The organism is Grimontia sp. THUN1695 (assembly GCF_059704325.2).
Genome location: NZ_AP046577.1, coordinates 2,537,545 through 2,595,215, shown reverse-complemented (window position 1 = coordinate 2,595,215; position 57,671 = coordinate 2,537,545). Strand labels below are relative to the sequence as shown.

The 57,671-nt window shown below is 52.0% G+C and carries 47 protein-coding genes, 1 pseudogene and 1 riboswitch (2 of these 49 only partly in view); of the genes and pseudogenes, 21 read left to right on the top strand and 27 right to left on the bottom strand.

The window, feature by feature from the left end:
• The 5 genes in view from cysG to cysC are tightly spaced (at most 54 nt apart) and all read left to right on the top strand, a layout consistent with a single transcriptional unit that may run on beyond the window.
• On the top strand, window positions 1–1,332 hold the 3' portion of the coding sequence (cysG, locus tag AC6IB1_RS15195; RefSeq protein WP_497567342.1) for a siroheme synthase CysG. Its footprint begins 90 nt before the window's first position; the window shows 1,332 of its 1,422 coding nt (coding positions 91–1,422); the start codon falls outside the window, past its left edge; it ends in the stop codon at window positions 1,330–1,332.
• Window positions 1,333–1,346: 14 nt separating this feature from the next.
• Window positions 1,347–2,255 carry a sulfate adenylyltransferase subunit CysD gene (gene cysD / locus AC6IB1_RS15190; protein ID WP_497567341.1) on the top strand — a complete coding sequence of 303 codons (909 nt, stop codon included), beginning with the start codon at window positions 1,347–1,349 and terminating at the stop codon, window positions 2,253–2,255.
• 10 nt (window positions 2,256–2,265) lie between these two features.
• Entirely contained in the window at window positions 2,266–3,699 is a 1,434-nt protein-coding gene (cysN, locus tag AC6IB1_RS15185; RefSeq protein WP_497567340.1) for a sulfate adenylyltransferase subunit CysN, read from the top strand.
• A 5-nt stretch (window positions 3,700–3,704) separates the two neighbouring features.
• Window positions 3,705–5,432, top strand: coding sequence for an SLC13 family permease (locus AC6IB1_RS15180; protein WP_497567339.1), 1,728 nt, complete (start codon window positions 3,705–3,707; stop codon window positions 5,430–5,432).
• A 54-nt stretch (window positions 5,433–5,486) separates the two neighbouring features.
• Window positions 5,487–6,107 (top strand): adenylyl-sulfate kinase, encoded by a 621-nt coding sequence (cysC, locus tag AC6IB1_RS15175; protein WP_497567338.1) that lies wholly within the window; start codon window positions 5,487–5,489, stop codon window positions 6,105–6,107.
• Window positions 6,108–6,185: 78 nt separating this feature from the next.
• Here the strand turns inward: cysC and AC6IB1_RS15170 are convergent, their stop codons facing one another.
• On the bottom strand, window positions 6,186–7,103 hold the full coding sequence (locus AC6IB1_RS15170; protein WP_497567337.1) for a TIGR03899 family protein: 918 nt from the start codon (window positions 7,101–7,103) through the stop codon (window positions 6,186–6,188).
• 351 nt (window positions 7,104–7,454) lie between these two features.
• Here AC6IB1_RS15170 and AC6IB1_RS15165 point away from each other — a divergent pair, with 351 nt between their 5' ends.
• The gene (locus AC6IB1_RS15165) at window positions 7,455–8,876 is read left to right on the top strand and encodes an IS1182 family transposase (RefSeq protein WP_497567121.1); all 1,422 of its coding nucleotides are present in this window, start codon (window positions 7,455–7,457) and stop codon (window positions 8,874–8,876) included.
• Window positions 8,877–9,012: 136 nt separating this feature from the next.
• Here AC6IB1_RS15165 and AC6IB1_RS15160 read toward each other — a convergent pair whose 3' ends face one another.
• Window positions 9,013–9,567 carry a YtfJ family protein gene (locus AC6IB1_RS15160; protein ID WP_497567336.1) on the bottom strand — a complete coding sequence of 185 codons (555 nt, stop codon included), beginning with the start codon at window positions 9,565–9,567 and terminating at the stop codon, window positions 9,013–9,015.
• A gap of 381 nt (window positions 9,568–9,948) precedes the next feature.
• On the opposite strand from AC6IB1_RS15160, the gene AC6IB1_RS15155 reads away from it, so the two are divergent.
• A complete protein-coding gene (locus AC6IB1_RS15155; protein ID WP_005504113.1) occupies window positions 9,949–10,155 on the top strand; it encodes a DUF1107 domain-containing protein in 207 nt (68 codons plus the stop codon).
• A 76-nt stretch (window positions 10,156–10,231) separates the two neighbouring features.
• On the opposite strand, the gene msrA is transcribed toward AC6IB1_RS15155, so the two are convergent.
• Window positions 10,232–10,876 carry a peptide-methionine (S)-S-oxide reductase MsrA gene (msrA, locus tag AC6IB1_RS15150; protein WP_497567335.1) on the bottom strand — a complete coding sequence of 215 codons (645 nt, stop codon included), beginning with the start codon at window positions 10,874–10,876 and terminating at the stop codon, window positions 10,232–10,234.
• Window positions 10,877–11,175: 299 nt separating this feature from the next.
• Between msrA and tamA the strand changes: the two genes are divergently transcribed.
• Window positions 11,176–12,900 carry an autotransporter assembly complex protein TamA gene (gene tamA, locus AC6IB1_RS15145; protein WP_497567334.1) on the top strand — a complete coding sequence of 575 codons (1,725 nt, stop codon included), beginning with the start codon at window positions 11,176–11,178 and terminating at the stop codon, window positions 12,898–12,900.
• Window positions 12,897–16,619: an autotransporter assembly complex protein TamB gene (gene tamB, locus AC6IB1_RS15140; RefSeq protein WP_497567333.1), complete on the top strand. Its 3,723-nt coding sequence runs from the start codon at window positions 12,897–12,899 to the stop codon at window positions 16,617–16,619. Before tamA ends, tamB begins: the two co-directional genes overlap by 4 nt.
• A gap of 59 nt (window positions 16,620–16,678) precedes the next feature.
• On the opposite strand, the gene fbp is transcribed toward tamB, so the two are convergent.
• On the bottom strand, window positions 16,679–17,686 hold the full coding sequence (gene fbp / locus AC6IB1_RS15135; protein ID WP_497569154.1) for a class 1 fructose-bisphosphatase: 1,008 nt from the start codon (window positions 17,684–17,686) through the stop codon (window positions 16,679–16,681).
• A 329-nt stretch (window positions 17,687–18,015) separates the two neighbouring features.
• On the opposite strand from fbp, the gene mpl reads away from it, so the two are divergent.
• Window positions 18,016–19,371 (top strand): UDP-N-acetylmuramate:L-alanyl-gamma-D-glutamyl-meso-diaminopimelate ligase, encoded by a 1,356-nt coding sequence (gene mpl, locus AC6IB1_RS15130; RefSeq protein ID WP_497567332.1) that lies wholly within the window; start codon window positions 18,016–18,018, stop codon window positions 19,369–19,371.
• 19 nt (window positions 19,372–19,390) lie between these two features.
• Window positions 19,391–20,014 carry a UbiX family flavin prenyltransferase gene (locus tag AC6IB1_RS15125; protein ID WP_497567331.1) on the top strand — a complete coding sequence of 208 codons (624 nt, stop codon included), beginning with the start codon at window positions 19,391–19,393 and terminating at the stop codon, window positions 20,012–20,014.
• Between the two features lie 49 nt (window positions 20,015–20,063).
• Here the strand turns inward: AC6IB1_RS15125 and AC6IB1_RS15120 are convergent, their stop codons facing one another.
• From AC6IB1_RS15120 to argR, 3 genes are all read right to left on the bottom strand, one after another.
• Window positions 20,064–20,501, bottom strand: a complete 438-nt coding sequence (locus tag AC6IB1_RS15120) for a universal stress protein (protein WP_497567330.1) — start codon at window positions 20,499–20,501, stop codon at window positions 20,064–20,066.
• Between the two features lie 52 nt (window positions 20,502–20,553).
• Entirely contained in the window at window positions 20,554–23,124 is a 2,571-nt protein-coding gene (locus AC6IB1_RS15115; RefSeq protein WP_497567329.1) for a TRAP transporter permease, read from the bottom strand.
• Window positions 23,125–23,525: 401 nt separating this feature from the next.
• Entirely contained in the window at window positions 23,526–23,996 is a 471-nt protein-coding gene (argR, locus tag AC6IB1_RS15110) for a transcriptional regulator ArgR (protein WP_005504095.1), read from the bottom strand.
• 334 nt (window positions 23,997–24,330) lie between these two features.
• On the opposite strand from argR, the gene mdh reads away from it, so the two are divergent.
• Window positions 24,331–25,266 carry a malate dehydrogenase gene (mdh, locus tag AC6IB1_RS15105; RefSeq protein ID WP_497567328.1) on the top strand — a complete coding sequence of 312 codons (936 nt, stop codon included), beginning with the start codon at window positions 24,331–24,333 and terminating at the stop codon, window positions 25,264–25,266.
• Window positions 25,267–25,330: 64 nt separating this feature from the next.
• Here mdh and ispB read toward each other — a convergent pair whose 3' ends face one another.
• Window positions 25,331–26,302, bottom strand: a complete 972-nt coding sequence (gene ispB / locus AC6IB1_RS15100; RefSeq protein WP_497567327.1) for an octaprenyl diphosphate synthase — start codon at window positions 26,300–26,302, stop codon at window positions 25,331–25,333.
• A gap of 268 nt (window positions 26,303–26,570) precedes the next feature.
• Between ispB and rplU the strand changes: the two genes are divergently transcribed.
• The 6 genes from rplU (at window position 26,571) to folA (ending at window position 30,602) form a co-directional block, all read left to right on the top strand.
• The gene (gene rplU / locus AC6IB1_RS15095; protein ID WP_005504089.1) at window positions 26,571–26,882 is read left to right on the top strand and encodes a 50S ribosomal protein L21; all 312 of its coding nucleotides are present in this window, start codon (window positions 26,571–26,573) and stop codon (window positions 26,880–26,882) included.
• A 17-nt stretch (window positions 26,883–26,899) separates the two neighbouring features.
• On the top strand, window positions 26,900–27,157 hold the full coding sequence (rpmA, locus tag AC6IB1_RS15090) for a 50S ribosomal protein L27 (protein WP_002536479.1): 258 nt from the start codon (window positions 26,900–26,902) through the stop codon (window positions 27,155–27,157).
• A gap of 387 nt (window positions 27,158–27,544) precedes the next feature.
• Window positions 27,545–28,720, top strand: coding sequence for an Obg family GTPase CgtA (cgtA, locus tag AC6IB1_RS15085; protein ID WP_497567326.1), 1,176 nt, complete (start codon window positions 27,545–27,547; stop codon window positions 28,718–28,720).
• Between the two features lie 131 nt (window positions 28,721–28,851).
• On the top strand, window positions 28,852–29,619 hold the full coding sequence (locus tag AC6IB1_RS15080; RefSeq protein ID WP_497567325.1) for a threonine/serine exporter family protein: 768 nt from the start codon (window positions 28,852–28,854) through the stop codon (window positions 29,617–29,619).
• A complete protein-coding gene (locus AC6IB1_RS15075) occupies window positions 29,616–30,080 on the top strand; it encodes a threonine/serine exporter family protein (RefSeq protein ID WP_497567324.1) in 465 nt (154 codons plus the stop codon). Before AC6IB1_RS15080 ends, AC6IB1_RS15075 begins: the two co-directional genes overlap by 4 nt.
• Before the next feature lie 39 nt (window positions 30,081–30,119).
• A complete protein-coding gene (gene folA, locus AC6IB1_RS15070) occupies window positions 30,120–30,602 on the top strand; it encodes a type 3 dihydrofolate reductase (protein WP_497567323.1) in 483 nt (160 codons plus the stop codon).
• Between the two features lie 12 nt (window positions 30,603–30,614).
• On the opposite strand, the gene apaH is transcribed toward folA, so the two are convergent.
• From apaH to lptD, 6 genes are read right to left on the bottom strand one after another with little or no spacing between them, the layout of a single operon-like run.
• Window positions 30,615–31,451: a bis(5'-nucleosyl)-tetraphosphatase (symmetrical) ApaH gene (gene apaH, locus AC6IB1_RS15065; RefSeq protein ID WP_497567322.1), complete on the bottom strand. Its 837-nt coding sequence runs from the start codon at window positions 31,449–31,451 to the stop codon at window positions 30,615–30,617.
• Between the two features lie 8 nt (window positions 31,452–31,459).
• Entirely contained in the window at window positions 31,460–31,834 is a 375-nt protein-coding gene (apaG, locus tag AC6IB1_RS15060) for a Co2+/Mg2+ efflux facilitator ApaG/CorD (protein ID WP_497567321.1), read from the bottom strand.
• A gap of 23 nt (window positions 31,835–31,857) precedes the next feature.
• Window positions 31,858–32,664: a 16S rRNA (adenine(1518)-N(6)/adenine(1519)-N(6))-dimethyltransferase RsmA gene (rsmA, locus tag AC6IB1_RS15055; RefSeq protein WP_497567320.1), complete on the bottom strand. Its 807-nt coding sequence runs from the start codon at window positions 32,662–32,664 to the stop codon at window positions 31,858–31,860.
• A complete protein-coding gene (pdxA, locus tag AC6IB1_RS15050; RefSeq protein WP_497567319.1) occupies window positions 32,661–33,656 on the bottom strand; it encodes a 4-hydroxythreonine-4-phosphate dehydrogenase PdxA in 996 nt (331 codons plus the stop codon). Before pdxA ends, rsmA begins: the two co-directional genes overlap by 4 nt.
• A complete protein-coding gene (surA, locus tag AC6IB1_RS15045; protein WP_497567318.1) occupies window positions 33,643–34,941 on the bottom strand; it encodes a peptidylprolyl isomerase SurA in 1,299 nt (432 codons plus the stop codon). The genes pdxA and surA overlap by 14 nt, the downstream gene beginning before the upstream one ends.
• Before the next feature lie 38 nt (window positions 34,942–34,979).
• The gene (gene lptD, locus AC6IB1_RS15040; RefSeq protein WP_497567317.1) at window positions 34,980–37,331 is read right to left on the bottom strand and encodes an LPS assembly protein LptD; all 2,352 of its coding nucleotides are present in this window, start codon (window positions 37,329–37,331) and stop codon (window positions 34,980–34,982) included.
• Between the two features lie 161 nt (window positions 37,332–37,492).
• Here lptD and djlA point away from each other — a divergent pair, with 161 nt between their 5' ends.
• Complete coding sequence (gene djlA / locus AC6IB1_RS15035) at window positions 37,493–38,320, top strand: co-chaperone DjlA (protein WP_497567316.1); 828 nt, start codon at window positions 37,493–37,495, stop codon at window positions 38,318–38,320.
• A gap of 11 nt (window positions 38,321–38,331) precedes the next feature.
• On the opposite strand, the gene AC6IB1_RS15030 is transcribed toward djlA, so the two are convergent.
• The 3 genes from AC6IB1_RS15030 to rapA form a co-directional block, all read right to left on the bottom strand.
• The gene (locus AC6IB1_RS15030; RefSeq protein ID WP_497567315.1) at window positions 38,332–39,285 is read right to left on the bottom strand and encodes a D-2-hydroxyacid dehydrogenase; all 954 of its coding nucleotides are present in this window, start codon (window positions 39,283–39,285) and stop codon (window positions 38,332–38,334) included.
• 42 nt (window positions 39,286–39,327) lie between these two features.
• Window positions 39,328–40,050 carry a bifunctional tRNA pseudouridine(32) synthase/23S rRNA pseudouridine(746) synthase RluA gene (gene rluA, locus AC6IB1_RS15025; RefSeq protein WP_497567314.1) on the bottom strand — a complete coding sequence of 241 codons (723 nt, stop codon included), beginning with the start codon at window positions 40,048–40,050 and terminating at the stop codon, window positions 39,328–39,330.
• A 114-nt stretch (window positions 40,051–40,164) separates the two neighbouring features.
• On the bottom strand, window positions 40,165–43,083 hold the full coding sequence (rapA, locus tag AC6IB1_RS15020; RefSeq protein ID WP_497567313.1) for an RNA polymerase-associated protein RapA: 2,919 nt from the start codon (window positions 43,081–43,083) through the stop codon (window positions 40,165–40,167).
• A gap of 354 nt (window positions 43,084–43,437) precedes the next feature.
• On the opposite strand from rapA, the pseudogene AC6IB1_RS15015 reads away from it, so the two are divergent.
• Window positions 43,438–44,810: pseudogene (locus AC6IB1_RS15015) on the top strand (PhoH family protein).
• A gap of 54 nt (window positions 44,811–44,864) precedes the next feature.
• On the opposite strand, the gene AC6IB1_RS15010 reads toward AC6IB1_RS15015, so the two are convergent.
• From AC6IB1_RS15010 to leuA, 10 genes are all read right to left on the bottom strand, one after another.
• A complete protein-coding gene (locus tag AC6IB1_RS15010; protein ID WP_497567312.1) occupies window positions 44,865–46,304 on the bottom strand; it encodes a diguanylate cyclase domain-containing protein in 1,440 nt (479 codons plus the stop codon).
• Between the two features lie 177 nt (window positions 46,305–46,481).
• Window positions 46,482–47,483, bottom strand: coding sequence for a GGDEF domain-containing protein (locus AC6IB1_RS15005; protein ID WP_497567311.1), 1,002 nt, complete (start codon window positions 47,481–47,483; stop codon window positions 46,482–46,484).
• Between the two features lie 93 nt (window positions 47,484–47,576).
• Window positions 47,577–48,266 carry a thiamine ABC transporter ATP-binding protein gene (gene thiQ / locus AC6IB1_RS15000; protein ID WP_497567310.1) on the bottom strand — a complete coding sequence of 230 codons (690 nt, stop codon included), beginning with the start codon at window positions 48,264–48,266 and terminating at the stop codon, window positions 47,577–47,579.
• The gene (gene thiP / locus AC6IB1_RS14995) at window positions 48,250–49,851 is read right to left on the bottom strand and encodes a thiamine/thiamine pyrophosphate ABC transporter permease (RefSeq protein WP_497567309.1); all 1,602 of its coding nucleotides are present in this window, start codon (window positions 49,849–49,851) and stop codon (window positions 48,250–48,252) included. Before thiP ends, thiQ begins: the two co-directional genes overlap by 17 nt.
• A 24-nt stretch (window positions 49,852–49,875) precedes the next feature.
• The gene (gene thiB / locus AC6IB1_RS14990; protein ID WP_497569153.1) at window positions 49,876–50,847 is read right to left on the bottom strand and encodes a thiamine ABC transporter substrate binding subunit; all 972 of its coding nucleotides are present in this window, start codon (window positions 50,845–50,847) and stop codon (window positions 49,876–49,878) included.
• Window positions 50,848–50,918: 71 nt separating this feature from the next.
• A riboswitch (TPP riboswitch) is annotated at window positions 50,919–51,021 on the bottom strand.
• A 38-nt stretch (window positions 51,022–51,059) separates the two neighbouring features.
• Complete coding sequence (locus AC6IB1_RS14985) at window positions 51,060–51,860, bottom strand: DUF547 domain-containing protein (protein WP_497567308.1); 801 nt, start codon at window positions 51,858–51,860, stop codon at window positions 51,060–51,062.
• A gap of 112 nt (window positions 51,861–51,972) precedes the next feature.
• A complete protein-coding gene (gene leuD / locus AC6IB1_RS14980) occupies window positions 51,973–52,575 on the bottom strand; it encodes a 3-isopropylmalate dehydratase small subunit (RefSeq protein ID WP_497567307.1) in 603 nt (200 codons plus the stop codon).
• Between the two features lie 10 nt (window positions 52,576–52,585).
• Window positions 52,586–53,992, bottom strand: a complete 1,407-nt coding sequence (leuC, locus tag AC6IB1_RS14975) for a 3-isopropylmalate dehydratase large subunit (RefSeq protein WP_497567306.1) — start codon at window positions 53,990–53,992, stop codon at window positions 52,586–52,588.
• A gap of 58 nt (window positions 53,993–54,050) precedes the next feature.
• Window positions 54,051–55,139, bottom strand: a complete 1,089-nt coding sequence (gene leuB / locus AC6IB1_RS14970; RefSeq protein ID WP_497567305.1) for a 3-isopropylmalate dehydrogenase — start codon at window positions 55,137–55,139, stop codon at window positions 54,051–54,053.
• A 2-nt stretch (window positions 55,140–55,141) separates the two neighbouring features.
• Window positions 55,142–56,698: a 2-isopropylmalate synthase gene (gene leuA / locus AC6IB1_RS14965; protein WP_497567304.1), complete on the bottom strand. Its 1,557-nt coding sequence runs from the start codon at window positions 56,696–56,698 to the stop codon at window positions 55,142–55,144.
• 568 nt (window positions 56,699–57,266) lie between these two features.
• On the opposite strand from leuA, the gene AC6IB1_RS14960 reads away from it, so the two are divergent.
• Window positions 57,267–57,671: the beginning of an efflux RND transporter periplasmic adaptor subunit gene (locus tag AC6IB1_RS14960; protein WP_497567303.1), read on the top strand. The gene runs 927 nt beyond the window's last position; the window shows 405 of its 1,332 coding nt (coding positions 1–405); the start codon lies at window positions 57,267–57,269; its stop codon lies off the right edge, out of view.

Genomic DNA, 57,671 nt, shown 5'->3' with positions numbered 1-57,671 from the left:
CTGATGAAAGCCGGTGCGTCAGTCATTGTTGTGGCACCTGATGCCGGTGAAGAGGTACAACATGCCGCCGGAAATGGCGATGTGGTTTGGATGCAGGAAAGCTTTAAGCCTCAACACCTGGACAATGTGTTTCTGGTGATTGCAGCCACTGATAATCCTCTGGTTAATGAGCTGGTGTCCAAAGCGGCGGACAAGCGCCGCGTGCTGGCGAATGTGGTGGATGACACCCCAAAGTGCAGCTTTATTGTCCCCTCGATTGTTGATCGCAGCCCGATTGTGATTGCGATTTCCTCTGCCGGTAAATCCCCGGTGCTGGCAAGGCTTATCCGTGAGAAGCTCGAAACCCTGATCCCATCGCATGTTGGCCGGATGGCGAAACTTGCCGGGGAATTCCGCGACACCCTGAAACAAAAAATTTCGACCCTGAATGGTCGCCGCAAATTCTGGGAAATGGCCTTTGATGGCCGTTTTTCTTCGCTGGTGGCATCGGGCGATGACGACGCTGCCAAAGCCGAGCTGGAACGTCTGACCGATGGCGTTTCCCTGCAAGGTGAAGTGGCATTGATTGGCGCAGGCCCGGGCGACCCGGGCCTTCTGACCCTGCGCGCGCTGCAACTGATGCAGCAAGCGGATGTGGTGCTTTATGACTATCTGGTCTCTGACGAAATCATGGAGCTTTGCCGCCGTGATGCTGAATTGATTTGTGTCGGCAAGCGCGCGAGCTATCACAGCGTCTCACAGGAAGAAACCAACGCCATGTTGGTGAAATATGCCCTGAAGGGACACCGCGTGGTGCGCCTGAAAGGGGGCGATCCTTTCATGTTTGGCCGTGGCGGCGAAGAGCTTCAGGTGTTGCAGCAGGCGGGCGTGCCGTTTCAGGTTGTGCCGGGTATTACTGCCGCAGCGGGTGCCACCGCCTATGCCGGCATTCCGCTGACTCACCGTGATTATGCTCAAACGGCGATGTTTATTACCGGACACCTTAAGAAAGAAGACGACAGTTTCCGCTGGGCGACACTCGCGCGTGGTCGCCAGACGCTGGTGATTTACATGGGCCTGATGAAAAGCGCCCATATTCAGCAGCAATTAATTCAGCATGGACGTGACCCGGAAACGCCGGTCGCAATCATAGAGAACGGCACGCGCACCAATCAGAAAATCTATAAAGGCACGCTCAGCGAGCTGGAGTCGCTGGCAGAAGGGGGGGGATCTCCTGCCTTGATTGTCGTTGGCGAAGTCGTGCAGCTTGCCGATCAGTTGAGCTGGTACGGAAAGCAATCATTCGAAACGGTCGGTGATGTTCGCACCCCTTCCGTGGTTAATTTAGGCTAAGGAAAGTACAAAGAATGGAAGCCAAAACTCTTACTCACCTCAAACAGCTTGAGGCCGAAAGTATCCACATTATTCGTGAAGTGGCGGCGGAATTCGATAATCCGGTGATGATGTACTCCATCGGAAAAGACAGTTCCGTCATGCTTCACCTGGCACGTAAGGCCTTCTACCCGGGCAAAATTCCTTTTCCGCTTCTGCACGTCGATACCGACTGGAAGTTCAGGGAAATGATCAAATTCCGTGATGAAACGGCGAAGAAATACGGCTTCGAGCTTCTGGTGCATAAAAACCCGGAAGGGCTGGCGGCTGGCATCAACCCGTTTGATCACGGCTCCTCCAAGCATACCGACATCATGAAAACCCAGGGCCTTAAGCAGGCACTGAACAAATACGGTTTTGATGCTGCCTTCGGTGGTGCACGCCGTGACGAAGAAAAAAGCCGCGCCAAAGAACGTGTTTACAGCTTCCGCGACAAAAACCATGTGTGGGATCCGAAAAACCAGCGCCCTGAGCTTTGGCACACTTACAACGGTCAGGTGAACAAGGGCGAGAGTATCCGCGTGTTCCCGCTGTCGAACTGGACTGAGCTGGATATCTGGCAATACATCTACCTTGAAGGCATCGACATTGTGCCGCTGTATCTGTCTGACGTGCGCCCGGTTGTGGAGCGCGATGGCATGCTGATCATGGTGGATGATGACCGTATGAAGCTGCAGGACGGCGAGGAAATCCAGCACAAGAGCGTCCGTTTCCGCACCCTGGGTTGCTACCCGCTCACCGGTGCCATTGAATCGGAAGCCAACACCCTGCCGGGGATCATTGAAGAAATGCTGGTGGCAACATCGAGCGAACGTCAGGGACGGGCCATCGACCATGATCAGTCTGGCTCTATGGAATTGAAAAAACGTCAGGGATATTTCTAAGGGATTAAGTATGAACAGTGTGATTGAACAACAAGTGGCCGAGCTGGGTATTGAAGCCTATCTGGACCAACACCAGAACAAATCCCTGCTGCGTTTTCTGACCTGTGGCTCGGTCGATGACGGCAAAAGCACCTTGATAGGCCGTTTGCTGCATGACTCCCAGCAAATTTATGAAGACCAGCTTGCTGCTATTCATGCCGACAGCCAGAAAGTGGGCACCACAGGTGAAAAACCGGATCTGGCGCTGTTGGTTGATGGCTTGGCCGCGGAGCGCGAGCAGGGCATCACCATCGACGTGGCCTACCGCTATTTCTCGACCAAAAAACGTAAGTTCATCATCGCGGATACCCCGGGACATGAGCAGTACACCCGTAATATGGCGACCGGTGCGTCGACCTGTGATCTGGCGGTGATCCTGATTGATGCCCGTAAAGGCGTATTGGATCAAACCCGCCGTCACTCGTTTATCGCAAGCTCACTCGGCATCCGCCACTTTATCGTTGCCGTGAACAAGATGGATCTGGTGGACTTTGACCAGTCACGCTTTGAAAGCATCCGTGATGATTACCTGGCGTTTGCAGAAAAACTGAATGCCGACATCGACATCAAACTGATACCGCTGTCAGCGCTGGAAGGCGACAACGTGGTTGACCGCAGTGAAAGCACGCCATGGTATGACGGTGAAACCCTGTTAACCCTGCTGGAAGATGTCAACGTTACCGCAGAAAAAGATATCCGCACTTTCCGTTTCCCTGTGCAATATGTGAACCGTCCGAACCTCGATTTCCGTGGCTTTTCCGGCACTATTGCTGGCGGTGAAGTCCGCCCGGGAGATGACATTAAAGTGCTGCCGTCGGGGAAAACCTCGAAAGTCGCACGGATTGTCACTTTTGACGGTGATTTGGACTATGCCCATGCTGGGCAGGCTGTGACACTGACTCTGGCCGATGAAATCGACATCAGCCGTGGCGACCTTATCGTACCGGCCGGTGACTCACAGCAGGCGACCAACAAACTGGTGGCACGTATCGTATGGATGGCAGAAGCGCCGCTGGAAGTGGGCCGTCAGTACGACATCAAAGTCGCGGGCAAGAAAACCATCGGTGCAGTGAGCAAAATCCGCTATCAGGTGGACATTAATTCGCTCGAGTCGTTTGAAACGGAGAGCTTGCCGCTGAACGGTATTGCGGAGTGTGAAGTGGAACTGACCGAATCTGTGCCGTTGGATCTGTATAGTGATTGCCCGGACACCGGTGGCTTTATCCTGATTGATCGCCTGACCAACGTGACCGTGGGTGCTGGCATGATCAGCGAGCTGCTTGAAGACAGTGCTGTCCAAACACCCGGGACTGATATCTCTGCGTTTGAAGTTGAACTTAACGCCCTGATCCGCAAGCACTTCCCACACTGGAATGCCCGCGACATCAGTAAGTTGCTTGGGTAACGCCAATGAGCTGGGATCAGTCTCTGGTCTTGGGATTGTTGCTGGCGATTGTGGCAGGTCTGGTGTTTACCAAAATCAAACCTGCCTTTCTTTTCGCCGGCGCTGCCTTTATTGCCTTTCAATCAGGGCTGGTATCGGTCGAGGCGATGGCAGGGAATTTTACCAACAGCTCCCTGCTGACGCTGGTACTGCTTATTCTGGCCTCTACCGCACTGGAAAAAACACGGCTGGTGGGTTGGGTCAGTGGTCAGCTTGCCAGCGGCAGGCTGGGGACCGTGGTTGCAAAACTGGGTCTCTCTACTGCGTTTCTCAGCTCGTTTACCAATAACACTGCCGTGGTCGTTTCGCTGATCGGGGCGGTGAAACGTAACCGTCGCCATGCTCCCTCGCGCCTGCTTATCCCGCTTTCCTACGCCGCTATTCTCGGTGGCACCCTGACCCTGATTGGCACCTCCACCAACCTTATTATCAACAGCTTTGTCGAAAGCGCAGGATTGCCAGCGCTGGGCTTTTTTGCGCCATCGACGATTGGCCTTGCGGTGTTAGCAGGTGGTCTTCTGGTGCTGATCCCGTTTTGCTACCTGTTGCCAAACTATGACGATGACAGTGATGACGATCTGCCGTATGTGCTGGAGGCGGAAGTCAAAAGCGGTTCACCGCTGGCAGGAAAGAGCGTGTCCGAAAATGGGCTGCGTGCACTGCGTCGTCTGTACCTTGCGGAAATTGTCCGTGACGGTGAACTCATTGCGCCTGTGTGCCCGGATACCGTGCTGCGCGAAGGGGATAAACTGCAGTTTTGTGGCGATGTGGAAAGCGTCGCGACCTTGCAGGAAATGGAAGGGCTGGTACTCTTTGGCCAGCACCATATCAATGGCCAGAATCTGTTGGAAGTGGTGGTGAGTCACAGTGCTTCTATTCTGGGTAAGACGCTGAAAGAAGCCAAATTCCGTGAAAACTTTGATGCGGTAGTGGTAGCGATTCGTCGTGGCCATGAAAAGCTTGAAGGCGGCCTTGGCAATATTACCCTGCTTGCCGGTGACACCTTGGTAATTGTCCCCGGTAAAGGGTTTGCGAAAGCGCAGCAGCGCATGCAACGCGAATTTGTGTTGGTAAACGGTCTGGATTCCAGTGCGCGTCTTGACAGCAAAATGAGTACCTGGGTACTGGCAGGCTTTGCCGCCGTGATTGGCGCTGCCTTGATGTCGTGGATGCCACTGCTCAATGGCCTGGCGGCTTACCTTACTGTGCTGCTGCTGACCGGTGTGATCAATCTGGTGGAACTGAAACGCCGTTTTCCGGCAGAGATTGTGGTGATTGTGGGCAGTGCATTAAGCCTTGCACAGCTGATGATCGAATCTGGCCTTTCCGGGCAGTTAGGTGAGCTGTTTATCCATTGGTTTAATGGATGGGGTGTGTATGGCGCGTTGATTGCGACCTACTTGCTGACACTGGTGTTGACAGAACTTGTCACCAATAATGCAGCCGCAGCGTTGTCATTTCCTATTGGATATAGCCTTGCTCTCGGATATGGCGTCGATCCCATGCCGTTTATTATGGCGGTCTTATTTGGCGCCAGTGCGAGTTTTATTTCGCCTTATGGTTACCAGACCAACCTTTTGGTCTACAGTGTGGGAAATTATCAATTAACGGACTACCTGCGGGTTGGATTACCGTTATCATTGGTATACTCGACCCTGGTGTTGAGTCTTATCCCCTTGTTTTTCCCATTTTAATTTCCCTGTGTTAAAGGGCACTTGCCTGACGACGGGGCAACAAAGGATTGAATTATGAGTGCAGCGGATACGCCGCATCCTGATGAAAATGTGGTTTGGCACAAACACGTCATTGATAAACAATACCGCGCAGGACAGAAGCAACAACGCCCGGCGTTGCTGTGGTTTACCGGTCTTTCCGGCTCCGGTAAATCGACGGTTGCCGATGCGCTGGAAAGCAAACTGGCACAGATGGGTTATCACACCTATTTGCTTGATGGTGACAATGTGCGCCATGGCCTGTGTCGCGATCTTGGCTTTTCTGATCACGACCGCCGTGAGAATATCCGCCGTGTAGGTGAAGTCGCAAAACTGATGACAGATGCAGGCCTGATTGTGTTGTCTGCCTTTATCTCACCGTTCCGTGAAGAGCGCCAGTTGGTGCGTGAACTTTTGCCGGAAGGGGAATTTTTCGAGGTGTTTGTCGATACGCCACTGGCGGTGTGTGAATCGCGCGATCCGAAAGGGCTGTACAAAAAAGCGCGTGCCGGTGAAATCAAAGCGTTTACCGGTATCAGTTCGGCCTATGAGGCGCCGGCGTCGCCGGAAGTGCACCTGCACACTGATGAGCATTCGGTAGAAGCTCTGGTGGATCAATGCATTGCGTCATTGCGCGAGGCGGGAATCATCGGTTAAGCACCACCGTTGTCTGAAACGAAAAACGGCTGGGATTTCCCGGCCATTTTCATCTCTCTCTGTCCATATCCAATATCACTACGCTTTCTCATTGACCGTAGAGCCCACATCACTCTCGACATGAAAAACCTTGGAAAGCAATAACATCAAGGCATCGAGGTATGCCGGATGGGCTTTTTGTCCCACCAGTTTTGCCAGTTCATTGCCGGTCGGGCTGAAGCGGTAGTAGTAAATCCGGATGCCTTTTTGAAGCGGTGTCAGCATAAAGGTTTTACCTTGTCCGGTCAGTGGTAATGATGCCGGCGGTTCGATCAAGCCGGATTCCAGCTCTGTTCTCAATATGAGCCCCAAATCCATCAACACCATCAGATCCGTGAAGGGGAGTTTGAAGTTCCCGAGCGCCAGGCGTTCGGCAATATCCGGTTTGAAGTAACGTTTCACCCCCTCTTCCGGCTTACGGAATCCGGTGATCAGCTTTTTGCTGTTGTCACTGCCAAATGTGCAGGCGAGGGCACAGGCACGTTGCAGGGCCTGCGCTTCACGCTGGGTCATGGTTTCCAGTAGCGACAGGGCTTTGAGGGACGTGCTGCCCGGCTTGATGATCTCCTGTTTTAAGATCCTCGCCCACAGGTTTTGCATGCCGTCACCGTAGATGGTTTTCGCCATCTCAAAGAAGCGGTACAGCCAGTCAGGATCCGGCGTACTGGCGGTTTCATCTCGGCAAAGATCGTGGGCGATCTTGATGATGTGTTCGAGGTTCGCCTGTTGCTGTTGTTTGATGTTCAGTTGGCGGTAAGCCGCGCGCGATGTCAGGCTATCGCGCTCAATATCGTGCAACTTTGCATCAATGTGGTGAGCGGCAGCAATTGCTGCCAGCCGATGCTGGCTGGATTTGAGATGACTTTCCTGCTGTGTTTGTGATTTTTCGCTCTTGTGGGCGTTTTCTGGTTCGACATTTTCTACGTCGATCACGACAGGTTTATTTTGATTGGTCATGCTGTTCCCGCTTTATACACCTTAAGATAATGTTTTCACGATGGTTTAGTTAACAGGGGATGTAATTAACCATGTTAAATTTAAATTAAATTTGTTAATATTTGGCGCATGTGATGAATACGCAAGGAGGAGGTGTCGCAGTGAAAAAGTTCAAGATGAATTCTGTGAATGTCCTGCTTGTCGTTTTTTATATCGCCACGCTGTTATATCTTTCCCAGTTTATCGGCTAATGTTGTCTAAACATTAAAAAAACCCGCTGCCTGCGGGTTCAGACTGCTGACAAAGCCCTGGCCATTTGGCTGGGGCTTTGATCTAATAAGGGATAAGCAAATCAATCATGGATGTGGTGACATGCTTAAAGACCCTGGCCCTCAGCAATATGAATTCGAGATGGTGACACTCGAACAGTTGGTTCCCAAAAACCATCTTGTTCGCAAAATCGATGCTGCCGTCGACTTTGAGTTTATCCGCGACGAAGTCGCCCATCTCTACTGCCACAACAATGGCCGTCCTGCGATAGACCCCGTTCGCCTGTTCAAAATCCTGCTCCTAGGCTTCCTCTTCGGTGTTAAAAGTGAACGCCAGCTCGTCAAAGACATCGAGGTCAATGTCGCTTACCGCTGGTTCCTTCGCATGTCACTCACTGAAAAGGTGATTGATGCGTCCACCTTGAGCCAGAATCGCCGCCGTCGCTTCAATGATACCGACGTGTTCGAACGCATCTTCATCCGTATCGTCGAACAGGCGATGAGCAAAGGTATGGTCGAGGGACGCGTCTTGTTTACCGACAGCACTCACCTGAAAGCCAATGCCAACAAGCGTAAATACCGTAACGAACTGGTGAAACAAAACGTCAGTGCTTATGCCGAGCTGTTAGATGAAGCGGTTGACGCTGACCGTGCAGCAGAAGGAAAACGCCCACTCAAACCGAAAGATGGTCACATTGAGAAAAACACCAAAGTCAGCACCACCGACCCAGACAGCGGGTTCATGACACGGGACCAAAAACCACAGGGCTTCTTCTACCTTGACCATCGCACCGTCGACGGCAAACACGGCATCATCCTCGACACCCATGTCACGCCAGGCAATGTGAATGACGCCCAACCGTATATCGCCCGTCTGGATACCACGTTAGCGCGCTTTACGCTCTCGCCTGTTGCCGCCGGGCTTGATGCCGGTTACTTCACCGCGACTATCTGCCATGAACTGGAGCAGCGCCAAATCCTGCCGGTGATGGGATACCGCCGGCCGCACCGTACGAAGAATCCTATCAAGAAAAAGCACTTTCATTACGACAAAGAGACGGACCGCTATCTCTGTCCTCAGGGACAGGAGCTGGTTTACAAGACCACCAACCGTCAGGCATACCGCGAGTATCACTCTGACCCACAGATATGCAAAACCTGTCCGCTGCGCGATGATTGCACCAAGAGCAAGAATCACAAACGGGTGATAACCCGGCACCTGTTCGAGAAATCGGTAGAGAATGCCAATGCCTTGAGGCTGACAGCCTGGGGAAAGAAAGTGTACCGACGACGGGCAGAGACGGTGGAGCGAAGCTTCGCAGATGCCAAACAACATCATGGCCATCGCTATGCGAGGTTCCGTGGTCTGTTGAAAGTACAAATCCAATGCTGGTTGGCGGCAGCAGCGCAAAACATCAAGAAGATAGCCTTACTGGAGGCTTATCTTCGAAAAATCGGGCTCAATACACGGCAAATAGTCCAGATAGTGACGCAATTTAGCGTCTATGGGCTAAAAGCAGCCTGAACATAACAATATGGAAAAATAGCGCGATCGCGGCCTTCGGCCGCTAACAAAAGAAAACCCCGCTTGAAAAAGCGGGGTTAGTCAGCAATCTGAACCCGCTGCCTGCGGGTTTTTTCATTTCAGGTGGTGAGCAAGATCACTTCATCAGCGTATTGACCAAATCAATCACTTGGGTGATCTCTGCCTCGTTAAGTGCCCCTTCTTTGACAAAGTGCACCGTGCCTTCGGCATCCAGGACCACAATGGCCGAGCTCTTGTCCTGCAATTGCCAGGCCTTAGCAACGGCGCCGTTTTCATCCAGTACAATAGAGGACCAGCTGAAGGCTTTCTTGCTGTCTTCCGCTGATGACTTGACGAAGCCGCCAGTTCCCCAAATGGCATCGTCTTGATTTATAATGGTGGTGGTTTGGTATTTGTCTTTTGAAAAACCTGCGGCTTTTACGGCTTCAATCAAGGGGGCGTTCATTTCTTTTGCGTGGCTACGACCGGCAATCGCTTGGATGATGCGCACTTTCCCAGGCAAGTCCTCACTGCTCCAGCTTTGGTAAGTGATGTTGTCCCCCTCCAGCGTGAGCTCTCCGTGTGTAGCGACAGACACTGGCGGCAGTGTCTGACCGTTTGAGAGGTTGTGCGCTGAGGCAAACGTAGAGATGAGAGCCGTCGCTAAGGCAAAGGTTTTCATACGACTCATAAGTGATGCTTCCTGTTTTTTTGTCGAGATTTTATACGTCACCCCGCTGAATTTGTTTAATTTTGGGGATGCGTTACTGACTATAGCTGATACGGGAAGCAAGCTTGTATCAATAACTGGCCCAACCACTCAGATTTCGGCATTCGCCCGGACATTTTCTTTGAATCTTTTTTAAGACAATGCGTCGTAATTATGTCATATGCAATTTTTTGTCTACGCTTAGTTCGGTAGAGGAAATGTGAGTCCATTGTGTTGTCAATGCCGTTATGGCGATAGCCCGAACACTTGGCATTTAGATTGCATCGTACATATGTCAGCCAATCCTGAGAGGAGAGGTGTGCGATGCAGGTTTTTTCTCATTGGCATGGAAGGAGTTCATCAATGTTGCGTATATTTCACCAATACCGTCCCCGTCAGGTCGCCCGTTACGTTAAAGGGTTTTTCCGTGGTCGTGTCTATATCGACGGCATTGGCGCGTTTGAGTTTGATGGTGGCAGGTTGCTACCTCCCCATAAAAAAGACAAGCGTGCACTGGCCGTCATGGCCGAAGTGAACAATGAAATCAAGGCCATGGCTGCTGTTGCCTGAACCACCATCAAACTCCATAAAAACGCCCGTCATTGTTTGCGGGCGTTTTGCTTTCTGAAAACGGCTTTTCTTCAGGCTATCTTTCCCAGGGAGGCAGGCACACGCCAGTACCACCAATGCCACAGTAACCGTTTGGATTCTTCTTCAGATACTGCTGGTGATAGGTTTCAGCAAAATAGTACGGCCCTGCCGGCGCAATTTCTGTGGTGATCCCGGCAGGATTTCCGGCTTCTTTCAATGCTACCTGATAGGCATCACGGCTGGCGAGAGCTGCCTGTTTCTGGGTCTCATCAAAGAAATAGATCGCCGAGCGGTATTGGGTGCCTACATCATTTCCCTGACGCATCCCTTGTGTGGGATCGTGACTCTGCCAAAAATGTGTCAAAATCGTTTCCAGGGAAATACGTGCTGGGTCGTAAACTACCTGAACCACTTCAGTGTGACCGGTTTGTGCTGTGCAGACGTCTTTGTATGTGGGATTAACGGTAAAACCACCGCTGTAGCCAACGGACGTGGATATGACGCCGTCAAGCGCCCAAAACAGGCGTTCAGCTCCCCAAAAACAGCCCATACCCAACAGGATTTGTGCCTGATTGGGCGGAGTGGTTTTGCTCAGAAGAGATCCATTGACGGCATGAGGTTCTGCCGGAATAATTTCCTCGAGCCGATCCGGCAGGGCTTGTTCCGGGGTGATGGCGAGTTGCTTTTTGTTGCTCAGCATAAATCGACTCCTTGTCGTTCTGGGTGATGCCTGACGTTATTGAGATGTCCATCATGGCACCTCACAGGCAGGAAAACTATAGAATGCTGCATGCAGTGAATTCTTTCACCATGACATGAACCTGCCCAAGGCGCTGGCATAAAATGATGTTTGCCGGCCTTTACCTTTAGATGATCCGCTGGGGCAATTTTTCCTTGGTTTGATGCAAATTTGCAACACAACAACTGAATACACGGACGGTCATACTGTCACTAAACTCTACAAACAGGCTCTCAGGGTGAGAGAAAAGCTTACGGTCGATGATTAAAAAACGATTAATACCTTGGGTTGTCGTTGCGACAACATGGGTGCCCGGGGTGGCAATCGCTGATGTGGATTTTGAAATCAACGGGCTGGATGACACGCTCGAAGAGAATGTCTCGGTGTACCTTGACGCCATTCCCGCCAGTGAACGGCGACTGACGTTTCGTTTCCATTCGCGTGTTCAGGAAGAAATCGAAAAAGCGCTCCAGGCGCTGGGGTATTTTGACCCTGAGTTCACTTATGACATCGAAGACCGGGAGTCTATCGATGATGCGACGGTGGTTCTGAACATCAATGCCGGTGAACCTGTCCGTATTGCGGAAGTTGATGTCCAATTGACCGGTGATGCGCTACACGACGAAGCATTCAGAGAACTTCTCAATACCGCTCCCAAAGTAGGGGATGTGCTTAACCAAGGTCAGTATGATGCCCTGAAAGCGGCAATCCAGAGCTTGGCGGTACGCCGGGGTTACTTTGATGCAGAATATACCCTGTCCCGGTTAGAGGTGGCGCCTGGCCTTCACCAGGCCTTTATCCGCCTGCATTTCAACAGTGGCACCCGCTATCACTTTGGGCCTGTAATTTATCATAACAGCCAAATCGATGAAGAGCGGCTTAACAGCATGCTGACCTTCCAGGAAGGTGATCCGTATCAGGTGTCCGAACTGGGGGCGTTTAACCAGTCGCTGTCCAATACGGGGTGGTATTCGTCAGTATTGGTCGAAGCGGGGCTGGGTGATCTTCGTGACGATCGTGTGCCCATTACCGTCAATCTTGAGCCTGCACCACGTAACCGGTTTGAAACCGGTGTGGGGTATTCCACGGATGTTGGGCCACGGGTAAAAGTTGGCTGGAGGAAACCCTGGTTTAACAGCCGCGGTCACAGCCTGAATACTGATTTGTATGTGTCCAGCCCCAAACAAACCCTGGAATCAACCTATAAAATCCCGCTGGAAGATGCTCAACGTGAGTTCTATCAGGTACAAGTCGGTCTGGAGAATATTGACAACAATGACACGGAGAGCCTTGAACTCATCTCGTCGATTTCCCGCCACTGGCAGTACGACACCGGGTGGCAGCGGTCGCTTTTCCTGCGCTGGCTTTATTCTGACTATACGCAGGCAAATATCTCGAACATTTCCAACCTGATATTGCCCGGTGTGAATTTTTCCCGGGTTCGCAGCCGTGGGGGGGCCATGCCTCACTGGGGGGACAAGCAGTCTATCACCTTTGAAGCGGGCGATCCGGCGTTGCTGTCAGACATCAGCCTGTTCCGTGTGGTTGGCCAAACCGCCTGGATTAGAAGCCTGAATGACGACAATCGTTTCCTTGCCCGTATTAATGGCGGTGGGATTTTTACCAGCGAGTTTGAACGTGTGCCGCCATCACTGCGCTTTTTTGCCGGTGGTGACAACAGTATTCGCGGTTACAACTATGAATCTGTCTCTCCCCGCGACAGTGACGGGCAACTGGAAGGCGGCGCTTACATGGCGACAGGCTCGCTGGAATATAACTATCGGGTTAGCGGGAACTGGTGGGCTGCGCTGTTTGTCGATGGCGGTGACGCGTGGAGCAGCAGTGATCCACATTGGAAAACCTCTGCCGGGGTCGGTGTGCGTTGGGAATCGCCCGTTGGGCCGGTTCGTCTGGACATTGCTCACGGCTTTGAAAATAAAGACGATGATTTCATGATCCATTTTAGTCTTGGACCAGAACTATGATGCGTTGGATTAAGCGGATTGTTATCGCCAAAGTATTGTTGTTGGTTCTGATAGTCGCAGGCGTATTTACCCTTCTTCTGACCCCCGCAGGTGTCAAATTTGCTGTGTGGGGGGCACAGAAAGCCCTGCCGGAACTGACCATTGAAAAAAGCCGTGGTGCCTTGCTGAACGGTTTTGCGTTGGAAGGTGTGACGTTCACGATGGACGGTTTTTCATTTTCAGGTCGGTCTCTTTCCCTTGATATCAACAGCAAATGCCTCAGTGGGCCCGCGCTTTGTGTTGAATCACTCACCGGTGACGGGATTGAAGTGGTGATTGGCGAAACGGAACCGTCGCCGGAATCGCCACCCTCAGAACCTTTGACCGAGATCAAAACGCCCATCCCGCTGTTTTTGAATGGCGTGGCACTGTCTGATATCTCGCTTGATATCTTTGGCACCAAGGTACACTGGAACAGCCTGGTGACAGCCGCGCAAATGCAAGGTGATACTGTCACCTTAAAACCCACAGAGTGGAAAGGCATCAAGGTGGCGCTGGCACCCAGTGAAGACGCGCCAGCGGAGCCTGAAGCCCAGTCATCCAGTGATGCCCCTATCGAACTGCCAGCGGTGACAATTCCGCTCAATGTGGTGGTTGAAGGCTTTGCGCTGAAAGAGGCTGAGCTGTTGTTGCCGCAAAAACAGGTGATCCATGAGTTTTACGTTAAAGGTCGTGCTGGCGGCCATGACATCACACTCGATGCGTTTCGCCTTGATGCAGAGCAGGGCAAGGTGTCACTCAATGGCAGAATTGCCCTTAAAGACAACTACCCCCTGAATCTTGACGCCTTGGCAAATATACGTATGGCACCGCTTCAGGGCCACTCGCTGGCGCTGGATGCAAACGGCGACCTCCGTGCGCTGGCACTGAAGGCAAATCTCAAGGGGGGCTTGCAGGCAGCGCTTTCCGGCAAGCTGGATGTGCTTGATCCTTCTCTGCCGTTTAACCTGTTGCTGACCAGTAAAAAACTGCAATGGCCGATTGACAGTGAGGCTGAGTATACCCTCACATCGACGGCCATTAACGCCAGTGGCAGCTTGAAAAAATACCGTGCGTCGCTAAAAACAAAAGCGTCTGGTGCTGCGATACCGGACATGGCGCTTGCCACAAAGCTGACCGGCGATCTCGGTAAGGTGATGCTGGGTGACTTCGTGCTGAACACCCTTGGCGGGCGCATTGAGGGCTGGGCGAGTGTCGACTGGTCAAAGCAGGTGAAATGGCAAACCGGGCTCCAGTTTAACGATATCCAGCCTGGGCTGAAGTGGCCGGAAGCAGAAGGTAACCTCTCGGGTGCGCTGAAAAACAGTGGTGAGCTGACAGCCGGGGGCGGCTGGCTGGTGAGGTTGCCGCAGCTTGATATCAAGGGCGTTATCCGCGATCAGGCGCTGGATCTGAGCGGCCAGCTTGATGCGTCCGATGTCAAAGGTAAAGGCGATTTGTTGCTGGAAACCAAGGGGTTGTCCCTGCGCCACGGGCCTAATGCCGTCAAGGTATCCGGTCGGGTAGACAACACATTGGCGCTCACGCTCGACCTGAACTTACCCAAGCTTTCGGCCTCTGTGCCGCAGGCGGGGGGCAGCGTTCAGGGACAGGTCAATCTCTCCGGCACCCTCGATAAACCCAGTGCGACTCTGAAACTGACCGCCAATACCTTGCGTTGGGAAGAGTTGATTAGCATCAGGGATGTCAGTATCCGAGGTTCGGTGATGCCGCTGCCGACCATCAGCGGAGGACTGATCATTGATGTGAATGGCGTAAAGGCTGACGGGGTGGACATCAGCAACCTGGCTATCCATGCCTCTGGCGATGAAGCCGACCAGACCATTTCCCTGAAACTGGATGGTAAACCTGTTGGGACCGCACTCTTTGTTCGTGGGCGGCTGGAGCGTGAAAAAGGTTGGACGGGAACGCTGTACAATTCATCGCTCAAAACGCCGGTCGGGCCCTGGAAACTGGCCAATGACATTCCTGTTAAGGTGGACTTTAACACCGGCGTTGTTGATATCGGCGCTTTCTGCTGGACACAAAACCAAAGTCGGATCTGTCTGGATAACCCGGTGACAGTCGCAGACAGTGGCGAGGCCCAGTTATCCGTCAACCATTTCAGTCTGGATCTGCTGCAAGCGTTCCTGCCGGTGACCACTTCCGTGTCCGGTGCGCTTGATGCCAGTGCCAAGGTAGCGTGGACACCGAATGCACTGCCAGAGGTGAAAGCGTCAGTGTCTTTGGGTAAAGGTCAGGTGGCAGAGCAACTGGATGAGCTGTTTGTCATTGGTTGGGACGGGCTCAATTTGGATGCCACCCTTGGCAACAATGCCTTAAATGCTGAGCTCAAACTGGCACTGACTGACAATGGCACGGTGTCACTGAACACGGTGATGGGAAACCTCTCCAGTAAAAAGCGTACGCTTAAGAGCACCGTTGGCATCGACAGGGTCGATCTGGGTCTTCTCGCCCCGTTATTTGGTGAAGGCTCCCTGCTGGCAGGTGTACTCGATGGCAAGGTGATGCTGGATGGTGATCTGGATAAACCCACGGCCAATGGCACCATTTCGTTGAGTGGCTTGAGATTGCAAAGCCTGTCTGCGCCGATAGAGGTACAGACAGGCAACGTGACGGCGAGGCTCAACGGCACTCATGGGCATATTGATGGCGACATTAAAACGCCGGATGGTGATCTGGTGCTGACCGGCGAAGCAGATTGGCAGGATCTGAATGCCTGGTTGGCATCACTGAATGTAAAAGGCCAGCGCTTGAAAGTGGTGGTGCCGCCGATGGTGGCACTGGTAGTCAGCCCGGATATGACCCTCAATGCCTCTCCTGACTCAGTGAATGTAAAAGGGCATGTGGATGTGCCCTGGGGGCGTATTGTGGTAGAAAAACTGCCCCCTTCGGCAGTGCAGGTATCCAGCGATGTGGTGCTCCTCAATGACGAGTTGCAGCCGCTCTCTGAATACGAAGCCAATCCCATTACGGTGAATGCCAATATTGCGGTTAACATTGGTGACGATGTCCGTCTGGAAGCTTTCGGCCTGAAAACCCATTTGACAGGCAAGCTGGATGTGGCCAGTAACCGCAAAGGTCCCACGGTGAACGGTGAAATCAAACTGGAAAAAGGAACCTATCGATCCTTTGGTCAGGATTTGTCGATCAAAAAAGGCCAGATCCTGTTTAATGGCCCGCCTGAGCAGCCCTATTTGCAGGTGGAGGCAATCCGCAACCCGGATGCCATTGAAGATGGTGTTGAAGCCGGCATCCGTGTCACAGGACCGGCAGATACGCCGGAAGTGCAGATGTTTTCCGACCCTGCCATGCCTCAGGCGAATGCCTTGTCGTACCTGACCCGTGGCCGGAATCTCGACAGTGAGTCTGACGGCAATGCCATGACCTCCATGCTGATTGGCCTTGGCCTGTCACAGAGCGGTAAGTTGGTGGGAGAGATTGGTGAAGCGTTTGGTGTGCAGGACCTGAGCCTTGATACATCCGGTGCCGGTAATAATGAGAAAGTGGAAGTGTCTGGCTATATCCTGCCTGGACTTCAGGTGAAATACGGTGTGGGGATCTTTACCAGCTTGCCGGAGTTTACCGTCCGTTATCGCCTGCTTTCTGATCTCTACGTTGAAGCTGTTTCTGGTGCAGACAATGCAGTAGACTTGCTGTACCAGTTCAGCATTAAGTAGTCTTGCCTGAAAGTAAACAGCCCGGTTTTGATACCGGGCTGTCTTTTTATGCGTGGGGGTTATTCCTGATCTGGGAAGTTTTTGAGGAACTCTTCCACTTTATTCACCATCTGGGTCGAGCCGACGAAAAATGGCACGCGTTGGTGAAGCTCAGTCGGTTTGATGTCCATGATGCGCCGCACGCCATCCGATGCTTTGCCACCGGCCTGCTCAATGATAAAGGCCATCGGGTTGCACTCGTACAGCAAGCGAAGCTTACCGCTGGGGTAAGCGGCAGTGCTCGGGTAGAGGTATAACCCGCCTTTGAGCATGTTGCGGTGAAAATCAGAAACCAGTGATCCGATATAACGCGATGTATAAGGGCGGCCCTCTTCCGGTGCGTTTTCCTGGCAGTATTTGATGTATTTCTTCACGCCTAGCGGGAAGCGGATATAGTTTCCTTCGTTGATGGAGTAAATCTTGCCGTCATCAGGGATGGTCATGTTTTCATGGGACAGGCAGAATGCGCCAATAGAAGGGTCGTAGGTAAAACCATGAACGCCGTTACCTGTGGTGTAAACCAGCATGGTGGACGAGCCATAGATGATGTAGCCCGCTGCAACCTGCTGGTTACCCGGCTGGAGAAAATCCTCCATGGTGGCGGGCTGTCCGATGGGGGAAACACGGCGGTAGATGGAGAAGATGGTGCCCACGGAGACGTTAACATCGATGTTGGACGAGCCATCGAGTGGGTCCATCAGAATAACGTATTTGGCGTTGCGGCCAAGTTCGGTGTCGAAGATAACCGCGTCATCTTCTTCCTCACTGGCGACGCCACACACCTGGTCACGAGCTGCCATTGCCGCTTTGAATTTTTCGTTGGCATAGACGTCTAACTTTTGTTGTTCTTCGCCCTGGATGTTCTCACCACCAAACGCGCCTGTGATATCAGCAAGGCCAGCTTTGTTGATTTCACGGTTGACGATTTTGGCGGCCAATCGGATAGATGAGAGCAGGGAGCTGAGCTCGCCACTGGCGTTCGGGTACTCATGTTGCTTTTCAACAATGAACTCGCCAAGTGTACGCATATCTGACATTCCAGATCCTTTTGATGTCTGTGAGTAGATTCTTGGGTAAGATGCCGGAAAGCAAAGCGCTATCAGACCTTGTTTTTTCGGGGTGATTTTAGCGTGTTCGGTGTGTCGCTTGGCAGGAAAAAGGGGTGCCAAAAGCGTGACGTCACATCCGGACTTAAAATCAACCTCAATAGCTGAACGACACACTGATGTCGCTTAGCGACAATATTTTAAGGTGTAGAACTTTTTATTCGAATCGAAGTAATTTGGACATGTCAGGAACTGTGATCTCGAGGGTCACAGGCCGGGCAAAAATCACTGTTTTAGGCTGACGGAACCTTATGCATATACACATTTTGGGCATTTGCGGCACTTTTATGGGTGGCGCTGCCCTTTTGGCGAGACAACTGGGTCATAAAGTGACAGGGTGTGACGCCAATGTTTACCCGCCAATGAGTACGTTGCTGGCATCGCAGGGCATTGAAATCATCCAGGGCTACGATCCGTCCCAGTTAGACCCAGCGCCGGATCTGGTCGTGGTGGGCAATGCGATGAGTCGTGGCAATCCGTGTGTGGAATATGTGCTGAACAATAACCTCAATTACACCTCCGGGCCACAGTGGCTGCTGGATTTCCTGCTCAAAGACCGCTGGGTGCTGGCGGTGGCAGGGACACACGGCAAAACCACTACCGCGAGCATGCTGGCGTGGGTGCTGGAAGACTGCGGTTATCAACCGGGCTTTTTGATCGGCGGTGTACCGGGCAACTTTGATGTGTCGGCACGTCTGGGCGAAAGCATGTTCTTTGTGGTGGAAGCCGACGAATATGACTGCGCTTTTTTCGACAAGCGTTCGAAGTTCGTCCATTACCACCCACGTACGCTGATCATGAACAACCTGGAGTTCGATCATGCCGATATTTTTGACGATCTGAATGCAATCAAGCGTCAGTTCCACCATTTGGTGCGCACCGTGCCGGGGATTGGCCGCATTATCGCGCCGTCCAATGATGACAACATCACATCAACACTGGCGATGGGCTGCTGGAGTGAACTCGAATTCGCCGGGGAAGACGGCATCTGGAAAGCCGAAAAGCGTGTGGCAGATGGCAGCGAGTTTGATGTCTGGTTTGACGGCAAACAGGTGGGTACCGTGAAGTGGGACCTGATTGGTGACCATAACGTCAGCAATGCGCTGATGGCGGTTGCCGCTGCGCGTCACGTCGGTGTCACGCCGGAGCTGGCGTGTGAAGCGCTGGGCCGTTTTATCAATACCAAACGTCGTCTGGAGCATAAAGGTGACTTCAACGGGGTCACGGTCTATGACGATTTTGCCCACCACCCAACGGCGATTAAGACCACGCTGGCGGGGCTTCGGGCGAAAGTTGGAAAGCGACGCATCCTGGCGGTGCTAGAGCCTAGATCCAACACCATGAAGCTTGGCGTACATAAAGATGAGATTGCCCCATCACTGGATGATGCTGACGCCGTTTTGCTGTTCCAGCCTGAGCATATCACCTGGTCTGTCAATGACGTGGCCGAGGCCTGTAAAGCCCCGGCGAAGACCTTTGATGATATCGATGCTCTGGTCGCGGGCATTGCCAGTGAGACCAAGCGTGGCGATGTGGTGCTGGTAATGAGTAACGGTGGCTTTGGCGGTATTCACGACAAGCTGAAAGCGGTCCTGGAACAACGATAAGGAATACATGGTAACGTCAATGAGCGACAAACGTATCACCCTGGCCTGGACGGGAGCGTCAGGGGCACCTTATGGGCTCCGTTTGCTGGAATGTCTGCTGGCCGCAGACTACGAGGTTTATCTGTTGATCTCCTCGGCGGCGCGGGTGGTGCTGGCGACGGAGCATGGCCTGAAGTTGCCATCGGGCCCAGATGCGGCCAAAACAGTGTTGGAAAAACACCTTAATGCCCCGACGGACAAACTGGTGGTGTGCGGCAAGGAAGATTGGTTTTCGCCTGTTGCTTCCGGTTCAGCGGCCCCGAAAAAGATGGTGGTGTGTCCATGCTCGGCAGGTTCACTCGCGGCCATTGCCCATGGTATGTCCGATAACCTCGCCGAACGTGCGGCGGATGTGGTGCTCAAAGAGCGTGGCCAATTGCTGCTAGTGGTGCGTGAAACGCCATTCTCTACACTGCATTTGGAAAACATGCTAAAGCTGTCAAAGATGGGCGTGACTATCATGCCGGCTGCGCCGGGGTTTTATCATCAGCCTGAATCTGTCGACGATTTGGTGGATTTTATGGTGGCGAGGATCCTTGACCATCTGGGGATTGAGCAGGTGCTGGTGCCACGCTGGGGTTACGATTCCCGGGACAAAAAATAAAAAGGGGCGGTGAGAAACCGCCCCTTTTCAGATCTTATGTAGACAAACCCTAGCTTTGCGGCTTCATGATCAGGACATTGATTTTCGATTGCTCCAGTACTTTTGATGCAACCGAACCAATGATTAATTTATTGGCCTTTGAGCGTTTGTGACTTGGCATCACAATCAGATCGCAACCCAGTTTATCGGCTGTTTTCACAATCGCCTTGTACGGCTTGCCTTCTGCTACCGATAAATCATATGCCACGCCTTGCGGTACGGAGCGTTCGGCAAACGCTTTCAGGTTGTTTCGCACATCTTGTTTCATTTTTTGTGCCGCATCTTCCGGGAAGTAAGATTGCACCATGGAGTTATGAATGCCCGGCAGAGCGGTAAGAAGGTGCAGTGTGGCACCGGTCTGTCCTGCCAGCCAAACAGCATGTTCAACCGCTTTGTCAGCAAAACTTTCATCATTCAAATCAACAGGGACCAGAATGTGTTTATACATGTTCTCTACTCTCTTATGTGGTCGTTGACCGGGGCAATTTTCCCCCGGGGGATTACGCTGTTTGTTGGCTTGCCCGTTGTATACGGCGGCGCTGGTTCCAGGCCAGCGCCGCAAGCAGAAGCAGAGTCGGTACGAATACCCATTCTTTTGCCGGGCGGTCCGCTGGCGTACTTACCTGAACGACCTCCCAGTCAAAGTCGATACCCGCTTCGGCGGCCGGGCTTCCCCACTGGACCATATCGACCCACTGCACGCCGTCTTCGTTGCGCAGTTCCAGACCGGTAGACATAACACGTGCCAGCCCTTCTGTTTCCTGACTATCGACAGGCAGGCGAACGTGTTTGGTCACCGTATCACCGTCAATAGTTTCGCCGCGTACCTGAATATTAAGTGTCTGTCCAGCCGGCAACTTTTCCGCCACTTCCATAATAGCCGAACCTGGGTAATCGTTAGTGGGCGGATACATTTCATCCCACCAGAAACCCGGACGGAACAGGGAAAATGTGATAACAAGCATCAGCAGGGTTTCCCACCATTTGTTGCGGGTAAGCCACCATCCCTGAGTGGCTGCTGAAAACACCAGCATAGCGATAACGGCTGAACCTATGGTCAGCAGTAAGTGAATAGGACCGTCAATATCCATCAGCAGTAACTGGGTGTTAAAGATGAACATAAACGGCAGGATGGCTGTCCGGATATCGTAGGTAAACCCCTGGATACCGGTTTTGATCGGGTCTGATTTCGCAATCGCCGCAGCGGCAAAGGCGGCAAGGCCGACCGGTGGCGTATCATCTGCCAGAATACCGAAATAGAACACAAACAGGTGAACCGCGATCAATGGAATGATCAGGCCTTCCTGCGCACCCAGTGTGACGATCACCGGCGCCATCAGGGTGGATACCACGATGTAGTTTGCTGTCGTTGGCAGCCCCATGCCAAGGATCAGGCTGATAATAGCCGTAAACAGCAGCATCAGAATGATGTTGCCGCCAGAGATAAACTCGACGAAGTCGGTCATCACCAGGCCAATACCGGTCAGTGTCACTACGCCCACGACGATACCTGCCGCTGCCGTTGCAACACCGATACCAATCATGTTGCGGGCACCGGCAACGAAACCTTCCATCAGATCAACAAAGCCGTTTTTCACTTCGCTGCCAAGGGTTGGTTTTCCTTTAAAAAAGGCAATCAACGGACGTTGTGTCACCACGATGAACATCATGAACAAGGTCGCCCAGAAGGCCGAGAGGCCCGGCGAAAAACGCTCCACCATCAGGCACCATACCAACACCACGATAGGCAGCAGGTAGTATAGGCCTGAACGTACTGTCGGGCCCGGCTCAGGGACTTCAGATAGATCTGCTGCCGCCGGATCCTCAACCGCTTCTTTTTTGTATTGTGCTGAATAGCGAATCAACGCGATGTAGGCGAAGAAAATCAATGCAGCAATGATGGGGCTGGCGGCGGCTCCGAACACACTTTTGGTCCAGCCAATGCCGTAGTAAACCGCGAAGCTCAGCACACAAATGCCAATCACGATCACCACAAAATTTTGTAGCGATTGCAGGAAGGTTGAGGTGTGGCGGCGGGGAAGACCTGTCATGCCCGCTTTGCAGGCCTCCAGGTGAACAATATAAATCAGTGCGATATAGGAAATAAGCGCGGGCAGGATAGCGGCTTTAATCACGTCGATATAGGGAATACCTACGTATTCCACCATCAGGAAAGCGGCAGCCCCCATAATGGGTGGGGTCAACTGGCCATTGGTGGAAGCGGCCACTTCTACTGCGCCGGCTTTTGAACCGGGAAAGCCCACACGCTTCATCAGTGGAATAGTAAAGGTCCCGGTGGTGACCACGTTGGCGATGGAGGAGCCGGAAATCAGGCCTGACAGGCCGGACGCTACAACCGCCGCTTTCGCAGGGCCGCCACGCATGTGGCCCAGCAATGAAAACGCAACTTTGATGAAATAGCCACCCGCGCCGGCGCGGTCGAGCAGGGCACCAAACAGGACAAACAGGAACACGAAAGAGGTGGAGACACCCAGTGCGACACCGAACACTCCTTCGGTGGTCAGCCACATATGGGACATCGCTTTATTCAGGCTGGCACCTTTGTGGGCGATGACGTCCGGCATATATGGGCCGGCGAAGGTATAAAGCAGGAACACCAGTGCGACCACCATCAAGGGGGGGCCCAGAGCCCGGCGTGTGGCTTCCAGCAGCAATATCATCCCAGTGACAGCAACCGCAATATCCACAGAAGTGGGCGCGCCAGCACGGGAAGCGAGGTCGGTATAAAACAAGAAGAGGTAGCCTGCAGAGAAACTTCCAGCAAGGGCAAACAGCCAGTCTTGTACCGGGATCCGGTTCCGTGGTGAATGTTTCAGTGCAGGGTATGCAGTGAAGGCGAGAAAGATGGCAAAGGCCAGGTGAATGGAGCGTGCCTCAGTATCATTGAGTGCGACAGTAAAAGGGGAGGCATACCACAACTGGAAAAGTGACCAGCACAAAGGAACAAACCACAGGATTCTTCCTAGTATACCTGACGGAGCGCGGGCTCCGGTGTCCGCCTGGGCGACAATGTCCTGCGCGCCTTGCGGTGTCTCGGTCGTCTTCGTCATGCCATTATCCTTTAAATCGGCAAGTAAAGTGTAAAAAAACCTGACAGCAGATGTGAATAACCCGCAACAAGGCGGGCTATCTCAATGGCGAGTGTTATACGCCTTTCTTGTCTTCATCTAATGACAGGTACTGCGTTATCTGGTCTTGTTAAGACTCAGCTTATTTTATTAGAGTTGAATATATGGTGATAAATGATAACAAATCCGTTTCTGAAATTTAAAACCTGAGAAATATTTTGTCATTGTCTTTCGCATCGAATTGAGGCCTACGAAGAAGATAAAAGCAGAAAATCTCCTTCTTGATATCGTGTTTTGTGGCGGGATGTGAAGGATTGGATAGAAATTAGGCGAGATGTGAGGAAAATCATCCCGCCTATTTGTGTTTATGTGTTCCGGTTGATTTAGCGAGAATAATCGAAAAGCCCACAAACGGCGTCAAAAAGTCGCGCTGTGGTAGTAGAGCGCGTAGGGGTAATGAAAATGGTGTCATCACCGGCAACTACACCCAGAATACCTTCTGCTTTACCCAGAGAGTCGAGCAGGCGTGCGATCAGTTGAGCAGCGCCTGGGCCTGTGTGAATCACCACCAGGGCATCGTTATAATCGATGTCCATGACCAGCTCTTTGAGTGGGCTGCTGGTCGTTGGAACGCCAAGCTCAACTGGCAGGCAGTAGACCATTTCCATTTTTGCATTGCGGGTACGCACGGCACCAAACTTGGTCAGCATGCGGGAGACTTTCGACTGGTTGATGTTCTCAAAGCCCTGTGCTTTCAGCGCATCCACGATTTCACCCTGCGAGCTGAATTTTTCTTCTTTTAGGATGGCTTTAAATGCCTTCACTAATTGATCTTGTTTGTCTGAATTGCGCATATTTCTTTTATCTTCCCCGTATCAGGAAGGCGCATTCTTGCATAGTGATTCAGTCGCGGGCAATAAAATCGGCAGTAAAGTGACGCACCTATCACCTTTCAACAGGGCGTAAGTGCTTTGAAGGGAAAAATGAGAAGCGCGGCTTATCCTCAGTCTGACAAGCTTGTGATTGCTGCTATTCCGCACGTATTATGCACTCAGGGCCGTGTTGTATTCAGGGTTGCCGGTTCGCTGTTGAGTAAATCACGTTAATGTTAATACTGACAGGTTCTGTATCCAGGGTCAGCAGACCCAAAGGTCTGAAAGAAAAATAATCGTAACTAAGGAGAACGAAATGAAAGTTGCTGTGATTGGCGCCGCTGGTGGCATTGGTCAAGCTTTAGCCCTGCTTTTGAAAAACCGTCTGCCTGCGGGTTCAGATCTGGCATTGTACGACATTGCACCTGTCACGCCGGGTGTTGCTGTTGATCTTAGTCATATCCCAACGCCTGTTTCGATCAAAGGTTACTGTGGTGAAGATCCTACGCCAGCGCTGGAAGGTGCGGATGTGGTCCTGATCTCTGCCGGTGTAGCACGTAAGCCTGGTATGGATCGTTCGGATCTGTTCAACGTGAATGCGGGTATTGTTCGTTCTCTGAGTGAAAAAATCGCTGATGTTTGCCCGAAAGCACTGATTGGTATTATCACTAACCCGGTAAATACCACGGTGGCGATTGCCGCAGAGGTATTGAAAGCAAAAGGTGTGTATGACAAAAAACGCCTGTTTGGTGTGACCACGCTGGACATCATCCGTTCAGAAACCTTTGTTGCTGAGCTGAAAGGTAAAAATCCAGGTGACGTGCGTGTGCCGGTGATTGGTGGCCACTCGGGTGTGACCATCCTGCCGCTGCTGTCTCAGGTTGAAGGGGTTGAATTCACCGAAGAGGAAGTAGCTGCATTGACACCACGCATCCAGAATGCGGGTACTGAAGTGGTTGAGGCGAAGGCCGGTGGTGGCTCTGCAACCTTATCTATGGGTCAGGCGGCATGCCGCTTTGGTCTGGCGCTGGTTCGCGCTGCCCAAGGTGAACAAGGCATTGTTGAATGTGCATACGTAGAAGGTGACGGCAAATATACACGCTTCTTCGCACAGCCAGTTCGTTTGGGTAAAAACGGTGTGGAAGAGATCCTGGATCACGGCCCACTGAGTGCATTCGAGCAAAACGCACTGGACAGCATGCTGGATACACTGCGTAAAGACATCGCGCTGGGTGAAGAATTCGTCAAGTAATCTTCACTAAAACGGAAAAAAGCGGCTTTAAAAGCCGCTTTTTTGTCCTTGTAGCCGCCAAATACTACTTTTTACGACGTACCGCGATATGGGCCAGTGCCTTGAGTGCGTCTTTGTATTCTGACTCTGGGATCGGGGCGAGAGCGTTAATGGCTTTATCCGCCTCATCTTCGGCCCGCTGGCGGGTGTATTCAAGAGACCCACACGCCTCCATGCAGGCAAGTATCTGCGCTAGCTTATCCAGGCCATTGCCTTGCTCGATCGCTTCACGGATCATCGCCGCCTGCTCTGGGGTGCCGTTTGCCATGGCATGAAGTAATGGCAGGGTCGGCTTGCCTTCGGCCAGATCGTCACCGGTATTTTTCCCCATCTCATCACCTTGTGACGTGTAGTCCATTACATCGTCGATAAGCTGGAAGGCCGTACCAAGATAACGGCCATAATCCTGCATCGCTGTTTCTATTTCTTCACTTGCTCCGGCGAGGATCGCGCCGATCTGCGTGGCGGCTTCAAACAGGCGGGCTGTTTTGGAGTAGATCACCTGCATGTAACTTTCTTCGGTGGTGTTGGGATCGTTACAGTTCATCAGCTGCAACACTTCACCTTCGGCGATCACATTGGTGGCCTTGCTCATCAGATCGAGGATCCTCAACGATCGAAGCTCGGTCATCATCTGGAAAGACCGGGTGTAGATGTAATCTCCCACCAACACACTGGCGGCGTTGCCAAACATAGCGTTGGCGGTCGCTTTACCACGGCGGAGATCGGATTCATCAACCACGTCGTCATGAAGCAGGGTCGCGGTGTGAATAAATTCGATAAAAGCCGCAGCGGTGATGTGTCCGTCACCCTGATAGCCCAATGCGCGCCCTGAAAGCACAGCAAGCATTGGGCGAAGGCGTTTTCCGCCACCACTGACGATGTAAAAACCCAATTGGTTAATCAACGCGACATCAGAGTTCAGTTGTGCGAGTATTTTTTGGTCCACTTTTGCCATGTCATCGGCAGTCAGTGCTTGGATGGTGTTAAAATCCATTGATGCGTCCGGTCCAAGGAAGATTGCAGGTTGCTGCTCTCGTTTTTGCGATGATAGTACACTAAAATTCCTTGCTCGACACAGTATCAATGTTGGCAAAATAAGCGGTTAAATACGGTGAACAGGTTTTCGCCAATTTTCTTTCACACCCCCCTTGCCAGCAAGCGAATCTTACCGTAGAATTCGCGCCCTATTGATGAATTAAATGCGCACCCCTCGCTGCACACTTTTTATACGCAGTAGGCTGTGCGGAAATGCGGAGAAAACCATGTACGCAGTTTTCCAAAGTGGTGGTAAACAACACCGTGTAAGCGAAGGCCAAACTATTCGCTTGGAAAAGCTAGACGTTGAAACTGGCTCAACTGTTGAGTTTGATTCTGTTCTGCTGGTTGCTAACGGCGAAGAAATCACTGTTGGTGCACCGTTCGTAGCAGGCGGAAAAGTAACTGCTGAAGTAGTTACTCACGGTCGTGGCGACAAAGTGAAAATCGTTAAGTTCCGTCGTCGTAAGCATTCTCGTAAGCAAATGGGCCACCGTCAGTGGTTCACTGAAGTCAAAATCACTGGCATCAGCGCTTAATTTAGGAGAAGAGATAAATGGCACACAAAAAAGCTGGCGGTTCGACTCGTAACGGCCGTGACTCAGAAAGTAAACGTCTTGGTGTTAAGCGCTTCGGCGGTGAATCTGTTCTGGCAGGTAACATCATCGTTCGTCAACGTGGTACCAAATTCCACGCTGGCACTAACGTAGGTTGCGGTAAAGACCACACTCTGTTCGCTCTGTCTGACGGCAAAGTGAAATTCGAAGTTAAAGGTCCTAAAAACCGTAAATTCGTTAGCATCGAAGCTGAATAATAGCACTCGATACTGATTTTGAAGCCCTGCCTTACGGCGGGGCTTTTTGTTGCATAGTTAAGTGGCTTTTGGATGAAGCGATTTAACTATACAACAGCAATCTAAAGCTCAGGCGGCTCAGCAGCGAATTTCGCGTGCAGCACAAGCATGTGCGGCTTGAAAGGACTCTCGTCACCTAGATGTCACAGGTATCACGGCGGTATCTGCAGACATACGATAAGTGGCAAGACTGAACGCAACACGGTTTTTGATCCTAAGATCTTTTGTTGGGGAGAGAGGATCATCAGCCAGATGTGCTCCATCAGGGTGCTGCTCAATCGCCAATGTTAACCCAAAATCACGTAATACCTCCTGTCAGGTGGGTTGTGCAGGGTATGGAGAAGAAAAATGAAATTTGTAGATGAAGCGGTGATCCGCGTAGAAGCCGGTGATGGTGGTAACGGTACCGTTAGCTTCCGTCGTGAAAAATACGTGCCAAAAGGGGGTCCTGACGGTGGTGACGGTGGCGACGGTGGCGACGTCTATCTGCTGGCCGATGAAAACCTGAATACCCTGATTGATTATCGCTTTGAGCGCTTCCATGCGGCAGGGCGTGGCGAAAATGGCCGCGGTGGTAACTGTACCGGTAAACGCGGTGATGATCTGGTTCTGAATGTCCCTGTCGGTACCCGTGCGATTGACGAAGATACTGGCGAAACCATTGCTGACCTGACTCATCACGGCATGAAAGTGATGGTAGCGAAAGGCGGCTGGCACGGTCTGGGTAATACCCGTTTCAAATCATCAGTAAACCGCGCCCCGCGCCAGAAGTCGATGGGCACCAAGGGCGAGCTTCGTCACTTGCGCCTTGAGCTGCTTCTGTTAGCAGATGTTGGCATGCTTGGTTTGCCAAACGCCGGTAAATCGACCTTTATCCGTGCGGTATCGGCTGCGAAACCGAAAGTCGCGGATTATCCGTTTACCACTCTGGTACCGAGCCTTGGCGTGGTGCGTGTCGCCGATAACAAGAGCTTTGTCGTGGCTGACATCCCTGGCTTGATTGAAGGGGCGGCAGAAGGGGCTGGTCTTGGCATTCGCTTCCTGAAACACCTTGAGCGTTGCCGTGTCCTGCTGCACATGATTGACCTAATGCCGGTAGATGGCTCTGATCCGGTCGACAATGCGTTCACAATCATTGAAGAATTGCAGCGCTACAGCGAAAAGCTGGCTGAAAAGCCGCGCTGGATCCTATTTAACAAGATTGACCTGATGTTAGAAGAAGAAGCGCAGGCACAAATTGACCGCGTTCTTGATGCGTTGGGCTGGGATGAGCCGTATTACGCGATTTCTGCCATCAATAAAGGCAATACCCAGCAACTGACTTACGATTTGATGGAATTCATCGAATCCCTGCCGCCTGAGCTTGAACCTGAAGTCGCGGCGGAAGAAGCCAAAGTGGAATTCAAGTGGGACGATTACCACGAGCAGGAAATCAAGAAGCAGTCGAAATTCGACGACGATGACGACGACTGGGATGATTGGAACGAAGATGACTACGACGTGGAAATCATCTATCGCCCATAACCGGCATAAACAGAAAACCGTCTTTTGGAAAGGCGGTTTTTTTCGTCCAAATCAAAGCAAAACCTAGGCTGGTCGCGTAAAACAGGGGAACCGTCCGTTTCAGCAGATAAAGAGGTGAGGGGGCAATCTGGATGGATGAATCAACACAGCGTGAGGTGTCCAGGCTGGTCAGTCATACTGGCCAAATGTTGTTGCAGCATGGGGCAGAGAGTAAATTGGTCAGTGATATCTGTTGCCGGCTCGGGGAAGCGTTGGGGCTCGACAGTGTGGAACTTTCGTTGTCGGCCAGTTCGATGGTGATCACCACGATTACCCATCAACACTGTATTACTACGGCCAGACGTTGTCCGGATCGTGGCATTAATATGTGGATGATCACTGAGATCCAGCGCATTCTTATTATGACGGAAAAAGGGTTGCTGGATCGTGAAGGTGTCAAAGCCCGACTGTCCCGCTTGTCACCAGACCGCTATAACCGCTGGCTGGTGGCCGTGATGGTGGGGCTGGCTTGCGCCAGTTTTAGCCGGCTTTCCGGTGGAGATTGGGCAGTGTTTGGTATGACTTTTCTGGCTTCTTTTGTCGGTATGCTGGTCCGGCAGGAGATTGCCCACCGCCATTTTAACCCATTGCTGAATTTTGGTGTCACTGCCTGTGTTACGACGGTGATTTCAAGCTTTGGTGCTATGCATCATGTGGGGAATCAACCGTATCTCGCTATGGCCTCTTCGGTGTTGATGTTGGTGCCCGGTTTTCCCTTGATCAATGCGGTTTCAGATATGGTGAAAGGCTATGTGAACATGGGTATTGCACGTTGGGTGTTTTCCAGCTTGCTGACTCTTGCAACCTGCCTTGGCATTGTCGGGGCAATGAACCTTACCGGTGTGTGGGGGTGGTTATGAGCTTGTTGCTTGATCTGCTGCATGACATGCTGTTTGCTGCGATTCCTGCCATCGGTTTTGGTCTGGTGTTCAATGTTCCGGTAAAGGCATTAAAGTACTGTGCTGTACTTGGGGCACTTGGCCATAGCAGCCGCTTTTTATTGATGCATTATGGCGTGGGGATTGAGTGGGCAACGCTGGCAGGGGCAACCTTGGTCGGCATGATTGGGGTCTATTGGTCACAGCGGTTGCTGGCTCATCCGAAAGTGTTTACCGTTGCCGCCATCATCCCCATGGTGCCGGGAGTGTTTGCATTCAAAGCCATGATCGCCCTGGTGGAGATAAACAGTCTGGGATACAGCGATGCACTCTGGGCGACTTTTATGAACAATGGTATTAAATCCCTGTTTATCATAGCGGCACTGGCGATAGGGCTCGCGATGCCCGGGCTTTTGTTTTACCGCCGTAAGCCGGTGGTGTAGCATGTCGCCGCTGTTGAAAAATAAAGGATAACAGAGCAGATGAAGATCAGCATGATTGCCGCGATGGCAAAAGGACGGGTAATAGGCAAAGACAACGCCATGCCTTGGCACCTGCCTGCCGATTTTGCCTGGTTCAAGCAAAAAACCCTGGGCAAGCCTGTGATCATGGGTAGGAAAACCTATGAATCCATTGGTCGTCCCCTTCCCGGCCGTCGTAATATCGTCATCAGCCGTGATGAAAGCCGGACGGCAGAAGGGGTGGAAAGCGTGACCAGTATTGATGCCGCTATCGAGCTGGCCGGTGTGGTTGAGGAAGTGGTGGTCATTGGTGGTGGTGCGATTTATGCTGCCTGCCTGCCCCGGGCCGATAAACTGTATCTCACCTTTATCGATGCTGACATCGAGGGTGATACCTGTTTTCCTGATTGGGGAGAAGGCTGGCAGGAAGCCGAGAAAACCGCTTATGCCGCGGATGAAAAAAACTGTTACAACATGGAGTTTGTGGTGCTGGAGCGGGCTTAACCCGCTCTGTATTCAGGCTGCATGAATAGGGCAAGGGCGCGAAAACCGTTGCCCATCTTCCCACCGAACCATGGTCAGAGAGCCACCCCAGACACACCCGGTGTCGAGGCCAAGCAGGTTGTTGGTCAACACGCCGCCTAGTGCTGCCCAGTGACCAAATACCAAGGTTTCTTCGATAGGATAGCGGTTTTTCATCGCAAACCAGGGGACTAAGGCATTATCTTCCACTTTTTCCGGCGGCAGTTTGCATGTCATATCCAGTCGGCCGTCAGGCTCACAGAAACGCATCCGTGTCAGTGCATTGATGGTGTAGCGATACTTTTCGATACCTTCCAGCTTGGTTGACCACAGCGATGGTTCGTTGGCATACATATTTTCCAGCAGCCAGACATAGCGTTCGCTTTGTAGCATAGCCTCTACTTCGCGTGCGCATTGTATTGCGGTATCCCGGTCCCAGCTGGGTGGGATACCTGCGTGAGTCATGATAAAGCCCGGCGCACAGCGGTTGCTGTGTTCAACATGAATAAGCAATGGCTGGTGACGTAACCAATTCAGAAGTTCGTCGTGGTCATCGGCTTCCAGGATGGGCAGGGTTTTATCCTTGCCTTTGGGCTTCATGATACCTTCAGACACTGCCAGCAGATGCAGGTCGTGGTTGCCCAGCACGGTGTGGCCATGGTTGCCCAGAGACTTTACAAAACGTAATACGGACAGGGAGTCAGGTCCCCTTGCGACGAGATCACCGGCGATGTAGAGATGATCCTGCACCGGATCGAAGTTGGCTTCCTCCAACAGGATTTTCAGATCGTCAAAGCAGCCTTGAATATCACCGACAAGGTAAGTCGCCACGGGTGCTCCTAATGAAGAATGTTGGGAAGTGCCAGACGAAACGGCGGGATCTCAATATCAAACTCCTGTTCTTCAACGTCAATCATGGTGTAGTAACCCTGCATCACGCCCACCGGTGTTTCCAGTATGGTACCACTGGTGTAGGTGTATGCGTCGCCTGACTCAATTAACGGTTGTTCGCCTACAACCCCTTCACCTTCAATCACCAGTTTTTTGCCATTGGCATCGGTGACCAACCATTTCCGGCGAAGGAGTTGGGCATGCCGCTCTCCATTGTTTTCAATGGTGATCGTATAGGAAAACACATAACGTTTTTTATCCGGCTCAGACTGCTCTTGTACATAATGCGTCTTCACTCGAACCATAAAATTGTTGTTTCTCATCCCTGAAGTGTTCCCCGAAATAATTATGGGTGGTTAGCATCCATCCAGTTTGCCAATGCGACAAATTGGGCCAGCGTCAGGCTTTCCGGCCGCGCCGAAGGGTCGATGCCCAAGGATTCCATGGTGTCTGCATCAATCAGTGATTTATAGCAGTTACGTACTGTTTTACGACGTTGGTTAAACCCTTCCCGGCAAACACGCTCCAGCCACTTCAGGCTGGTGGTTGGGTATGGCAATTCCTTGTGTGGAACAAGGCGCACTACCGCAGAGTCTACTTTGGGGGCAGGTTTGAACGCAGAGGGTGGCACTTCCAGCACCGGTACCACTTTACAGTAGTATTGCGCCATCACAGTCAGACGACCGTACGCTTTGCTGTTAGGGCCAGCAGACAGACGGTTAACCACTTCTTTTTGCAGCATAAAGTGCATATCTTTTACTTTGCCTGCAAAGCTGAACAAGTGGAACATCAGTGGCGTTGACACGTTATAGGGCAGGTTGCCAAAAATGCGCAGCGGTTTGTCATCGGACGACAGTTGCGTAAAGTCGAACTTCATCGCATCGCCTTCATAGATGGTCAGCTTGTCTGCCAGTTCAGGGTGATTACGCAGACGCTCCGCCAGATCGCGGTCAAGCTCTATCACACTCAGCTTATCGACTTCACGGGCAACCGGCTCTGTCAATGCGCCCAGACCCGGGCCGATTTCCACTAGGTTTTCACCTGGCTGCGGATTAATGGCAGAAACAATGCCATCAATGATGTACGGATCGTTCAGGAAGTTCTGGCCAAAGCGCTTACGGGCGCGGTGACCAAGATGGACTTTATCGCTCATGCTTTCTTTTCTACTAATTCGAGGGCGTGGGATAGCGCTGTCCGCAGGCTTCCAGTATCCGCCGTTCCGGTACCTGCTAAATCCAATGCGGTACCATGATCTACTGAAGTTCGGATGAAAGGCAGACCAAGAGTGATGTTGACTGACTTTCCAAATCCTTTGAATTTTAACACAGGCAACCCCTGATCGTGATACATCGCTAGCACGGCATCAGCGTCTTTCAGGTATTTGTCCTGAAACAGGGTATCTGCCGGCAGAGGGCCAATAAGGTTGATGCCCTGCTCACGCAGTTTTTCAAGTGCAGGCGCAATGATGTCAATCTCTTCACGTCCCAGACAGCCATCTTCACCGGCATGGGGATTAAGACCGCAAACATAGATTTTGGGTTCTGCGATACCAAACTTGGACTTTAGGTCATCGTTAAGAATACCAATTACCTGGAACAGTCTTTCTTCGGTGATCGCTTTGGACACATAGGCCAGGGGAATGTGAGTTGTCACCAGGGCGACACGTAATCCTTCGGTTGCCAGCATCATCACCACTTGTGGAACATTGGCATGGTGCTGGAAAAACTCGGTGTGACCACTGAAAGAAACGCCTGCACGGTTGATCACCCCTTTATGGACAGGGCCGGTGACAACGGCGGCAAACTCCCCCTGCATATTACCTTCTGCCGCTCTTGCCAACGTGTTCAGTACATAGTGCCCATTGGCTTCGTTGAGCTGGCCTGCAACGACTTCGGTTTCCAGCGGCTCATCACAGACAACCAGTACACCGGGTTGATGGGGTTGAGGGGCAGCCTGCGGATTGTAATCCTGAAAACGGACATCAATACCCAGTTGTTTCGCCCTTGCTGCCAACATCTCTTTGTTGGCACAAATAACCAGCTCATGGGGCCAGTGATCGTGGGCCAGTGCGAGTACCAAGTCCGGGCCGATACCCGCAGGTTCACCTGGTGTGATCGCAATGCGTTGTACATTAACTCTCTTCATTTAGGTTTCCTACCTGCTCCACATACGCACCTGCACGAAGTTCTTGAAGCCATGCCTGGACTTCTTCATTGAACTTACGGTTTAACAGCATGCCATACGCGCGGTTTTGCATCGCCGTATCAGTGCGGTCTGCCTGGCGGCGATCTAACACTTGTACAATGTGCCAGCCATGAACGGTTTTGAAGGGCTCACTGATCTCGCCTTCTGGTAAGGTATCGACTTTATCTTTGAACTCAGGCACATAAAGTTCAGAGGTTTGCCAGCCAAGATCGCCGCCTTTCACCGCAGAGCCTGGGTCGGCGCTGTATTGCTTCGCTAAATCCTCGAACGATTTCTCACCTTTTTTAATTTGGGCGATCATTTGGTTGAGCTGGCGTTTCGCTCCGTCATCACTGAGCACGATGGAAGGTTTGATCAAAATGTGACGTGCCTTTACCTCTGTCACTGCCACGGATTTCAAGCCTTTTACATCGGTAATTTTCAGAATGTGATAACCCACGCCACTGCGGAAGGGGCCAATGATCGCACCCTTGCCGTTATTTTTGATTTGATCGGCAAAAATCGTTGGCATTTCCTCCAGACGCATCCAGCCCCAGTCGCCGCCTTGCAGCGCTTTGGGGCCTTTTGAATTAGCCAGAGCCAGTGCCGCAAAATCGCGGCCGCCTTTCAGTTCTTTCACCAGCCTGTTGGCTGTGGCAGCAACGGCTTCGCGTTCCTCTTTTTCTGCGTCTTCATCCAGTCGCAACTGAATGTGGCTGAGACGGTATTCCACGTTCTCTAGGTTTTTGGCATTCAGTTGTGAGGCCAGCGCCTCCACTTCCTGGGGAAGAATGCTGATACGGCGGCGCACCTGCGCATTACGCGCTTCACTGATGGTCATTTCACGGCGGATTTGATCACGGTAGGAAGACCAGGAAATACCATTGCGCTTCAGCTGTTCCCGCAACTGGTTAACTGAGATATTGCGTTCCTTGGCAATCGAGTCAATGGCCTGATCAAGGCGTGTATCATCAATCCGGATCCCGAGCCGTTTGGCTTCCTGAAGTTGCAGTTCTTCAATGATCAACTGATCCAGTATTTGCTGGTCGAGCACGTCCTTTGGCGGCAGGTTGGCCTTATCAGCATTGAGGGCAACGGTTTTTTTCAGTGCATCGATGTCACTTGACAGGATCACACCATCATTCACCACAGTGATCACGCGATCCAGTTCTGCCGGTGAGGCAGAAACCGACAATGAACTGGATGAGATTGCTGCGGCCAGTAAAACTTTCGTCAATTTTTTCATTTGCTGTTCCAAAATCTCATTAGTAAGGTCAACAGACCTTAGTTTTTCAGGCCAAACGGATTGCGGTAACCCAAGGCGTTACCACTTGCTGAGCTATAGCCAAACCCTGCGTTTGCGCCAAGTCCAAGCAGACTGAATGACAGACTGATATTGTTGTCATAACGCGCTTCGTTATTGATATTGCTGCGTGACAACAGGTACTCGTTGTAACTTAAGCCAATCACCCAGCAGTCGGAGTGGTAGGTGATTCCAAACTGGTTCTCCAGCATCAGATCCTGAGTCAGGTCATGGAAGTATTGCCCGCGGACAGTGACGCCGTCAGCAATAGGAAAACCGGTGACCAAACCAGCCTGTGAAATGCCATCTTCAGTGATCTGATCCAGATTGTTAAATCCCACGGTGCTGGCAATGTAATCCTTGGCCACATAGCGATAACTGGTCTGGGCAAAGAAGCCACCGTCACGGTATTCCAGTGTGGCATTGGCAAACTGGAGATCGTTGAAGTTACTGTCGTATTCCATCGACCCACGGACAAACAGGTGGTCATTCAGGTTCAGCTCACTTTCAATTGCCCAGGCGGAATAGTTCAGCGAGGTATCTTGCTGATCAGCAAACCTGTCCAGATAATAAATCTGTCCAAATGCCAGATTAAACCGTTCTTTGTAGCCGTCATCAAAAAAGCGGGTGGCGGCTCCGACTGTCACCTGGTTTGCTGGATTGATATAATCCACACTGCTGTATTGGTTGGCACGAAATAGGCCATAGTAGTCGGTTTGCAAGCGTGCCGTGTCATAGCCACCACCGGAATAGTTCACCGGATTATAAATACTCGACTGGTCGACATCTTCGATATACAAATATTGTACCTGTGGCTCCAGTGTCTGGGTGTAAGGGGTATCGAAAAATGCACCGTTACGCTCAAGTGTGATCATGGCATGCAACCTTGCCATTGGCACTGCACGGGAAACGGTTTCATCGAGCTTTTCACCGTTTACTCCGGTTATGCCTTCAATATTCGACTGGTCATAATAGGTGTAGAACACCTTGCCTTCTGCTGTGGCACTGAGCCAGGGCAGGTTATACGGTAAGACAACAGTGGGTTCGATATTGATTCGCAGGGCATCGGGCTTGCGGTTATCGTCTGTGGCGTATTTGCTGATTTGAGCAGGTATGTAAAAGTCCAACCCGTACTTGGTATCCGGGCGGTAATAATTCATCGCCAGTTGTGGCAACAGACGATACACTGACGTGTTTGGGCTTAATGGCTGAAAGTCTCGGACAGTCAGCGTGGAATCCCAGCTCAGATCGCGGTACGAGACCTGGCCGGTTTGCAATAATGTATTGTCTTCGCGGCTCCCCACACGTGAATCGGTATGGCGATTAAAATACGTGAAGTCACTGACTTTGCTGTAGTCAATATCGTAAAGCCAGTGATCCTGAATACCGGCATGACGCCAGTTAACGCCCCAGCTTTTATCCAACTCCGGGTAAAGTCGGTCACTCCCCATATACTCCAGTACCAAACTGCCTCTGCCATATTCGGTTAGGTAGCGGGGTTCCAGAGTCATAAACAGACCGCGGTTAGACATGTATCTTGGTGTGATAAGCATGTCTGCCTGGGGGTGAATATTCCAGTAAAACGGCGTTTCAAGTTCGAAACCGTCAGTATCATTCAAGCTCACAGATGGATACAGGAAACCGGTTAACCGACCATCTTCCACCGGTACCCTCAGGTAGGGAAGATAAAACACCGGGGTGTCCAACACCTCAAAACGGGCGTGGTACAGATTGGCGAAAATGTCCCCTTGTTCTTTTTCCAGCTTGCCGGCACTGAATCGCCAGCTTTTATCATCATCAGGGCACGTGGTGTAAGTACCGTCTTCCAATTCATAGAAGGTGGTGCCGTTTTTAAACACACGCTTTGCCTGCCCACGACCCGGTGTACACATCATTTTGTAGTAGGCTTCGGTCAGGGTAGTGTCTTCGTTGTCAAGATTGGTCTGCAGGGACTTTCCGGAAACTGCAATTTCCCCGTCATGGAAGTAAACGTTGCCATCCGCAGTGACAATATTTTCTGGTTGACGCAGTGTCGCTGTATCTGCCTTGACGGTACGGTTGCCTTGCGTCACCACAACATCGCCACGGTAAATGGCCCGTTCGTTGGCTTTGGCTTCAGCGCTGTCAGCTTCAATTTTGATGGGTAAATTGTTGATATCTTCTGCCGTACCCTTGGCAGGGTTACAGCGATATTCTGGCGCAAGGCATTTCCCGTTAGGGAGCGTCAGCGGTTCTGTGCTGCCGTGAGTGACTTGGCTTTCTGTCGCCATGGCCTGGCCATGGAGGGCAAGGCAAATCATCAGAGATAATAAACTTCTGGCAGTCAGTGACATTAAAACTCAATCCTGTTGTTGTCTTACAGCACTGGTATACTCTTGCGCTGCGTCCTGGCAAATTTTTGCTGAAAAATGGGTGTTATGATAATGCAAATCATGCTTCACGGCACCTGCTTGCTGGCTTAAACGAGATAAATTAATCAAATAGAGAATCAATCATGGCGGTTTGGGGAAAAGTATTGGGGGCATTCTTCGGCTTTCTGCTGGGTGGTCCATTCGGTTTACTGTTAGGCCTTTTTTTGGGCCATAAGTTCGACAAAGCGCGACAAAACGTGTCATTTGGCGGTGGCTTCCAGGGCCAAAGCCAGCAAGCCCGTCAACAGGCTTATTTTCATGCGACCTTTGCAGTGATGGGGCATGTTGCAAAAGCCAAAGGTCAGGTGACACAGAGCGAAATCCGCCTTGCAACAACCCTAATGGATCGCATGGGGCTGCATGGAGAGGCCAGACGCCAGGCCCAGGATGCTTTCCGGGAAGGAAAAGATGTCACTTTCCCGTTGGAAGATACCCTAGAGGGAGTCAGGCGCAATTGTGGTGGCCGTTTTGACCTGCTTCAGTTTTTCCTGGAGGTGCAAATTCAGGCGGCCTATGCCGATGGCTCTATCCACCCCAGTGAGCGGCAGGTACTGTATACCATTGCCAGCAGCCTGGGCTTTTCCCGCCAGCAACTGGAACAGCGTCTTGCCATGCAAGAAGCCGCCTATCAGTTTTATCAGCAACAGGGCAGCCATCATCAGGGACAACAGCAGTGGCAACCCGGTTTCAGTGGTCCCAATATTTCCGATGCCTACAAAATCCTGGGGGTGGATGAAACCGCCAATGCCCAGGCGGTCAAGCGTGCTTACCGTAAACTGATGAACGAACATCACCCGGACAAACTCGCCGCCAAAGGCCTCCCGCCGGAAATGATGGAGATGGCAAAACAGAAAGCCCAGGAAATTCAGGCTGCCTACGATCTGATTAAAAAGGAAAAAGGCTTCAAATAAGCCTTTTCTCCTTAGATTAAATTCTGGGGGTGTCCTGCCACAAAGGCATTGAGGTTATCAGTGAGCTGGTTGGCAAGTGTCTGGATGCTGGAATCACTGCCCCAGGCAACATGGGGAGTGAGGATCAGGTTTGGCATCCCCGCATGGGCTAATAGAGGGTTGTGCATGGTGGCGGGCTCCTCGGTAAACACATCTACCCCGGCACCCCCTATCACACCTTGTTTAAGCGCATCAACCAGTGCCTGTTCATCCACCAAACCGCCGCGGCCGGTGTTAATTAAAATGGCCGTGGGTTTCATTTTAGCCAGTTCTTGCTGACCAATCAGGTGTCGGGTCGTGTCACTTAACGGGCAGTGCAGGGTCAGGATATCTGCGCTCTTCAGGGTACTATCGAATGACACATAGCCATCACGGATGGACGCAGCGCCTTTGCGCTCTGCACGGATCACTTTCATACCGACGGCCTTGGCCAGCGCTTCGACCGATTGCCCAAGACACCCTGACCCAATAATGGCGAGTGTTGCACCCTGGATATCGCCGATGGGATGGGTGAAAAAGCAAAACTGGTTTTTCTCCTTCCAGACGCCAAGCTCGATATCACGGTGGTAGGCATTGAGGCTACGCCTTAATGCAAAGGCGAGGGCCATAACGTGTTCCGGCACTGAGCGGGTCGCATAGCCACGGATATTGCACACTGGCAGGTTATGAGCTTTACACCATTCAAGGTCAATATTGTTGTAGCCGGTTGCCGCGACGGCAATCAGCTTCAGCGCAGGCAATTGTTTGAGGATCTCGCCACTGAGCACCACTTTGTTGGTGATGGCGATGGTCGCCGTTTTGAGCCTGTCGACAACCTGATCAGGCGAAGTTTCCTCAAAACTTTCCCATTGATGGGGGAATGCAGGGGAGGGAATACGAATATGAGCAGGGATAGTAGCGCTATCCAGAAAGACAATCTTTTCCATGGCGGACTTCCTTTTTCCGCCAGTGTAAAGCGGAATACCTGATTACTTCAATGACAGCGGATCCGCTTTAATTCCCCGTTGCACCAGTGTGTCTCCCGGTGCCTGACGGTAAAAATCGCAAGGCGCTGCCAGATGCATGGGTTCTCCGCTGCCTGGGTGCAGGAAACAGAGCTCACCAGCGTGAAGCTGGAGCCGCGGAGAATATTTCTGTGCTTGTGGGTGGGCATAAAATTCATCCCCCACAATCGGGTGGTCAAGCGCCAGCATATGCACACGAAGCTGATGGGAGCGGCCGGTGATAGGCAAAAGCCGCACCAGGGTGGTTTTCTTTTCGCGTTTGATGACTTCGTAATCGGTCACTGACGGTTTACCGTTTTCAAAGCACACCTTTTGTTTCGGGCGGTTTGGCCAATCACAAATCAGTGGCAGATCAACCCGGCCTTTCTCCTGCTCAACGTCCCCCCAGACGCGGGCATAGTAGAGCTTGTGGGTAACACGTTCACGAAACTGCGCCTTGAGGTGACGTTCTGCCTCTTTATGCTTGGCAAACACAATCAGGCCGGATGTCGACATATCGAGCCGGTGAACCAGTTCAGTATCTGGATATTCCGCCTTGATGCGCGACCACGCGCTGTCATAGTGGGCAGGGTCACGCCCCGGGTTGGTCAAAAGACCACTTGGTTTGTTGATGGCAATGATGTCGTCATCTTGATAGATAACATCCAGCCAGGGGGTTGTTGGCGGGTTATAGATAAAATCGCTCATGGTGCTGCTCAACGTTTAGACGGGCGGCAGTTTAGCATGCTGCTACGGAAAGAGAAGCCCGACAAAAAAACAAAGGCACTGCCGGAGCAGTGCCTTGTATGCAGTGTTGTGCGATTACTGGTGGCTGACCACAATCACACGCAGTGCATCCAGGTTGACCTGGGCCTGGTTGATGTAGCCGCGAAGTTCATCCATCTGGGTTTCAATCGCTTCCAGCTCATCGTCGCGGATGTTCGGGTTTACGGCCTTCAGGGCCTGCAGGCGATCCAGTTCGGCGCGCAGCTTCGACGTCATTTCCGCTTCCGCCGCTTCTTTAATAACGGCCAGTTGTTTTTCCGCCAGCGGGTCACCCATCTCAATCAGCCCATGGATCTGTTTTTGTACCGAAGAGACCAGCTTACTCGCCAGATGGCGGTTAACCGGGCTCAGCTGACGGTGGAAATTTTCGAATTCCACCTGCGCCGCCAGATCGTTTCCTTTGGCATCCAGCAATACACGGATTGGGGTTGCCGGCAGGAACTGATGAATGCCTGAGCTTTTCGGTGCCTGCGCATCTGCCACATACAACAGCTCCAGGAACAGGGTGCCGACAGGCAGGGCTTTGTTTTTCAGCAGGGAAACGGCTGTGGTACCGACATCTTCTGACAGCAGCAGATCGATACCCCCCTGGATCATCGGGTGCTCCCAGCTGATAAAGTGCAGATCTTCACGGGACAGCGCCGTTTCACGATCGAACGTGATGGTGCATCCTTCGCTTGACAGCCCCGGATAGCTGGATACCAGCATGTGCTCAGACGGTGTCACGACGATGGCATTTTCGCCTTTGTCATCCTGGTTCAGACCTATGGTATCAAACAGGCCCAGTGCAAACGTCACCAGGTTCGTGTCACCATCGTGTGTGCGGATAGTGTCTGCCAGTGCCTTGGCCTGCTCGCCACCGTTGGAGTGCATCTCCAGCAGGCGGTCTCGGCCTTTTTCCAACTCTGCTTTCAACCTGTGGTGCATCTCTGCACTGGTTTCAATCAGGGCGTCCAGTGAATCGTCCAGACTGCCTTTCGCCAGCAGTTGCAGCAATTCTTCCTGAACATGTTCAAACACGGCGCGGCCAGTCGGGCAGGTTTCTTCAAACGCATTCAGGCCTTCGTTATACCAGCGAGCCAGCAGTGCCTGCGAGGTGCCTTCCATGTAAGGGACATGGATTTCAATATCACGGCGCTGGCCGATACGGTCAAGACGGCCGATACGTTGCTCCAGCAGATCCGGGTTCATCGGCAGGTCGAACATCACCAGCTGGTTGGCGAACTGGAAGTTACGGCCTTCTGAACCGATTTCCGAGCAGATCAGTACCTGTGCCCCTGCTTCTTCCTGGGCAAAGTACGCGGCGGCTTTGTCACGCTCCAGAATCGACATCCCCTCGTGGAACACCGTGCCGCGGATGCCCTCACGCTCGCGCAGTGCCTGTTCCAGTGACAGGGCAGTTTGTGCGCGGGAGCAGATCACCAGCACTTTTTCCTGGCGGTTTGACTTAAGCAGGCTCAGCAGCCAGTCGATGCGTGGGTCAAAGCCCCACCAGCTGGCACTTTCGCCTTCAAATTGCTGGTAAATATCTTCCGGGTACAGCCACTGGATGGCTTTTTGTTCCAGCGATTGTTTGCTGCCGCCCATCATGGCCGCAACACGCATGGCGGTCTGGTATTGGTTTGGCAATGCCAGTGGATGCAGATTCAGGTGGCGCTGTGGGAAGCCCTGAATGGCTGCGCGGGTGTTGCGGAACAACACGCGGCCTGTACCATGACGGTCCATCAGGTTATCAATCAGTTCATTACGGGCATCACGGCGCTGCTCTTCATCGACGTCGCTGGCTTCAATAATACGTAGCAGTGGTTCCACATCCTGCTCAGACAACAGCTCAGTGATACTGTTTTTGGCGTCGTTACTGAGTTTTTCATCCGACAATAGCTGGCTGACGGCATCCGCCACCGGGGCATACTGTTTTTCTTCCTCGACAAACGCCTGGTAGTCGTAGAAACGGTCCGGATCCAGCAGACGCAGGCGGGCAAAGTGGCTTTCATGGCCCAATTGCTCCGGGGTGGCGGTTAACAACAGCACGCCCGGGGTATTTTCAGCAATGCTTTCAATTACCTGATATTCGCGGCTGGTTTTTTCTTCACTCCACTCCAGATGGTGCGCTTCATCTACCACCAACAAATCCCAATCACCTTCCGCCGCTTGTTCGGCACGCTTGCGACTTTTACGCAGGAAATCCAGTGAACACAGCACCAGTTGCGCAGTATCAAACGGGTTGTCGGCATCGGCAAACGCTTCGATACAACGCTCTTCGTCAAAAATGGAAAAATGCAGGTTGAAACGGCGAAGCATTTCAACCAGCCACTGGTGTTGCAGGGTTTCTGGCACCACCACCAGAATACGGGAGGCACGGCCAGACAATACCTGTTGGTGGATGATCATGCCGGCTTCAATGGTCTTACCCAGGCCCACTTCGTCGGCCAATAACACGCGTGGCGCATGACGGCGACCTACTTCATGGGCGATAAATAGCTGGTGGGGGATCAGGCCTGCACGCATCCCACAAAGGCCACGCAGAGGGCTTTTGTGTTGCTCGTACTGGTTTTTCAGTGCGCGATAACGAAGGGCGAAGCGGTCCATGCGGTCGATTTGGCCAGCAAACAGCTTATCCTGTGGGCGGTTAAAGCGGATTTGGTGGCTAAGGAAAATCTCGCGCAGCGACACATTTCCTTCGCCGGTGTCAGTACGGGTACCGACATAGGTCAGTACGCCCTTGTCTTCGTCGACACGTTCAACGGTGAGAAACCAGCCTTCATGACTTTCGACAGTATCGCCAACGTTAAACATGACACGGGTAATAGGCGCATCGTTACAGGCGTAGAGCCGGTTTTCTTCACTGGCCGGGAACATCAGGGTCACGGTGCGCGCATCAATCGCAACAACGGTACCCAGACCCAGGTCACTTTCAGTATCGCTGATCCAACGTTGTCCGAGGGCGTAAGACATAGGAGAGAAACCTCTGGTTAAAGCTGACATAAATTGGCGTTGACGTACTTTGGGCGAACTAAAGTGTAGGCCATGATAAGTACGGAGAAAAAGGTTGCCAATGGTACTCGAACTTGTGAGCGGGGTCACGGTGAATGTGTGAAATTTGATGGCATAACAAACAGGTAACAAATTCATGAAAATGTGGGGTGGTCGACGGGTAAACCCGCTAGTTTGTCTTACGATTAAGATGATGCAGACACTCGGTTTTCCGGCTGAGTGACTGTATTTCTCTGATTGCCGTGGCATGTGGTTGGTTTACGGAACAGGGAAACACGTGGGATTCCCACTGCCTACGCAACCAAGGAGGTGCCTATGGGCGATGCCGATCGGAAATTCTTTGTGCTGGATACTAACATCCTGCTTCACGAACCTTTCGCCATCTATTCCTTTCAAGAGCATGACGTGGTCATACCGATGACCGTCCTCGAAGAACTCGACCGGATCAAAGACAGTAAACGTGATGTCTCCCGCGATGCACGTGTTGCGATCCGGGCCCTCGAAGATATTTTCAAAGATGCCACCCCAGACCAAATTGCCGAAGGGATCGTTGTCGGCAAAGAAGGCAGCACGGGCACCGTTTCGATTCTCGCTGACTACCAGATTAAAGAGACGGTACAAGCGTTTGCTGACAAGGCCGGGGATAACCGAATCCTGAATGCAGTGCTTCACCTTCAGGCCAAACGCTCCCCCCGAAAAGTGGTGTTGGTGACTAAGGACATCAACATGCGTTTACGGGCGAAAGGCGCGGGTGTACGAGATGTTGAAGATTACCGCACAGACCAGTTGATTGATGATGTCAGCCTGCTGACCAAAGGCTTTCAGATCTTTGACGGTGGATTCTGGGACAAAGTCGGTCAGGTTGAAACGGAAAACAGTGGCCGTACTACGCTGCATACCCTTCCGCGAGAGTTGGCGGATACGACGTTTATCAACCAGTATTTGCTGGATGAGAGCGATGATTTTGCCGGACGTGTGGTTGGCCTGACTGACACGGAAATGACCATCAAGGACATCAGCCGTGAACGTTTGATGCACCGTGAAGCCTGGGGGTTAGACCGAAAAATATTTATCAGGGCATGGCGATGGATGCATTGCTCGATCCGAATGTGGATTTGGTTATCCTGACGGGGCCGGCAGGTTGTGGTAAAACCATTCTCGCTATGGCGGCAGCCCTCGAGCAGGTGGTCGAAAAGGGAATGTATGACAAGATCATTGTCACCCGTAATACGCCGGAAATTGCGGAGTCTATTGGCTTTCTGCCCGGCACTGAAGAAGAGAAAATGCTGCCCTGGCTGGGGGCGGTGACAGACACGTTAGAAGCACTGCACAAAAATGATGAGTGTGCGGATGGCTCAATGCGTTACATCATGGATAAGGCTAACCTGCAGTTCAAATCCATCAACTTTATGCGCGGTCGCTCAATCCAGAACGCGTTTGTGCTTTTGGATGAGTGCCAGAACTTAACCGCTTCTCAACTGAAAACCATTATTACGCGCTGTGGCGAGGGGACTAAGATTGTGTGTTCCGGTAATCTGGCGCAAATCGACAGCCCTTACCTGACGCCAGTAACCTCCGGGTTAACCTATATCGTCGAAAGATTTAAGAACTTTGAGGGCAGTGCCTGTGTTTACCTCAATGGTGTGGTGCGCAGTCGCCTGGCAGAGTTTGCTGAAGAAAACCTCTAACCTGAACTAAGCAAATACAGGCTGCTGACGGCAGCCTGTATTTTCGTTGGTGCATCACGCCCAGTGATGTTCGGTAAGCGTCTTGCCTTCTCCGCTGCTTGTACTCAGATTGCTGGCTGTGGGTTTATTGGCACGCATGCGTGTCGTCGCAATCTGCACTAACCCTTCTCCGTTTTCCCCGTCATAAGGGTAGCTGGCGGTGCCTGCACTGAAGGTGAGTGGTACCTTTTGTTGGTCGATATACAACAGGCTAAGTTGCAACATTTTTTGCAGTTGTTGCAGTTTACGCTGTGCCTGACTGCTGTCGCTAAGTTCAAACAGGATAGCAAACTTACCGCCACTCAACCTGGCATAAAGTGTGTCGCGAGGGAGTTGTAACCTTAGCTGGGTTGCCAAATGTTTAAGTGCCATGTCACCGACATCCTGGCCATAGTTTTCATTGATCTGTTTGAGACGATCAATGTCCAGCACGGCAACCACATAAGGCGACAGTGAAAAGCGTCTTTCATTCAGGGCAGCAAAAAACTGGTGACGGGTTTTGGCACCAGTCAGGGGATCGTTTTGGGTAGCACATTCTAATTGTCGTTTAGAGTCCTTGAGGGCTTTAATCGCGTTTTTTAGGGCTACCGTCCGGTTTTTCAGCAAGCAGTGGTAAAAGAGCAACCCGACAGTAGCAATCATCAATAAGGCAGTAAAAATCAGATATTGTAACGTTTTGTCCAGCCAGGATTGGACAGAATGTTGCTTATTCTGGGGTAGCCATTTGTTGTAGATAGCCTCAACGTCTTCCTGAGTGATGTTATCCAGACCACGTTCAATATCTGCAACCATCGCCAGTGAATTTTTACTGACGGCAAAGTGCAAAGGGAACGAGTACAGTGTCTGGCGTGGAGTGAACAGTCCCCGGTGACCGGAATGGCGCATCTCGTATAATGCGGTATTCAAATCATCAATGAACACGTCGATTTCTCCACGGTAAGCGGCATCATTCAATGAACTAAAAGTAGGGAACAGGCGAATGTTCTGCTCAGGGATGCGGGACTGCAAAAAAGCGTGTTTTGTGCTGTCTTTAACAGTACCAATAACGGTCGAGTCCAATGCATGTAAGGAATCGAATGGCAGATCTTTTTGAACGAACAGGTTGACCTTGTAGTCTTTTAGTGGAAGTTCCCGGGAAAAGGTGAGTGTTTTCGCCCGATCACTGGTATATCCCAGTGCACCATGTACGACGCCAGGTGTCGTCCTTACGTAATCGAGCGAGTCGCTCCACGGCTTTAATTCGAAGGTAATTGCGACATTGTTGACGTTGCCATAAAGACGCCAAAAATCGACCATGATGCCATCAGGTTCTCCCAACTCATTGATAAATGAGAAAGGTTGCCACGTTGAAGAGCCAGTAACGATCAGTCTTTGGGTTTCAGCACATGTGGATGGGGAGAGCAAAAAAAGGACTGACGTCAGCGCAAGGAAAACAAGCTGGCGGAGTGTGTGCATAGATGAACTCGGATGAATCAACTTGTCTGGATTATCTGTCGGAGATTATACGCAATCCTTTGTGTGCAGGGAAACGATTAGTCGAGCCGTTGTCAATCGTTAACTGTCTGTGAAAATGATGAATATTTCGCAAAGTATAAAGCCGCCTTTGCGGCGGCGGGTAAATGGCCATGACAGTTAAAACAGCTCGACATCGTCTTCTGGTTTCAGCGATTTAAGATCACCGGAGGCGATCAGATCTTCATAAAAGGCGACCTGATTACGGCCGTTCTGTTTGGCCTTGTACAAAGCCTGATCAGCAAAGCCCAGGACAGTGATTGCATTCAGTTCTTGATCGCTGATGGCCGCAGCACCCATCGAGATAGACACTTCTTTCGCCTGGCCGTAATCACGCTTGTTCACGGCGTCAATAAACTCACTGACCGTCGCTTCCATCTCCTCTCGTGACTGAGGATGCATGATGACCACAAACTCATCGCCACCGTAGCGGAACAGGATATCCTCATCGTGAAATATCTTTTTCATCATAGCGGTGACCAGAAGGATAACCTCATCCCCGAACACATGGCCCAGAGCGTCATTTATCTGCTTGAAATGGTCAATGTCGAAGATACATACCCAGTGGTGATGGGTCGGATCGTCGATGATGCTGGTGCCCTGGATCAGGAAACGGTCGAGCAGCAGGTCAATTTTGGTCGTTAGCACCTTGCGGTTGTACAGGCCGGTTAAACCGTCCCGTTCGCTGGCGGAAATGATCTTCTGGTAGTTTTCGTAAATTTTTGCCAGCCCTTCAATCAACTGAACTTCATCGCCTTTCAGCTGAGCGGCCTTACAAAATATGATGGCATGGATTTCATCTTTCTCGCCGTAGCGGATTGGTGAGGCTAACAAGGACTGGTTTTCATCTGTGCAGTACTCAACCACGTTTTCACCTGAAAGCACACAGTTGCGCAGCACCCGCTCTATGGCATCCTTTTCTTCCTCAAAGAGAAAGATGTCCGAGCATGCGACGACCATAAACTGCGGATTGGCTTCAGCATTGTAATCCAGCACTAAAACCTGGTTCGCCGATGTTAGCTGCAAGACAGTGGTAATGAGGCTTTCGGAAATCGTATCGGACTCTGTCTGGGCTGTAATATCGACCACCGAGTCCAGTACATCAATACTGGTAACAGTCACAATCGCATCTCTCTTATGGGTTTAGTGTCTTAAAAATAAGTATAGATGCGGTTAGTTGATGCGCAATATTTGTCCAGTCTGGCCCGTTTAACGTTATGAAAGGTAGGACTTTATTGTGTCATTTGGGGTGGTAAGTTCTTCAATATCAGCGTGATAAACCACTTTACCCCCGTCGATAAACAGCACCTTGTCGGCAATCGCCAAAGCATCTTCCGGATGATGGGTCACCATCAGGATTGTCGTGCCTTGACTGGCTGCCAGGTCTTTTACTTCCTTTAACATGTCGCGGCGAAGGGAGGGATCGAGCGCAGAAAATGGTTCATCCAACAACAGGAGTGGGCGGTTACGAACCAGACTGCGTGCCAGCGCGACACGTTGTTTCTGGCCACCGGAGAGTTCACCGGGCAGGCGCTGCAGGTAATCACCAAGCCCCACTTTGTTGGCGGCCTGCACGATGCGTGATTTATCCGTCTCAGTGATAGCCAGTTTCGGACTGATGCCCAGAGCAATATTGTCGAAAGCGCTCAGGTGACTGAACAGGTTGTGCTCCTGAAACAGGATGGACAGTGGCCGCTCGTGAGAGGCGTTGTGAGTGAAATCATCATTACCGAATGAGACAGAGCCGCCATGAGGTGGGAGTAACCCGCAAAGCAAAGAGAGCAGGGTGCTTTTCCCTGCGCCACTTGGGCCGAGAATGGCTGTGATGCTGCCCGGCTTTGCGGTAAACGTGAATGTCAGCATCTCTGTCTGGTACAGATAGGAAAGATCACGAACGTTCAGCATAGGTTTTTCCTGCAATAAGTTTCTCTATCAGGGCATAGCTGCCAAGGCTGAGGGCAAAAAGGATCAGGGAAGCCGCGGCTGCCGCGTCCATTTGGTAGCTTCCCATCAGGTGGAACAGGTAAAGCGGCAGGGTCTGGAAGGCCTGGCTGCCCACTAGTGCAATGGCGCCCAAATCGCCGGTAGAAAGTACAAAGCTGACCCCAAGGGCACGGGCAATCGGGCTTTTGAGGGCTCGCCATTCCACAAGTTTCAGTCGTGCCAGCCCTTTCACACCGAGACTGTTACACAGGTTCTGATACTGCTGGGATAACTGGAAAGCTGGCGCGCTCAGAGTTTTGACCACATACGGCAGTGCCATCAGGGTGTTTACCGCAAGCACCAATCCAAACGGCGAGCTGAACACATCGATATGCTCACGCAACATGAGAAACAGGCCGGTGCTGAGCACCACACTGGGCACCACCAGAATCAATGACGCAGTCATCTCGATGCCATCGGCACGTTTCACTTTTCCATTCAGCCGCCAGAAACGGCTGGTCAGTACGATAGCACTGCCCAGCACAAACGCGGACAGTGCAGCACCTGCGGCAAGCGTGACTGAGTTGGCGGTTGCCTGCCACAGCGCCGGTTGGGTGAGGATGTGCAGGGCGCTGGGGTTAATTCCGCCGAGTACCACCATCGCGAGTGGAGGCACGACAAAAAGCACAGCCAGACCAATCCAGAAGGTGTCCCAGACTTTTTCTGCCGGAGTGTCGAGCTGGGAAAGCAGTAACACCGTACTGTCTCTGCCCTGTTGTGAAACCGGACGTGCCAGTTTCTGGATACCAACATGGAACAGGCCACAAAGCAGTAATTGCCACAGCGCCAGCAGCGCACCGGTATGTAAATCAAAATCAAAGCGGATGGCCTGATAGATAGCCAGTTCAATGGTGGTGGCACCGGGGCCGCCACCGAGCGCCATCACGGTGGCGAAACTGGTAAAGCACAGCATAAACACCAGACCGACAGTGTGCGGCAATTGCTGGCGAAGATAAGGCCATTCAAGCAGCAGGAAACGGTGCCACCCCCTCATGCCCAACTGTTGGGCGAGGCGCTGTTGATCGCCGGGGATTTGCTCCAGTGCCTGAACCAGAAGCTGGGTAGAAAAAGGCAGGTTGAAGAACACATGCGCCAGCAAAATACCGGACAGGCCATAAATGTTGACGTTCCAGTCCAGTCCCAGAATCGGGAGCCACTCCGACAGCACGCCGCTTTTGCCATAAATCGCCAGAATACCGAAAACGCCGACCAGCACCGGCAGAACCAGTGTCATGGAAAACAACTTTAGCAACAGGCGTTTTCCCGGAAACTGACGACGTGCCAGTGCGTGGGCAACCGGAATTGCCAGTCCCACAGACAGCAGTGTGGAAAGTACGGCCTGTTTGATACTGAACAGGGTAACGTGCTGCAAGTACGGGTCTTGCCACAATGCGCTGATATCCAGTACGGGCGCCTGAGCCAACAGGGAAAACAAAGCGGCACCAATCAGCGCCGCGATGACTGACGCCGACAGGATGCCGGGCCAGGTTCGGGAAGGGTTTAGCACGACTTCTCTACTACTTAAAACGGGTTACTTCACCAGTGCGGATTGCCACTCACGAATCCAGGTACGGCGGTTATCGGCCACTTTTTCTGGTGTGAACTGCAAGCTCTTTTCCGGCACAGAAAGGGTGTCGAAACCTGCCGGCAATTCGATGTCTGTGACTGGGTACATCCACTGGCCAGTCGGTACTGCACTCTGGAAGCCATCACTCAGGATAAACCGCATGAACTGGTCTGCCAGCGCCTGCTTTTGTGAGTTTTTCACTTTGGCCGCTACTTCCACCTGCATATAGTGGCCTTCTGCAAAATGGGCGCTGCTGAAGTTCGGGTTTTCTTCCGCAATCAGGTGATAAGCCGGAGAGGTGGTGTAGGAGAGCACCATGTCAGATTCGCCTTCCAGGAACATGTTGTAGGCTTCTGACCAGCCTTTGGTGACAGTGACCGTTTTCTCTGCCAGCTGTTGCCATGCCCCTGACACATCGTCGCCGTAGACAGATTTCATCCACAGCATCAGGCCCTGTCCGGGGGTTGAGGTACGGGGATCCTGATAGATAACTGAAATATCATCCCGTTTCTCAACCAGTTCTTTCAGGCTTTTTGGCGGGTTTTCCAGCTTGGTTTTGTCGTAAACAAACGCGAAATAGCCATAGTCGTAGGGCACAAAGGTTGTGTTATTCCAGCCGTCAGGCAGGGTCACAGAGGTTGTATCCACATTGTGGGTGGCCAGCAAACCGGTTTTTTCTGCTTCAGCCAACAGGTTGGTATCCAGCCCGAGAATCACGTCTGCCTTGCTGTTTTTGCCCTCAAGGCGAAGACGGTTGAGAATGGTAACGCCATCTTCCAGTGCCACCAGATTCAGGGTGCAGTTGCACTCGGCCTCAAACGCTTTTTTTACCGCAGGGCCCGGGCCCCAGTCTGCCGCAAAGGAGTCGTAGGTGTATACCGTTAAGGTATCGGTCGTCTCTGCCAGCGCGGGACCTGCCATGGTCATCGCCAACATCAGAGCAGAAATAGAATATTTCATCAGTGCCTCACATCAATGTGCGGCGAGGGTGAGGGCCAATAAGCTGAAGCTTGGGGACATCTCATTCCTACGCCAGCATTATCTGGTTCAGGTACATGGGTTTAGCAGGTGCAATCTCAGCCGACGGTGTCAGCTCCCCATGAGATGTCTTCCATTGTAATCATCACATTGATGATTACCAATCCTTCTTACGGCTGGTTCAACGACCAGTCGTAATCGTAGTTGATTTTTCCACTCCAACCGTGAAGTTTGTCACCCTCACGGTATTGGTCGATAGCCTTCAGGATAGCCTGCTCGTTGTTACCGAAATCGACACCATACCACTCATAAATCGATGAGAGAGTCAGCGTCTCGCCATCAATCCGGGCGCCTTTGTCGCTGTTGGTAAACTGTTTGGCGGCATCTTCCAGCAGTGCTTCGCTGTTGTCCGCTGTAAAAGCTGTCTTCGACAGGTTTGGACAACCAAGGCTGGCACAGTTTACGGCATAATGAATGCGTGCATCGTTCCAGATTGGGCGCAGGATCCGGTGTTCAATGTCATTCAGGGTCAGGGATTGACCGGCGATCTGGGTGATGTTGTCATCCCACGGGCCAAAGCTCAGAAAGCCACCCAGCTTGGTGATGGACTGGATAGGGTACTCATCAAGGATCAGTTTTACCGTCAGTGCATTGTAGAGGTTAACCCAGAACGCAAACTGTTCATTCTTGCTGTAACTGCGGGGGTCCAGAGAAGCCATGTCAGTCAGATACTGGCTGAGTAACGCCTTATCCGCCTCGTTGACCGCGCTGTAGTCAAACAGGTTATGTTGGCCTTTCTTAACCAGATACTTATCCAGGATCTGTTGCCAGCGGGTGTGATCAATGCTGGCAGCGTTGGACTCATTGCTGCTGTTCCATATGGGCCATAAGTCGCTTTTGGGCGCTGCAAACGCGTGGCTGGTCAGAAACAAAAGCGCGGCTGTACAAGCGGTCAAAATATTTCGCATCATCCTTTCCCTAAAAAAATATTCCTGAGTTTAAGACCCTTCAACCCCGTATTTTCTTTCTGATACGACGAAAAAGCCGACTCGATGAGCCGGCTTATTCATACTTTGTCTGCTATCACGCCAAAAATGCTGGGATCTTACTTTCGTACTCTGCGATCTTTTCTTCGTGTTGCAGCGTCAGACCAATACTGTCGAGGCCATTGAGCAGGCAATGACGGCGGAACTCATCGATTTCGAACGAATACGTTTTGCCACCGGCAGACACCGTTTGCGCTTCCAGATCCAGCGCGATCTCCGCCCCTTCGTTAGCGTCGACAAACGTAAACAGTTCGTCGACTTCTGCTTCAGTCAGTTTTACTGGCACCATCTGGTTGTTGATCGAGTTGCCGTAGAAGATGTCGGCAAAGCTTGGCGCGATCATCACTTTGAAACCGAAATCAGCCAGCGCCCAAGGTGCATGCTCACGGGACGAACCACAGCCAAAGTTTTCGCGTGCCAACAGTACGCTTGCGCCTTGATAGCGCGGCTGGTTCAGCACGAATTCCGGGTTATCCTGCTCGCCGGCTTCATCCAGAAAACGCCAGTCGTGAAACAGGTGCTTACCAAAACCGGTGCGGGTCACTTTTTGCAAAAATTGCTTTGGAATGATGGCATCAGTGTCGACGTTTGCTGCATCCAGCGGCGCCACCAAGCCTGTGTGTTGTTTGATTCCTGACATGGTGGGCTCCTTATAAGCTATTTACGTCAACGAAGTGACCGGCAATCGCAGCCGCGGCTGCCATGGCTGGGCTCACTAAGTGAGTACGACCTTCGCGACCCTGACGGCCTTCGAAGTTACGGTTACTGGTGGAGGCACAGCGCTCTTTTGGCCCCAGGCGGTCGTTGTTCATCGCCAGACACATAGAGCAGCCCGGCAGACGCCATTCAAAGCCTGCTTCGATAAAGATCTTGTCTAGGCCTTCTTGTTCAGCCTGCGCTTTAACCTGCTCAGAGCCCGGCACGACCAGCGCCTGAACACCTGCCGCCACTTTGCGGCCTTTAGCAATCGCCGCCGCTGCACGCATGTCTTCAATACGTGAGTTGGTGCAAGAGCCGATAAAGACTTTATCGATGGTGATGTCGGTGATCTTCTGGCCCGCTTCGATGCCCATGTATTTCAGCGCGCGTTCGGCAGAGTGGCGCTCGATAGGGTCGCTAAAGCTTTCCGGTGCAGGCACCACGTCGTTGATGCCAACCACCTGGCCTGGGTTGGTACCCCAAGTCACTTGGTTGGAAATGTCTGCTGCTTCAAGCGTGACGATGGTGTCGAACTTGGCATCAGCATCAGTTTTCAGGCTGTTCCAGTATTCAACAGCGGCGTCCCAGTTGGCGCCAGTTGGCGAGAATTTGCGGCCTTGCAGGTATTCAAACGTGGTTTGATCCGGTGCAACCAGACCCGCTTTCGCGCCCAGCTCGATCGCCATGTTACAGACGGTCATGCGACCTTCCATGGAAAGATCTTCAATCGCCTGACCACAGAACTCCACCACGTGACCGGTACCTCCGGCGTGGCCGACTTTACCTATGATTGCAAGAACGATGTCTTTCGCGGTCACGCCGTCAGCGACCTTGCCTTTGACCTCAATTTTCATGGTCTTGGCGCGGCCTTGCTTCAGGGTTTGAGTCGCCAGTACGTGTTCAACTTCAGAGGTACCGATACCGAATGCCAGCGCACCGAACGCGCCGTGGGTTGCGGTGTGGGAGTCGCCACAAACAATGGTGGTGCCCGGCAGGGTAATACCCAGCTCAGGACCCATAACGTGAACGATGCCCTGATAAGGGTGGTTCAGATCGTAAAGGGTGACGCCGAACTCTTCACAGTTATTTGCCAGCGTTTCCATCTGAATTTTTGCCATCTCGCCTGAGGCGTTGATGTCTTTGGTCTCAGTAGAAACGTTGTGATCCATGGTCGCGAAGGTTTTAGAAACCTGACGCACCTTACGACCGTGTTGACGCAGGCCATCAAACGCTTGTGGCGAGGTCACTTCGTGGACCAAGTGGCGGTCGATATACAGCAACGGGGTTTCGCCCGGTGCCTCTACGACGATATGGGCGTCGTAGATTTTTTCGTACAAAGTCTTGGCGGACATGCTCATTAATCCTTTTTATGGTGCCGCAGCCTGCTGTCGCTAAGCTGCGGTCGCTTCCTTGTTATTACGCTTCGCTCACGTACGCAGCAATCTTATCACCCATTTCGGAGGTGGTCAGCGGGGTGCTGTTGCCGGCCAGATCCGCCGTCAGTTCGCCCGCTTCGAGCGCCTTACTCACCGCCGTCTCGATAGCGCGTGCCGCGTCTTCTTCACCCAGGCTGTAGCGCAGCATCAGCGCGGCAGACAAGATTTGCGCCACGGGGTTGGCGATGTTTTTACCCGCGATATCCGGTGCAGAGCCACCTGCTGGCTCGTAAAGGCCAAATTTACTGTCGTTAAGGCTTGCTGAAGGCAGCATGCCCATGGAGCCTGTGATCATCGCGCACTCATCAGAGATGATGTCACCGAAGATGTTTGAACACAGCATGACATCAAACTGTGAAGGGTCTTTAATCAGCTGCATGGTCGCGTTGTCGATGTAGATGTGTGACAGCTCAACATCGGGGTAGTCTTTGGCAATCTCTTCGACCACTTCGCGCCACAGAATTGAGCTTTGCAGCACATTCGCTTTGTCGACCGACATCACTTTCTTGCGACGAAGACGTGCCGATTCAAACGCAATGCGCGCAATACGCTCGATTTCATAGCGGTAGTAAACTTCCGTGTCGAACGCCTTCTCTTCTGCGCCTGAGCCTTCGCGGCCCTTGGGCTGACCAAAGTAGATACCGCCAGTCAGTTCACGCACTACTACGATGTCAAAACCGCGCGCAGAGATATCCGCGCGAAGTGGTGAGAACGCTTCCAAGCCTGCATGAATTTGCGCAGGACGCAGGTTACAGAACAGCTGGAAGTGCTTACGCAGTGGCAACAGCGCGCCACGCTCGGGTTGCTCGTTAGGTGGCAAGTGTTCCCACTTAGGACCACCCACTGAGCCGAAAAGTACCGCATCCGCCGCTTCACACCCTTTCAGGGTGGCGTCTGGCAGCGGGGTACCGTGGTTGTCGATGGCAATGCCACCGACATCGTATTCCGTTTTCTCAAAGCTAATGCCAAATTTAGCGCTGACGGCATCAAGGACTTTGTGGGCTTGCTGCATCACTTCCGGGCCAATACCGTCTCCCGGTAGAACGGCAATCTTATACGTACCTGCCATGGTTACACTGTCTCCGTTTTTAATGTTGCTTGTTCTTTTATTTGTGCGATGCGGTCAGCGCGGTAAATGCTGTTAATTACGTGCAGCAAGGCCTGACCTGAGGCTTCAATAATGTCTGTTGAGACGCCCGTACCGTGGTACTTGCGACCTTTATAATTGGCGATGATGTCTGCCTGACCCAAGCCGTCTTCCCCTTCACCTTTGGCGGTCAGGTCAAACTTGTCCAGCACGATGTCATAACCGGTAATGCGGTAAATCACCTGATACAGCGCATCAACCGGACCGTTACCAATCGCAGCGTCGCTGACTTCCTCGTCGCCGCACTGCAGGCTGACGGTTGTGGTTGCCATCACGCTGCCGCTTTGTACGCTCAGGTACTTCAGCTTGTAGAAGTCGTCTTCTTCCTGCAGGTTGTTGAAGAACATCAAGGCTTCCAAATCGTAATCGAAAACCTGACCTTTGCGGTCTGCCAGCTTCAAGAAAGATTCGTACAAATTATCCAGGTTGTAATCGCTGTCGCTGTAGCCCATGGTGTCCATGTGACTCTTCACCGCAGCGCGGCCTGAGCGGCTGGTCAGGTTCAGTGCTTTTTGGCCCAGACCAATCGACTCCGGCGTCATGATTTCGTAGGTGTTCTTGTTCTTCAGCATGCCATCTTGGTGAATACCAGAGCTGTGACTGAATGCATTCGCGCCGACGATTGCTTTGTTAGATTGAATAGGCATGTTACACAGCTGGCTTACCATCTTACTGGTACGGCTGATTTCTTTATGATTGATACCGGTTTCCACCCCCAACAATTCGCCGCGGGTTTTGATGATCATCGCAATCTCTTCCAGCGCACAGTTACCGGCACGTTCACCGATACCGTTGATCGTGCCTTCTATCTGACGTGCACCTGCTTGAACCGCAGCAATCGAGTTCGCCACCGACATGCCCAAATCGTCATGACAGTGAACCGAGATGATCGCTTTGTCGATGTTGGGTACCCGGTTGAACAAGGTTTGGATAATGCCACCAAACTCGCCCGGTACGGTGTAACCCACGGTATCAGGAATGTTGACTGTGGTTGCGCCGGCCTTGATGGCTTCCTCTACCATGCGACACAGATTATCAATTGGCGTACGGCCAGCATCTTCACAGGAAAATTCCACATCGTCAGTGTAGCGACGGGCGCGTTTGACGGCATTCACCCCCATTTCAACAACCTGGTCGTAGCTGCGACGCAGTTTGTCCTGAACGTGGATGGTCGAGGTGGAAAGGAAGGTGTGGATACGGAAGGCTTCGGCGACTTTGAGGGATTCAGCGGCGACATCAATGTCTTTATCGACAGCGCGGGACAAGGCACAGACTCGACTGTTCTTGACCGATTTTGCGATCGTCTGGACGGATTCAAAGTCGCCTGGGCTCGATACCGGAAAACCTGCTTCAATCACATCAACACCGAGACGCTCCAGCGCCAGTGCGATCTGCAACTTCTCTTTTACAGTCAAACTGGCGGACAGCGCCTGTTCGCCATCGCGCAATGTGGTGTCAAATATGATGACTTGGTCTTTCATTGTCGTTCCCTCTTTTGCCGTTGGATACCAAGGTATTAGCCCTTGGTATAAGGTTCTACTCCGCACCTTTGGCAGGTAATACAAAAAACCCGCGCCTTGGCGCGGGTTTTTTGTGTCTGGTGAAAACTGTTTTCAATCCATGACCTACCCGCGCGAATTATTCACGAGAAGTAGAAGGTCAAGGAGGAAAATGCGTTTCGTCATTTGTAACAGTTCTCTAAAGATGTCTGCACAAATGAATACCAAAACGATTACTAAAGCGTCAATATCAAATTAGAAAATAACAAGAAAGCATCAGTCATAATGTTAACTATGGTGTAAAACACTGCTTTTGTGTTTTTTAATTAGATGAATTCACTAATGCGGTTTTCTGCGTTTTTGGCTAATGAAGAGCATTTACTGCGCCATTGCAGGGATGTTGGGAAAGTGAGCCTGACCGCCAACGCATCAGCACTGCCTGTCACAAAACCAAAAGTTGGTAATGCAATGTTTTGTAAATTGGGAGAAAAGGGGCGTCTTCCAACGTAATATTACCGCAGGATTGTTGTCACGAAAGGAGATCGTTGCCATGACGCTTCGCCGAAAATTACTTTTCTTCCCCGCGTTGGCGATAGGTGTTGCTGTTCTCTTTCTGGCGATTAACAGCCGCCCGGATGTGCCAGTCAAACCCGCGCAATCCAAGGCTCGCCCCGTCGATATCATTACCTTGACCCAGACCAATATCGCTCCGGTTGTCACTGGTTTTGGCCGCGTCACGCCCAAACTCACCTGGCAGGCCATTGCGGAAGTGAACGGCAAAGTGATTTACCGCAATCCGGCGTTGGAAAAAGGGCGGGTGCTGCCCGCGGGCACTGAGCTTTTGCGTATTGATCCCACCGACTATCAACTGGCGGTTGCACAGGCTCAGGCAGATGTGAGCGCTCGGGAAGCGCGGTTGGCAAAATTGTCGCTCGATGAAAAGAACCTGAAAACC

Excerpts from the sequence above, each read along its gene's own strand:
- cysD (WP_497567341.1), top strand. The coding sequence starts at position 1,347 with ATGGAAGCCAAAACTCTTACTCACCTCAAACAGCTTGAGGCCGAAAGT.
- cysN (WP_497567340.1), top strand. The coding sequence starts at position 2,266 with ATGAACAGTGTGATTGAACAACAAGTGGCCGAGCTGGGTATTGAAGCC.
- AC6IB1_RS15180 (WP_497567339.1), top strand. The coding sequence starts at position 3,705 with ATGAGCTGGGATCAGTCTCTGGTCTTGGGATTGTTGCTGGCGATTGTG.
- cysC (WP_497567338.1), top strand. The coding sequence starts at position 5,487 with ATGAGTGCAGCGGATACGCCGCATCCTGATGAAAATGTGGTTTGGCAC.
- AC6IB1_RS15170 (WP_497567337.1), bottom strand. The coding sequence starts at position 7,103 with ATGACCAATCAAAATAAACCTGTCGTGATCGACGTAGAAAATGTCGAA.
- AC6IB1_RS15165 (WP_497567121.1), top strand. The coding sequence starts at position 7,455 with ATGCTTAAAGACCCTGGCCCTCAGCAATATGAATTCGAGATGGTGACA.
- AC6IB1_RS15160 (WP_497567336.1), bottom strand. The coding sequence starts at position 9,567 with ATGAGTCGTATGAAAACCTTTGCCTTAGCGACGGCTCTCATCTCTACG.
- AC6IB1_RS15155 (WP_005504113.1), top strand. The coding sequence starts at position 9,949 with ATGTTGCGTATATTTCACCAATACCGTCCCCGTCAGGTCGCCCGTTAC.
- msrA (WP_497567335.1), bottom strand. The coding sequence starts at position 10,876 with ATGCTGAGCAACAAAAAGCAACTCGCCATCACCCCGGAACAAGCCCTG.
- tamA (WP_497567334.1), top strand. The coding sequence starts at position 11,176 with ATGATTAAAAAACGATTAATACCTTGGGTTGTCGTTGCGACAACATGG.
- tamB (WP_497567333.1), top strand. The coding sequence starts at position 12,897 with ATGATGCGTTGGATTAAGCGGATTGTTATCGCCAAAGTATTGTTGTTG.
- fbp (WP_497569154.1), bottom strand. The coding sequence starts at position 17,686 with ATGCGTACACTTGGCGAGTTCATTGTTGAAAAGCAACATGAGTACCCG.
- mpl (WP_497567332.1), top strand. The coding sequence starts at position 18,016 with ATGCATATACACATTTTGGGCATTTGCGGCACTTTTATGGGTGGCGCT.
- AC6IB1_RS15125 (WP_497567331.1), top strand. The coding sequence starts at position 19,391 with ATGAGCGACAAACGTATCACCCTGGCCTGGACGGGAGCGTCAGGGGCA.
- AC6IB1_RS15120 (WP_497567330.1), bottom strand. The coding sequence starts at position 20,501 with ATGTATAAACACATTCTGGTCCCTGTTGATTTGAATGATGAAAGTTTT.
- AC6IB1_RS15115 (WP_497567329.1), bottom strand. The coding sequence starts at position 23,124 with ATGACGAAGACGACCGAGACACCGCAAGGCGCGCAGGACATTGTCGCC.
- argR (WP_005504095.1), bottom strand. The coding sequence starts at position 23,996 with ATGCGCAATTCAGACAAACAAGATCAATTAGTGAAGGCATTTAAAGCC.
- mdh (WP_497567328.1), top strand. The coding sequence starts at position 24,331 with ATGAAAGTTGCTGTGATTGGCGCCGCTGGTGGCATTGGTCAAGCTTTA.
- ispB (WP_497567327.1), bottom strand. The coding sequence starts at position 26,302 with ATGGATTTTAACACCATCCAAGCACTGACTGCCGATGACATGGCAAAA.
- rplU (WP_005504089.1), top strand. The coding sequence starts at position 26,571 with ATGTACGCAGTTTTCCAAAGTGGTGGTAAACAACACCGTGTAAGCGAA.
- rpmA (WP_002536479.1), top strand. The coding sequence starts at position 26,900 with ATGGCACACAAAAAAGCTGGCGGTTCGACTCGTAACGGCCGTGACTCA.
- cgtA (WP_497567326.1), top strand. The coding sequence starts at position 27,545 with ATGAAATTTGTAGATGAAGCGGTGATCCGCGTAGAAGCCGGTGATGGT.
- AC6IB1_RS15080 (WP_497567325.1), top strand. The coding sequence starts at position 28,852 with ATGGATGAATCAACACAGCGTGAGGTGTCCAGGCTGGTCAGTCATACT.
- AC6IB1_RS15075 (WP_497567324.1), top strand. The coding sequence starts at position 29,616 with ATGAGCTTGTTGCTTGATCTGCTGCATGACATGCTGTTTGCTGCGATT.
- folA (WP_497567323.1), top strand. The coding sequence starts at position 30,120 with ATGAAGATCAGCATGATTGCCGCGATGGCAAAAGGACGGGTAATAGGC.
- apaG (WP_497567321.1), bottom strand. The coding sequence starts at position 31,834 with ATGAGAAACAACAATTTTATGGTTCGAGTGAAGACGCATTATGTACAA.
- rsmA (WP_497567320.1), bottom strand. The coding sequence starts at position 32,664 with ATGAGCGATAAAGTCCATCTTGGTCACCGCGCCCGTAAGCGCTTTGGC.
- pdxA (WP_497567319.1), bottom strand. The coding sequence starts at position 33,656 with ATGAAGAGAGTTAATGTACAACGCATTGCGATCACACCAGGTGAACCT.
- surA (WP_497567318.1), bottom strand. The coding sequence starts at position 34,941 with ATGAAAAAATTGACGAAAGTTTTACTGGCCGCAGCAATCTCATCCAGT.
- lptD (WP_497567317.1), bottom strand. The coding sequence starts at position 37,331 with ATGTCACTGACTGCCAGAAGTTTATTATCTCTGATGATTTGCCTTGCC.
- djlA (WP_497567316.1), top strand. The coding sequence starts at position 37,493 with ATGGCGGTTTGGGGAAAAGTATTGGGGGCATTCTTCGGCTTTCTGCTG.
- AC6IB1_RS15030 (WP_497567315.1), bottom strand. The coding sequence starts at position 39,285 with ATGGAAAAGATTGTCTTTCTGGATAGCGCTACTATCCCTGCTCATATT.
- rluA (WP_497567314.1), bottom strand. The coding sequence starts at position 40,050 with ATGAGCGATTTTATCTATAACCCGCCAACAACCCCCTGGCTGGATGTT.
- rapA (WP_497567313.1), bottom strand. The coding sequence starts at position 43,083 with ATGTCTTACGCCCTCGGACAACGTTGGATCAGCGATACTGAAAGTGAC.
- AC6IB1_RS15010 (WP_497567312.1), bottom strand. The coding sequence starts at position 46,304 with ATGCACACACTCCGCCAGCTTGTTTTCCTTGCGCTGACGTCAGTCCTT.
- thiQ (WP_497567310.1), bottom strand. The coding sequence starts at position 48,266 with ATGCTGAACGTTCGTGATCTTTCCTATCTGTACCAGACAGAGATGCTG.
- thiB (WP_497569153.1), bottom strand. The coding sequence starts at position 50,847 with ATGTTGGCGATGACCATGGCAGGTCCCGCGCTGGCAGAGACGACCGAT.
- AC6IB1_RS14985 (WP_497567308.1), bottom strand. The coding sequence starts at position 51,860 with ATGATGCGAAATATTTTGACCGCTTGTACAGCCGCGCTTTTGTTTCTG.
- leuD (WP_497567307.1), bottom strand. The coding sequence starts at position 52,575 with ATGTCAGGAATCAAACAACACACAGGCTTGGTGGCGCCGCTGGATGCA.
- leuC (WP_497567306.1), bottom strand. The coding sequence starts at position 53,992 with ATGAGCATGTCCGCCAAGACTTTGTACGAAAAAATCTACGACGCCCAT.
- leuB (WP_497567305.1), bottom strand. The coding sequence starts at position 55,139 with ATGGCAGGTACGTATAAGATTGCCGTTCTACCGGGAGACGGTATTGGC.
- leuA (WP_497567304.1), bottom strand. The coding sequence starts at position 56,698 with ATGAAAGACCAAGTCATCATATTTGACACCACATTGCGCGATGGCGAA.